At 62.7% G+C, this 55701-nt stretch carries 57 protein-coding genes and 1 tRNA gene (2 of these 58 running past the window's edge); 30 read left to right on the forward strand and 28 right to left on the reverse strand.

All coding sequences use genetic code 11. The features are described 5' to 3' along the window. On the forward strand, positions 1 to 859 hold the 3' portion of the coding sequence (gene iolG / locus FKV68_RS15430; protein WP_180938672.1) for an inositol 2-dehydrogenase. The gene continues 134 nt to the left of window position 1, outside the view; 859 of the gene's 993 nt are visible here — the last part of the coding sequence; the start codon falls outside the window, past its left edge; its stop codon occupies positions 857 to 859. A 65-nt stretch (positions 860 to 924) separates the two neighbouring features. Here iolG and FKV68_RS15435 read toward each other — a convergent pair whose 3' ends face one another. Both FKV68_RS15435 and FKV68_RS15440 read right to left on the reverse strand, forming a co-directional pair. After that, on the reverse strand, positions 925 to 3270 hold the full coding sequence (locus FKV68_RS15435) for a bifunctional diguanylate cyclase/phosphodiesterase (RefSeq protein ID WP_180938673.1): 2346 nt from the start codon (positions 3268 to 3270) through the stop codon (positions 925 to 927). 141 nt (positions 3271 to 3411) lie between these two features. After that, a complete protein-coding gene (locus tag FKV68_RS15440; RefSeq protein WP_180938674.1) occupies positions 3412 to 4620 on the reverse strand; it encodes an ROK family transcriptional regulator in 1209 nt (402 codons plus the stop codon). Positions 4621 to 4966: 346 nt separating this feature from the next. Here FKV68_RS15440 and xylF point away from each other — a divergent pair, with 346 nt between their 5' ends. The 12 genes from xylF (at position 4967) to FKV68_RS15500 (ending at position 18412) form a co-directional block, all read left to right on the forward strand. After that, positions 4967 to 6007, forward strand: a complete 1041-nt coding sequence (xylF, locus tag FKV68_RS15445) for a D-xylose ABC transporter substrate-binding protein (protein WP_180938675.1) — start codon at positions 4967 to 4969, stop codon at positions 6005 to 6007. A gap of 218 nt (positions 6008 to 6225) precedes the next feature. Next, positions 6226 to 7539, forward strand: a complete 1314-nt coding sequence (locus FKV68_RS15450; RefSeq protein WP_180938676.1) for a sugar ABC transporter permease — start codon at positions 6226 to 6228, stop codon at positions 7537 to 7539. 14 nt (positions 7540 to 7553) lie between these two features. Further along, complete coding sequence (locus FKV68_RS15455) at positions 7554 to 8339, forward strand: ATP-binding cassette domain-containing protein (RefSeq protein WP_136505789.1); 786 nt, start codon at positions 7554 to 7556, stop codon at positions 8337 to 8339. 210 nt (positions 8340 to 8549) lie between these two features. Continuing rightward, a tRNA-Arg gene (locus FKV68_RS15460) sits at positions 8550 to 8626 on the forward strand. 335 nt (positions 8627 to 8961) lie between these two features. Then, positions 8962 to 11400 carry a Lon protease family protein gene (locus FKV68_RS15465; protein ID WP_180938677.1) on the forward strand — a complete coding sequence of 813 codons (2439 nt, stop codon included), beginning with the start codon at positions 8962 to 8964 and terminating at the stop codon, positions 11398 to 11400. A gap of 27 nt (positions 11401 to 11427) precedes the next feature. Next, positions 11428 to 13269, forward strand: coding sequence for an SLC13 family permease (locus FKV68_RS15470; protein ID WP_245181314.1), 1842 nt, complete (start codon positions 11428 to 11430; stop codon positions 13267 to 13269). Between the two features lie 157 nt (positions 13270 to 13426). Further along, positions 13427 to 15073: an MFS transporter gene (locus FKV68_RS15475; protein WP_180938678.1), complete on the forward strand. Its 1647-nt coding sequence runs from the start codon at positions 13427 to 13429 to the stop codon at positions 15071 to 15073. 18 nt (positions 15074 to 15091) lie between these two features. Further along, on the forward strand, positions 15092 to 15643 hold the full coding sequence (locus FKV68_RS15480; RefSeq protein WP_180938679.1) for an alpha/beta fold hydrolase: 552 nt from the start codon (positions 15092 to 15094) through the stop codon (positions 15641 to 15643). Positions 15644 to 15733: 90 nt separating this feature from the next. Beyond that, complete coding sequence (locus FKV68_RS15485; protein WP_180938680.1) at positions 15734 to 16228, forward strand: MarR family winged helix-turn-helix transcriptional regulator; 495 nt, start codon at positions 15734 to 15736, stop codon at positions 16226 to 16228. Continuing rightward, positions 16218 to 16979, forward strand: coding sequence for a class I SAM-dependent methyltransferase (locus FKV68_RS15490; RefSeq protein ID WP_180938681.1), 762 nt, complete (start codon positions 16218 to 16220; stop codon positions 16977 to 16979). Before FKV68_RS15485 ends, FKV68_RS15490 begins: the two co-directional genes overlap by 11 nt. Beyond that, on the forward strand, positions 16976 to 17413 hold the full coding sequence (locus FKV68_RS15495) for a thioesterase family protein (protein WP_180938682.1): 438 nt from the start codon (positions 16976 to 16978) through the stop codon (positions 17411 to 17413). The genes FKV68_RS15490 and FKV68_RS15495 overlap by 4 nt, the downstream gene beginning before the upstream one ends. 69 nt (positions 17414 to 17482) lie before the next feature. Next, entirely contained in the window at positions 17483 to 18412 is a 930-nt protein-coding gene (locus FKV68_RS15500; RefSeq protein WP_180938683.1) for a bifunctional helix-turn-helix transcriptional regulator/GNAT family N-acetyltransferase, read from the forward strand. Positions 18413 to 18555: 143 nt separating this feature from the next. Here FKV68_RS15500 and FKV68_RS15505 read toward each other — a convergent pair whose 3' ends face one another. From FKV68_RS15505 to FKV68_RS15515, 3 genes are all read right to left on the reverse strand, one after another. Further along, positions 18556 to 19026: an aminoacyl-tRNA deacylase gene (locus tag FKV68_RS15505; RefSeq protein WP_180938684.1), complete on the reverse strand. Its 471-nt coding sequence runs from the start codon at positions 19024 to 19026 to the stop codon at positions 18556 to 18558. Positions 19027 to 19231: 205 nt separating this feature from the next. Further along, on the reverse strand, positions 19232 to 20074 hold the full coding sequence (locus FKV68_RS15510; RefSeq protein ID WP_180938685.1) for an oxidoreductase: 843 nt from the start codon (positions 20072 to 20074) through the stop codon (positions 19232 to 19234). Between the two features lie 65 nt (positions 20075 to 20139). After that, on the reverse strand, positions 20140 to 20985 hold the full coding sequence (locus FKV68_RS15515) for an oxidoreductase (protein WP_180938686.1): 846 nt from the start codon (positions 20983 to 20985) through the stop codon (positions 20140 to 20142). 144 nt (positions 20986 to 21129) lie between these two features. Here FKV68_RS15515 and FKV68_RS15520 point away from each other — a divergent pair, with 144 nt between their 5' ends. Beyond that, positions 21130 to 22014: a LysR family transcriptional regulator gene (locus FKV68_RS15520; RefSeq protein ID WP_180938687.1), complete on the forward strand. Its 885-nt coding sequence runs from the start codon at positions 21130 to 21132 to the stop codon at positions 22012 to 22014. A 54-nt stretch (positions 22015 to 22068) separates the two neighbouring features. Here FKV68_RS15520 and FKV68_RS15525 read toward each other — a convergent pair whose 3' ends face one another. The 3 genes from FKV68_RS15525 to FKV68_RS15535 all read right to left on the reverse strand — a co-directional run bounded on the left by FKV68_RS15525 (position 22069) and on the right by FKV68_RS15535 (position 25497). Beyond that, a complete protein-coding gene (locus tag FKV68_RS15525; protein ID WP_180938688.1) occupies positions 22069 to 22428 on the reverse strand; it encodes a DUF488 domain-containing protein in 360 nt (119 codons plus the stop codon). A gap of 71 nt (positions 22429 to 22499) precedes the next feature. Continuing rightward, positions 22500 to 23912 carry a pyridoxal phosphate-dependent decarboxylase family protein gene (locus FKV68_RS15530; protein ID WP_180938689.1) on the reverse strand — a complete coding sequence of 471 codons (1413 nt, stop codon included), beginning with the start codon at positions 23910 to 23912 and terminating at the stop codon, positions 22500 to 22502. Positions 23913 to 24057: 145 nt separating this feature from the next. Continuing rightward, positions 24058 to 25497: an FAD-binding oxidoreductase gene (locus FKV68_RS15535; RefSeq protein WP_180938690.1), complete on the reverse strand. Its 1440-nt coding sequence runs from the start codon at positions 25495 to 25497 to the stop codon at positions 24058 to 24060. 274 nt (positions 25498 to 25771) lie between these two features. Here FKV68_RS15535 and rfbF point away from each other — a divergent pair, with 274 nt between their 5' ends. From rfbF to FKV68_RS15550, 3 genes are read left to right on the forward strand one after another with little or no spacing between them, the layout of a single operon-like run. Continuing rightward, positions 25772 to 26539: a glucose-1-phosphate cytidylyltransferase gene (rfbF, locus tag FKV68_RS15540; protein ID WP_180938691.1), complete on the forward strand. Its 768-nt coding sequence runs from the start codon at positions 25772 to 25774 to the stop codon at positions 26537 to 26539. Further along, positions 26536 to 27609, forward strand: a complete 1074-nt coding sequence (gene rfbG / locus FKV68_RS15545) for a CDP-glucose 4,6-dehydratase (protein WP_180938692.1) — start codon at positions 26536 to 26538, stop codon at positions 27607 to 27609. The genes rfbF and rfbG overlap by 4 nt, the downstream gene beginning before the upstream one ends. 2 nt (positions 27610 to 27611) lie before the next feature. After that, complete coding sequence (locus tag FKV68_RS15550) at positions 27612 to 28844, forward strand: class I SAM-dependent methyltransferase (RefSeq protein ID WP_180941527.1); 1233 nt, start codon at positions 27612 to 27614, stop codon at positions 28842 to 28844. A gap of 123 nt (positions 28845 to 28967) precedes the next feature. Here FKV68_RS15550 and rfbC read toward each other — a convergent pair whose 3' ends face one another. Then, positions 28968 to 29501 carry a dTDP-4-dehydrorhamnose 3,5-epimerase gene (rfbC, locus tag FKV68_RS15555; protein ID WP_180938693.1) on the reverse strand — a complete coding sequence of 178 codons (534 nt, stop codon included), beginning with the start codon at positions 29499 to 29501 and terminating at the stop codon, positions 28968 to 28970. A gap of 220 nt (positions 29502 to 29721) precedes the next feature. On the opposite strand from rfbC, the gene FKV68_RS15560 reads away from it, so the two are divergent. From FKV68_RS15560 to FKV68_RS15570, 3 genes are read left to right on the forward strand one after another with little or no spacing between them, the layout of a single operon-like run. Beyond that, positions 29722 to 30549, forward strand: a complete 828-nt coding sequence (locus FKV68_RS15560; protein ID WP_245181315.1) for an NAD-dependent epimerase/dehydratase family protein — start codon at positions 29722 to 29724, stop codon at positions 30547 to 30549. Positions 30550 to 30572: 23 nt separating this feature from the next. Further along, on the forward strand, positions 30573 to 31640 hold the full coding sequence (locus FKV68_RS15565) for a class I SAM-dependent methyltransferase (RefSeq protein WP_245181316.1): 1068 nt from the start codon (positions 30573 to 30575) through the stop codon (positions 31638 to 31640). Continuing rightward, positions 31633 to 32400: a cephalosporin hydroxylase family protein gene (locus FKV68_RS15570; RefSeq protein WP_180938695.1), complete on the forward strand. Its 768-nt coding sequence runs from the start codon at positions 31633 to 31635 to the stop codon at positions 32398 to 32400. The genes FKV68_RS15565 and FKV68_RS15570 overlap by 8 nt, the downstream gene beginning before the upstream one ends. A gap of 102 nt (positions 32401 to 32502) precedes the next feature. Here FKV68_RS15570 and FKV68_RS15575 read toward each other — a convergent pair whose 3' ends face one another. From FKV68_RS15575 to FKV68_RS15610, 8 genes are all read right to left on the reverse strand, one after another. Next, positions 32503 to 33252: an ABC transporter ATP-binding protein gene (locus FKV68_RS15575; RefSeq protein ID WP_180938696.1), complete on the reverse strand. Its 750-nt coding sequence runs from the start codon at positions 33250 to 33252 to the stop codon at positions 32503 to 32505. Next, entirely contained in the window at positions 33249 to 34082 is an 834-nt protein-coding gene (locus FKV68_RS15580; RefSeq protein WP_180938697.1) for an ABC transporter ATP-binding protein, read from the reverse strand. Before FKV68_RS15580 ends, FKV68_RS15575 begins: the two co-directional genes overlap by 4 nt. Beyond that, entirely contained in the window at positions 34079 to 35011 is a 933-nt protein-coding gene (nikC, locus tag FKV68_RS15585) for a nickel transporter permease (protein ID WP_180938698.1), read from the reverse strand. The genes FKV68_RS15580 and nikC overlap by 4 nt, the downstream gene beginning before the upstream one ends. Further along, positions 35008 to 36069 (reverse strand): ABC transporter permease, encoded by a 1062-nt coding sequence (locus tag FKV68_RS15590; RefSeq protein WP_180938699.1) that lies wholly within the window; start codon positions 36067 to 36069, stop codon positions 35008 to 35010. The genes nikC and FKV68_RS15590 overlap by 4 nt, the downstream gene beginning before the upstream one ends. Positions 36070 to 36093: 24 nt before the next feature. Then, positions 36094 to 37734, reverse strand: a complete 1641-nt coding sequence (locus FKV68_RS15595; RefSeq protein ID WP_180938700.1) for an ABC transporter substrate-binding protein — start codon at positions 37732 to 37734, stop codon at positions 36094 to 36096. Positions 37735 to 37784: 50 nt separating this feature from the next. Beyond that, positions 37785 to 38840, reverse strand: coding sequence for a dipeptidase (locus tag FKV68_RS15600; protein ID WP_180938701.1), 1056 nt, complete (start codon positions 38838 to 38840; stop codon positions 37785 to 37787). Positions 38841 to 39041: 201 nt separating this feature from the next. Then, complete coding sequence (locus FKV68_RS15605; RefSeq protein ID WP_180938702.1) at positions 39042 to 39383, reverse strand: SMR family transporter; 342 nt, start codon at positions 39381 to 39383, stop codon at positions 39042 to 39044. Positions 39384 to 39427: 44 nt separating this feature from the next. Continuing rightward, positions 39428 to 39988 carry a TetR/AcrR family transcriptional regulator gene (locus tag FKV68_RS15610; RefSeq protein ID WP_180938703.1) on the reverse strand — a complete coding sequence of 187 codons (561 nt, stop codon included), beginning with the start codon at positions 39986 to 39988 and terminating at the stop codon, positions 39428 to 39430. A gap of 127 nt (positions 39989 to 40115) precedes the next feature. On the opposite strand from FKV68_RS15610, the gene FKV68_RS15615 reads away from it, so the two are divergent. Both FKV68_RS15615 and FKV68_RS15620 read left to right on the forward strand, forming a co-directional pair. Further along, on the forward strand, positions 40116 to 40508 hold the full coding sequence (locus FKV68_RS15615; RefSeq protein WP_180938704.1) for a globin domain-containing protein: 393 nt from the start codon (positions 40116 to 40118) through the stop codon (positions 40506 to 40508). A gap of 6 nt (positions 40509 to 40514) precedes the next feature. After that, positions 40515 to 40883 carry a DUF423 domain-containing protein gene (locus FKV68_RS15620; protein WP_180938705.1) on the forward strand — a complete coding sequence of 123 codons (369 nt, stop codon included), beginning with the start codon at positions 40515 to 40517 and terminating at the stop codon, positions 40881 to 40883. Positions 40884 to 40893: 10 nt separating this feature from the next. Here FKV68_RS15620 and hmuQ read toward each other — a convergent pair whose 3' ends face one another. From hmuQ to FKV68_RS15645, 5 genes are all read right to left on the reverse strand, one after another. Next, positions 40894 to 41208 (reverse strand): heme-degrading protein HmuQ, encoded by a 315-nt coding sequence (gene hmuQ, locus FKV68_RS15625; protein ID WP_180941529.1) that lies wholly within the window; start codon positions 41206 to 41208, stop codon positions 40894 to 40896. A 70-nt stretch (positions 41209 to 41278) separates the two neighbouring features. Next, positions 41279 to 41548: a hypothetical protein gene (locus FKV68_RS15630; protein ID WP_180938706.1), complete on the reverse strand. Its 270-nt coding sequence runs from the start codon at positions 41546 to 41548 to the stop codon at positions 41279 to 41281. A gap of 59 nt (positions 41549 to 41607) precedes the next feature. Further along, complete coding sequence (locus FKV68_RS15635) at positions 41608 to 42018, reverse strand: DUF2325 domain-containing protein (protein WP_180938707.1); 411 nt, start codon at positions 42016 to 42018, stop codon at positions 41608 to 41610. Positions 42019 to 42285: 267 nt separating this feature from the next. After that, positions 42286 to 43203: an energy transducer TonB family protein gene (locus tag FKV68_RS15640; RefSeq protein ID WP_180938708.1), complete on the reverse strand. Its 918-nt coding sequence runs from the start codon at positions 43201 to 43203 to the stop codon at positions 42286 to 42288. 36 nt (positions 43204 to 43239) lie between these two features. Further along, positions 43240 to 43677: a hypothetical protein gene (locus FKV68_RS15645; protein WP_180941530.1), complete on the reverse strand. Its 438-nt coding sequence runs from the start codon at positions 43675 to 43677 to the stop codon at positions 43240 to 43242. A 192-nt stretch (positions 43678 to 43869) separates the two neighbouring features. Here FKV68_RS15645 and hemP point away from each other — a divergent pair, with 192 nt between their 5' ends. The 7 genes from hemP (at position 43870) to FKV68_RS15680 (ending at position 49043) form a co-directional block, all read left to right on the forward strand. Beyond that, on the forward strand, positions 43870 to 44049 hold the full coding sequence (gene hemP, locus FKV68_RS33650) for a hemin uptake protein HemP (RefSeq protein WP_180938709.1): 180 nt from the start codon (positions 43870 to 43872) through the stop codon (positions 44047 to 44049). 10 nt (positions 44050 to 44059) lie between these two features. Further along, entirely contained in the window at positions 44060 to 45121 is a 1062-nt protein-coding gene (locus tag FKV68_RS15655; RefSeq protein ID WP_180938710.1) for a hemin-degrading factor, read from the forward strand. A gap of 9 nt (positions 45122 to 45130) precedes the next feature. Next, complete coding sequence (locus tag FKV68_RS15660) at positions 45131 to 46081, forward strand: heme/hemin ABC transporter substrate-binding protein (RefSeq protein WP_180938711.1); 951 nt, start codon at positions 45131 to 45133, stop codon at positions 46079 to 46081. After that, the gene (locus tag FKV68_RS15665) at positions 46068 to 47192 is read left to right on the forward strand and encodes a FecCD family ABC transporter permease (protein ID WP_180938712.1); all 1125 of its coding nucleotides are present in this window, start codon (positions 46068 to 46070) and stop codon (positions 47190 to 47192) included. The genes FKV68_RS15660 and FKV68_RS15665 overlap by 14 nt, the downstream gene beginning before the upstream one ends. Before the next feature lie 9 nt (positions 47193 to 47201). After that, the gene (locus FKV68_RS15670; protein WP_180938713.1) at positions 47202 to 47993 is read left to right on the forward strand and encodes a heme ABC transporter ATP-binding protein; all 792 of its coding nucleotides are present in this window, start codon (positions 47202 to 47204) and stop codon (positions 47991 to 47993) included. 178 nt (positions 47994 to 48171) lie between these two features. Further along, positions 48172 to 48534: an ElaB/YgaM/YqjD family protein gene (locus tag FKV68_RS15675; protein ID WP_180938714.1), complete on the forward strand. Its 363-nt coding sequence runs from the start codon at positions 48172 to 48174 to the stop codon at positions 48532 to 48534. A gap of 77 nt (positions 48535 to 48611) precedes the next feature. Continuing rightward, positions 48612 to 49043 carry a hypothetical protein gene (locus FKV68_RS15680; RefSeq protein ID WP_180938715.1) on the forward strand — a complete coding sequence of 144 codons (432 nt, stop codon included), beginning with the start codon at positions 48612 to 48614 and terminating at the stop codon, positions 49041 to 49043. Positions 49044 to 49214: 171 nt separating this feature from the next. Here FKV68_RS15680 and FKV68_RS15685 read toward each other — a convergent pair whose 3' ends face one another. From FKV68_RS15685 to FKV68_RS15695, 3 genes are all read right to left on the reverse strand, one after another. Further along, positions 49215 to 50699: a sensor histidine kinase gene (locus FKV68_RS15685; RefSeq protein ID WP_180938716.1), complete on the reverse strand. Its 1485-nt coding sequence runs from the start codon at positions 50697 to 50699 to the stop codon at positions 49215 to 49217. A 252-nt stretch (positions 50700 to 50951) separates the two neighbouring features. Further along, positions 50952 to 51506, reverse strand: a complete 555-nt coding sequence (locus tag FKV68_RS15690) for an RNA polymerase sigma factor (RefSeq protein ID WP_180938717.1) — start codon at positions 51504 to 51506, stop codon at positions 50952 to 50954. An 8-nt stretch (positions 51507 to 51514) separates the two neighbouring features. Next, positions 51515 to 51727 carry a NepR family anti-sigma factor gene (locus FKV68_RS15695; protein WP_180938718.1) on the reverse strand — a complete coding sequence of 71 codons (213 nt, stop codon included), beginning with the start codon at positions 51725 to 51727 and terminating at the stop codon, positions 51515 to 51517. 138 nt (positions 51728 to 51865) lie between these two features. Between FKV68_RS15695 and FKV68_RS15700 the strand changes: the two genes are divergently transcribed. Next, positions 51866 to 52660: a response regulator gene (locus tag FKV68_RS15700; RefSeq protein WP_180938719.1), complete on the forward strand. Its 795-nt coding sequence runs from the start codon at positions 51866 to 51868 to the stop codon at positions 52658 to 52660. Between the two features lie 248 nt (positions 52661 to 52908). Here the strand turns inward: FKV68_RS15700 and FKV68_RS15705 are convergent, their stop codons facing one another. From FKV68_RS15705 to FKV68_RS15715, 3 genes are all read right to left on the reverse strand, one after another. Next, a complete protein-coding gene (locus tag FKV68_RS15705) occupies positions 52909 to 54492 on the reverse strand; it encodes an FGGY-family carbohydrate kinase (RefSeq protein ID WP_180938720.1) in 1584 nt (527 codons plus the stop codon). Positions 54493 to 54580: 88 nt separating this feature from the next. Next, complete coding sequence (locus FKV68_RS15710) at positions 54581 to 55249, reverse strand: HAD family hydrolase (RefSeq protein ID WP_180938721.1); 669 nt, start codon at positions 55247 to 55249, stop codon at positions 54581 to 54583. Between the two features lie 2 nt (positions 55250 to 55251). Further along, positions 55252 to 55701: the final stretch of a mannitol dehydrogenase family protein gene (locus tag FKV68_RS15715; protein ID WP_180938722.1), read on the reverse strand. Its footprint extends 1035 nt past the window's final position; only the last 450 of its 1485 coding nucleotides appear in the window; the start codon falls outside the window, past its right edge; the stop codon is at positions 55252 to 55254.

Genomic DNA, 55701 nt, shown 5'->3' on the forward strand with positions numbered 1-55701 from the left:
GGCCTATGGCTGCGAAGTGCGCACGATCGAGGCAATCGAAAGCGCTGCCGATATCGATGCGGTCGTCATCTGCACGCCGACCGATACGCATGCCGACCTGATCGAGCGCTTTGCCCACGCCGGCAAGGCGATCTTCTGCGAAAAGCCGATCGATCTCGATGTCGAGCGCGTGAGGGCCTGCCTCAAGATCGTGTCGGATACAAAGGCCAAGCTGATGGTCGGCTTCAACCGCCGCTTCGACCCGCATTTCATGGCCGTACGCAAGGCAATCGACGACGGCCGCATCGGCAATGTCGAGATGGTGACGATCACCTCGCGCGATCCGGGTGCGCCGCCGGTCGACTATATCAAGCGCTCGGGCGGCATCTTCCGCGACATGACGATCCACGATTTCGACATGGCGCGCTTCCTGCTCGGGGAAGAACCCGTGACCGTGACCGCCACCGCTGCGGTGCTGGTGGACAAGGCGATCGGCGAGGCCGGCGACTATGACAGCGTCTCGGTCATCCTGCAGACGGCCTCCGGCAGGCAGGCGGTCATCTCGAATTCTCGCCGTGCCACCTATGGCTACGATCAACGCATCGAGGTTCACGGATCGAAGGGCGTCGTCTCGGCGGAAAACCAGCGCCCCGTATCGATCGAAATCGCCACCGGCGAAGGCTACACGCGTCCGCCGCTGCACGACTTCTTCATGACGCGCTATACCGAGGCTTATGCAAACGAGATCGAGAGCTTCATCGCCGCGATCGAAAAAGGTGCGGAGATCACGCCCTCCGGCAAGGACGGCCTCGCGGCGCTGGCACTGGCCGACGCGGCCTTGAAGTCGGTTGCCGAGAAACGCCAGGTCAGCATCGCCTGACGGCGGCGTTTTCGACGAAACATCCAGGCCGGGCTTTAAACCCGGCCTTTTTCATTCGGTGAAAATCACCCCTCAAGTCTTTTCAGCCGATCCTGCGCCGGCTGGCTGGAGCTCGGCGCGCGCCCCGGGCGACCGGAGAGAAAGCCCTGTATCTGCCGGCATCCCTCTTCGACGATGATCTGCTTCTGCCGCTCTGTTTCGACACCTTCGGTCACCACCGGCAGGTTGAGGCTTTGACCTAGGGCGATGATCGCGCGGATGATGGCGTGCGCCGCCGGATCCTTGTCGAGAGCCGCGGTGAAGCTGCAATCGATCTTCAGCTTGTCAAAGGGGAAGGTCTGGAGATTGCTGAGCGAAGAGTGCCCCGTCCCGAAATCATCCATGACGATGCGGACGCCGAGCAGTCGCAACCGGACGAGCGTCGCCAGCACGTCATCTCTGTTGTGCATGAGCACTGCTTCGGTGATCTCCAGTTCCAGCCGGCGCGGCTCGAGACCGGTGCGCCTCAGGATCCCCTCGATCTGGTCAAAGAGGTTGGGAAGCAGAAACTGGACCGGCGATATATTGACTGAAATCGCCAGCGGCTCGTTCCATCGGACCGCCTCAAGGCAAGCCTGCTCGAGCACCCACTCACCGATCTGGATGATCGAGCCGCTTTCCTCGGCAATCGGAATGAAAACACTGGGGCTGACGAGACCGCGGTCGGGATGCTGCCAGCGCAACAGCGCCTCGTAGCCGACGACCCTGTCGTCACGAACGTCGACGAGCGGCTGGTATTCAAGAAAAAGCTGACGTCTGACGACTGCGTGCCGAAGGTCGTTTTCCATCTGCCGGCGCGTGCGCACCGCTGCATCCATCTCGGCGTCGAAGAAGCAGGCAATGCCCTTCCCGGTCTGCTTGGCCCGGTAAAGCGCCGTATCGGCGTTGTTGCAAAGCCGGTCCGCCGTCATTCCGTCGGCCGGATAGATCGCCACACCGATGCTGACGCCGACGGCCATCGGGTCACGGCTGGTGTCCATTTCCTCGGCAAAAAACCTGAGAATGCGCTTCGACAATTGCCGCGCCGCCTCGGGTCCGGCGGAAGGCTGGATGATCGCGAATTCGTCGCCGCCGAGCCGCGCGATCGTATCGCCTTCCGCGCATGCTGTACGCAGGATGTCGGCCACCTTGCGCAGGATGCGATCGCCTTCTCCGTGACCGAAAATATCGTTGACGGCCTTGAAGCGATCGAGGTCGAGACAGAAGACGGCCAATGGCTCGTTCCTTGCGCTCGCTACGGCGATCGCCTGCGCCATGCGGCGATCGAAGGAACTGCGGTTCGAAAGATCCGTCAGGGCATCATGATGCGCAAGGTGCTCGATCGTGCGTTCCGCCTCCTTGCGCTGGCTAAGATCGCGCACGAAAATCACGTCGCACTCGCGACCCCGGTATTCGATCGTGCGGCACATGTACTCGACGGGAATTCGCCTCCCGTCCGCGTGAAGCAGTTCGAGTTCGCATGATCCGAACGCCCGACGATCCCCCGGCCGCTCCCGGTCCTGCGTGAACAGCTCCGCGAGGTTTCTCTTTGCCAGATCGTTTGCGGTCCGGCCACAAAGGCCGGCGAAACGCTCGTTCACATCGACGATCTCATCGCCGCGGACGACCATCATGCCCTCGAGCGACGCGTTGACGAGGCCGCGAAGATCGGTGAGGTGACGGTCGAGAAAAAGCGCGCCGAAAGCCACGAGGATGAGTGTCGTCGATGCGGCGATCACGCCGCCCGCTAGCCAGGCGGCATCGAATGCATCGGCGGCGGCAATACCCGGGTCCGGCACGAGGCTGACGCCGCTCATCGACTTGAAATGCATCGCGCAAATCGCAAGGACGAGCAGGACCGTGGACACGACCAGCCTGCGAACGCCCCGCAGCGTCTGAAACGCATGAAGCGCGACGCCGGCAATCAATGTGCCGAAGATGATGGCGATCATCGTCGATCCAAAATCGAAGGTAACCTGGCCTTGTGTTTCGACCGCACGCATGCCGGTGAAATGCATCGCTGCGATGCCTAGGCCGAGCAAGACGCCGCCGGCAGCGAAGGCATGACGGAAGGTCCCGGCCAGGGCCACCGCAAATGCAATCCAGGACGCCGCGATCGCCACCAGCACCGAGAGGGTCGTGCCTCGAACCTCGTAGGCGATCGGTATGCCGCCATCATAGGCGAGCATCGCGATGAAATGTGTCGACCAGATACCGACGCCGGACGCCAGGGCGCAGGCGACGGTCCAAAGGCGCCGCTCAGTGCCCTCGCTGCGCTGCGCGCGCAAGAGGAGCAGCATCGTGGCGACGCTGCCAGCAAGACAAACGACCGCCGCGACGGCGATCAGGCGCCAGTCATGATCATTGCGTATGCATGCAATCACTGAAAACATGGATGCCCCCTGCCTCAGTGACAGCTTTGCAAGGAGTCTCTAAATAACTGTAAATTGCAAAAGCACCAGAATTCGCCTGCAAGATTTCGGCAGCAGTTCAAGGTGCTACAGCGCCGCAGGACGCCGAGACGGTGTTCGAACCTAACCATGCCGGGCGGCAATGTCGGCGTCGATCGTGCTCAGTGCGCGATTGAGATGACCGTCGAAAGCGAGCCGTTGCTCGTCGGCCGCCACCGAGATCTCCGGCAGCCCTTGCAGGCGCACCTGCAGGGATTGGGAGAGCCCCTCCTCCAACCCCTTATGAAGGAGATCGAAGTAGCGTGTCCCCGGTCCGGTGACGAAGATCGGCATCGGTTCGTAGAGGCTGAGCATGCGGGAAATGCCATTACCGAGAGCGATGCCGGCCTGGCGGAAGGCATAGCCGGCCATGCGGTGCCCCTGGCGCGCGCTTGCCGCGATCTTGTCCATCTCCGACAGCGGCACGAACTTTGCGGGAATTGTGTCGGAAGGCACCTCGAATGCAGTGCGCAGGATTCCATAGAAACCGGCCGCCGCCTCGATGCAGCCATGGCCGCCGCACCGACAGAGGCCGGCGGAACTCGCGTGCAGCATGTGCCCGAAATTCGGCGCCGAAACATCGAGGTCGCCGAAACGCCCTTTGCGCGCAAGGCCGAGCCCAATGCTATGTCCGAGCGATATCGCCGCAAGCGCCTTGAAGTCGTCTCTCCCCTCCTCGGCCTGCACGGCAAGCGCCTGGGCAACCAGCAGCGTCTCGTTGCTGAGCATGATCTTGGCGCGCCAGTCCGGGCGCAGCAGCTCTTTGAAATCGAGCTCCTCGCGGCCGAAAACCGGCGACCAGATCAGTCGCGCTCCATCGGCGGCAACAAGACCCTTGCTGCTGATCGAGATGGCAAGCACGTCTTCCTTCGTGATGCGGGAGCGCTGGAGCAGCCGTTCAAGTGCGGCGGCAAACATCTGTCCGAAAGCGGCGGTGCCCCTCAGATCGTGATTTCTCGCCTCCTCGAACCGGTCGAGCAGAGTGCCGCCATAGTCGGCGAGCGAATACTGCACGATATCGGACGAGATGCGTACGACGATCACGTGGCCGCAGTCGCGCCTCGGCGTGAAAAGCACACGCGGCCGCCCGCGGCCGCCCTGAACATGCTGCTCGCTTTTGGCGATGATTCCGGCGCGTTCCAGTTCGGCGGTGATGGCGGAGACGGTGGCCGAGGCGAGAGCGGTTTCCGACGCGATTTCCGTGTGGGACAAGGAACCCTTCCGGCGGAGCGCCGCAAGGATAAGGGTGCTGTTCTGCTGACGTACAAGTTCAGTGCTGGACTTCGTCAGCATTCCACGTCCCTGTCGATGGCGGGTCCTTCAACCCCATGCCTCCTCCAAAGCATCTGTTGATCGGCAAGACAAGGCACCCTGCATGTTTCCTTGGATCGAAGCCGGCTCAAGAATAAAAACACACGGCATTTCAACGCTCTACAGCGGTTGTTGCACGTCCCGAAAAAGACGCAGCGCGCTGCACGGGAGCCTTGTTGACAGCCTGCTAAAACTCTGACATTTATTTTCTCGACTGTCGAGAAAAAAGTCCGCACTGGTTGCGGCGGGTTTGCGACAGCACTTCACGGTTGGCCGAGGAGGCGTGCGGGAGGTTCGCGCGCAAGGTGCAACCACTTGGGAGGATGAAATGAAATCCGTTTTGAAGCTGATGGCGGGGGCTGCCATCATCGCGTCCATGCATTCGGCGGCGATCGCCAAGGATCTTGTCGTCGGCGTTTCCTGGTCCAACTTCCAGGAAGAGCGTTGGAAAACCGACGAGGCCGCCATCAAGGCCGCGCTTGAAGCTTCCGGCGACAAGTATATCTCCGCCGACGCCCAGTCTTCCGCCGCCAAGCAGCTGACGGACATCGAGTCGCTGATCGCGCAGGGCGCAAACGCCTTGATCGTGCTCGCCCAGGATTCCGACGCGATCGCCCCGGCGATCGAAAAGGCCACGGCAGAGGGCATCCCGGTCGTCGGCTACGACCGCCTGATCGAGAATCCGGCCGCCTTCTACATCACCTTCGACAACAAGGAAGTGGGCCGTATGCAGGCCCGCGAAGTCTTCAAGGCGAAGCCGGAAGGCAACTTCGTCTTCATCAAGGGCTCCTCGTCCGACCCGAATGCCGACTTCCTCTTTGCCGGCCAGATGGAAGTGCTGAAGGAAGCGGTCGACGGCGGCAAGGTCAAAAATGTCGGCGAGGCCTACACCGATGGCTGGAAGCCGGAAAATGCCCAGAAGAACATGGAGCAGTTCCTGACCGCCAATGACAACAAGGTCGACGCGGTCGTCGCTTCGAACGACGGCACGGCCGGCGGCGCGATTGCGGCGCTTTCGGCACAGGGGCTCGCAGGCTCCGTTCCGGTGTCCGGACAGGACGGTGACTTTGCGGCGCTCAACCGCGTCGCGCTCGGCACCCAGACGGTTTCCGTCTGGAAGGACGCGCGCGAGCTCGGCAAGAAGGCCGCCGAAATCGCCTCGGCGCTCGCCGCCGGCAAGACGATGGACGAGATCGAGGGCGTTCAATCCTTCAACGGCGGACCGAAGGGCGTTGCCATGAAGTCGGTCTTCCTGGCGCCGCTCGCCATCACCAAGGACAATCTGAACGTCGTCATCGACGCCGGCTGGATTTCCAAGGACGCAGCCTGCCAGGGCGTTGCGGCCGGCACCATCGCCGCGTGCAACTGACGGCTCGGCATTTGAATTGACCTTAAGACGCCGCAACGCGACCCGTTGCGGCGTTTGCTTGAGGTCGGGACGATCTTCACATGCGGGTGTTAAGATCGCCGCAACCGCGGCGCTCGGCAGCAACTCAAAGTGCTACAGCGTCCTTCGCGCGTCTGATTAGACGCGCGACGCTGTAGAACGACCGCATGTGCAAATGGAAACAGTGGGGGACGGCGGCCATGGCCGACACGACGAATACCGCACATTTTAATCGCGCCCGCAGCGCGGCTGAAAATCCCGTGAAGCGCTTCTTCCGCGCCACCGAAATCGACACCCGCCTTCTGGGCATGGTCGGCGCGATGCTGATCATCTGGATCGGCTTCAATTTCCTGTCCGGCGGCCTGTTCCTTACACCGCGAAACCTCTGGAACCTTTCGGTGCAGACCGCCTCGGTGGCCGTCATGGCGACCGGCATGGTTCTCGTCATCGTCACCCGCAATATCGATCTGTCGGTCGGCTCCATCCTCGGCTTCGTCGGCATGATCATGGGCGTGCTGCAGGCCGAGCTGCTGCCGCAGGTGCTGGGCTTCAACCATCCCGCCACCTGGATCATCACGCTGCTTGCCGGCCTTTCCCTCGGCGCGGCGATCGGCGCCTTGCATGGCATGATCATCGCTTTCCTCAACGTGCCGTCCTTCATCGTCACGCTCGGCGGGTTGCTCATCTGGCGCGGCGCCACCTGGTTCGTGACCAGCGGCCGCACGGTCGCGCCGATGGACGCCACCTTCCGCCTGATGGGTGGTGGCACCGAAGGCTCGATCGGCGCGACGGCAAGCTGGATCGTCGGCCTCCTTGCCTGTCTTGCAATCGTCGCGAGCATCATTAACGCCCGCAAGCAGCGCAAGCGCTTCGGCTTTCCCCGCCGCCCGGTCTGGGCCGAGTACTTTCTCTCGGGAATTGGCTGCGCCCTCGTTCTGGGCGCCGTGGCGATCGCCAACAGCTATCCCTGGCCGGCTAACATCGCCCGCAAATACGCCGAAGCCAACGGCATCGCCTGGCCCGAAGGCGGCCTCTTCATCGCTCATGGCATCGCCATTCCGGTGCTGATCGCGATCGTCATCGGCATCGTCATGACCTTCATCGCCACGCGCCTGCGCTTTGGCCGCTACGTCTTCGCGATCGGCGGCAATCCGGAAGCGGCCGAACTCGCCGGCATCAAGACGCGCTGGGTGACGGTCAGGATCTTCGCACTGATGGGCATGCTCTGTGCGGTCGCCGCCGCGATTTCGACGGCACGCCTCAACGCGGCCACCAATGCCCAAGGCGAACTCGACGAACTCTACACCATCGCCGCGGCCGTCATCGGCGGCACATCGCTTGCCGGCGGCATGGGCACGATCGCTGGTGCCATGCTTGGCGCCCTCGTCATGCAGTCGCTGCAATCCGGCATGGTGCTGCTCGGCATCGACAGCCCGCTGCAGCGGATCGTCGTCGGCGTCGTGCTGGTCACCGCCGTCTGGCTCGATACCGTCTACCGCGCCCGCGCGAAATAATCAGGAGTTCGAACATGACAGATCAACGCACTCCGCTCGTGGAAATGAAGAACATTTCCATCTCCTTCGGCGGTATCCACGCGGTGGACAACGCTTCCGTCGATCTCTATCCGGGTGAAGTCGTGGCGCTCCTCGGCCACAACGGCGCCGGCAAGTCGACGCTGATCAAGATCCTTTCCGGCGCTTACCGCCGCGATGCCGGCGAGATCCTGATCAATGGCGAGCCGGCGGACATCCACAATCCGCGCGACGCGAAGAAATACGGCATCGAGACGATCTACCAGACGCTCGCCGTCGCCGACAATGTCGACGCCGCCGCCAATCTCTATCTCGGCCGGGAGCTGCGCACCCCCTGGGGAACGCTCGACGACGTGGCGATGGAGGCGAAGGCACGCGAGGTGATGGGCCGCCTCAATCCGAACTTCCAGCGCTTCAAGGAGCCGGTAAAAGCGCTCTCCGGCGGCCAGCGGCAATCGGTGGCGATCGCGCGCGCCATCCTGTTCAACGCCCGCATCCTGATCATGGACGAGCCGACGGCGGCCCTCGGCCCGCAGGAAACCGCGCAGGTCGGCGAGCTCATCAAGCAATTGAAGCGCGAAGGCATCGGCATCTTCCTGATCAGCCACGACATCCACGACGTCTTCGACCTCGCCGACCGCGTATCGGTGATGAAGAACGGCCAGGTCGTCGGCCACGCCCGCACCGAGGACGTGACCAAGGACGAAGTGCTCGGCATGATCATCATGGGCAAGGTGCCGCCAAAGGCGATCCCCGGCCCCGGCGCCATGCAGATGGCCTGAGTCCCGAAACACGGCAAACACCACGAATGCCGCGTTTCAGGCGCGGCATTTTCTTTCCGGAAGTCCCCTGCCCCGAGAGGCGCCACGGCCCCGACACGAACACCAAACGCAAATTTCCGCTGCAAACACCTTCAATCACCATTGAAGCGGCGCGCAAGCTAGGCTAAGAACCGCTCACAGCCTGCTTCGGCGGCCCTGCCGCCAACGGATGCACCCGTAGCTCAGCTGGATAGAGTGTTGGATTCCGATTCCAAAGGTCACAGGTTCGAATCCTGTCGGGTGCGCCAAACTACCCACCGTCTGGAACAAATCTGCCAACCACACTCGACAACCAACGCCTCCCTCCGTCCCAAGGCAGGCATTGCCACCGCGCGATTGCAATGTCATGATTGCACGTTGGAAGCGGACACTAACGGCCCGATGCCATCTCCCGGTTGTCGTTGCCGGAGCGCTCCGCTCAGGATGGGCAGTTTGAATCTGGCGCGATTCTCTCCTCGGCACGTTTGCCGTGGTTTCAGCCAAGACTGCTTGCCGCCGCGCGTACGAGCGTTCTTCGATATTCCTTCCGCGGCCGGGGAGAGCAGACTGCAAGAGCGTCGCGAGCCTTGTGCGGAGAAACGCCATGCGGGCCTTGCGCGAGCGGCTGGCGGTGCAGCCGCAGGATCTGAGGCGGCGGCTCGACCCGGCCACGCTACCATTTCAGACGACGGCCGAAGTGTCGCCGGTCAAAACGACGATCGGGCAGCCGCGCGCGGCCGAGGCGATCGCTTTTGCACTCGAGGTGGGCGCCCGTGGCTTCCACCTATACGCCGCCGGTTCGCCCGGCACCGGGCGCGAGAGCACGGTCCTCGCGGCGGTGCGCTCCTTCGCCGCGACGCGGCCGACACCGCCCGACTGGGTCTATGTCCACAACTTCGCCGAGCCGGACCGTCCACGCGCCTTCCCGGTACCGGCCGGCGGGGGTCGGAAACTGGCAAAGGCGATGACGTCGTTTGTGGAGGCGGCGCAGCTGGAGATTCCCGGCGCTTTCGAGGGCGAGGAGTACGCCCGGCGACGAGAGGAGGTCCTTGTCGAGGTGAGGAGGCGACGCGCCGAGCTGATCGCTGACCTGCGCGCCTTTGCGCAGGAACGCGAGTTCGGGTTGGAGATGGGGCCAACCGGCATTGCCAAAATCCCGCTGCTGAACGGCGAGCCGATGCCACAAGAGGCGTTCGAGCAGTTGCCACCCGAGGCAAAGGCGGAGCTCGAGCAGCGGGGTGCGCAAATCCAGGCCGAGCTCGGCGCTTACGTGCGCAAGATGCGGCAGGTCGACAAGGAAGCCCAGCAGCGCGTTACAGCGCTCGACAGGGAGGTGGCGCTCCTTACCGCAGGGCCACTTATTGCCGAATTGCGCGAGGATTACGACGACCAGCCAGACGTCCTCGCCTTCCTCGAGCAGATAGAGACGGACCTGCCGGACCATCTGCACGACTTCTTGCCGACGGCCGAAGCCGGGCAAGCGGACGGCGCGACTGCGCTACGGAGGCATCAGGGGTCCTTGGCGCGGTACGAGGTCAACGTGTTGATCGACAACAGTGGGATCGCCGGCGCGCCGGTCGTCCTCGAGCGCAACCCGACCTACTACAACCTGAGCGGCCGGCTCGACTACCGGGCCGTGATGGGGACGATGGTGACCGACTTCCTACAGATCAGGCCGGGCGCGCTGCACCGCGCCAACGGCGGTTTCCTCGTCCTGCACGCCCTCGACGTCATGCGCAACCCCTTCGCCTGGGAGGGGCTGAAGCGCGCCCTGGCGTCCGGCGAGGTGGTGATCGAGAACCCGGGCGAGCAAGGAGCGCCGGTGCCGACGAACCGGCCGCGGCCCGAGCCGATTCCGCTCGACCTGAAGGTGATCCTGATAGGACCAGCAGCGCTCTATCAGGCCCTTCATCAGGTCGATGTCGAGTTCCCGGAGCTGTTCGGGGTGAAGGCGGAATTCGCGCCAGACATGGATTGGAACGAGGAGAACCTAGCAAGCTACTCCGCCTTCCTGAGCCTCGTCGTGCACGATCGTCGACTGCTCCACTTCGACCGTTCGGCCGTCGCCCGGATCGTCGAGCACGGAGCGCGGCTGCGCGACCACCAGCGGAAGCTGACCACGCGGTTCCTCGACGTTGCCAGGCTGGCCGTCGAGGCCTGCCACTGGGCAGGCAAGGCGGGGCACAAGTTCGTGCAGGCGGTGGATGTCGACGCGGCTGTCGAACAGCAGGAGCGACGGCGCAACCTGGCCGAGGAGCGAATGCGAGAGGTGATCGCCGATGGCACGATCATGATCGACACCGAGGGCGCTCGGGTGGCGCAGGTCAACGGGGTGTCCGTGCTCAATGTCGGCGACTACAGTTTCGGGCAGCCGTCACGGGTGACCGCGCGCGTTTCAGTGGGGCGGGGGACGGTACAGAGCATTGAGCGGGAGATCGAGCTCTCCGGCCCGATCCATGCGAAGGGGTTCTTGATCCTGACCGGGTATCTGCAAGCGCAATACGCTCAAGATTGGCCGCTCTCGCTGGGGGCGACTATCACCTTCGAGCAGTCGTATGGAGGGATCGACGGCGACTCGGCGTCGACGACCGAACTCTACGCCTTGCTGTCGGCCCTCTCCGGTCTTCCGTTGAACCAGGGAATTGCCGTGACTGGCGCGGTGAACCAGCACGGCCAGGTGCAGGCGGTCGGGGGCGTGACACGCAAGATCGAAGGCTTCTACGATGTCTGCCGCGATCGGGGACTGACCGGCGGGCAAGGTGTGATCGTGCCGACGGCCAACGTCAAGAACCTGATGCTGAAGGAGGAGGTCGTGGAGGCGGTGCGGGCGGGACGTTTCCACGTCTGGGCGGTCAGCCACGTCGACGAGGGAATCGAGTTGCTGATGGAGCGCACGGCCGGCGAACCGGCAGCGGACGGGACGTTTCCTGAGGGGACGGTGCACCGGCTCGTCCGGGATCGGCTGCGGCAGTACTCGGAGCACATGCGCGCGTTTGGCAGCGCCTGGCCCGGCGGTTCGAATATCGGGAACGACGGACACTAGAGCCGGAGGGCGGCTCGATGCAGATGCTTGGCGCAGGAGGCGGTCATTACAGATCTTTTGATCGTTCTCACGCTTCTCAGCGCTGCGATCGTGATGTTCGCGATCAACAGGCCGCGCCTGGATGCGGTCGCCCTGATGACGCTGGTGGCGCTGCCGTTCACCGGTGTCCTTACGATGGGGGAGGCCCTGGCCGGCTTCAGCGATCCGAACATCGTGCTGATCGCAGCCCTGTTCGTGCTCGGCGAAGGGCTGGTGCGCACCGGTGTCGCCCAGCGGGTGGGCGACTGGTTGATCGCCAGGGCGGGCAAGAACGAACTGCGCCTGATCGTCCTGCTGATGATGGTCGTGGGCGCGCTGGGCGCGACCATGAGTTCGACTGCCGTCACGGCGATCTTCATACCGGTTGCGTTGCGCATCTCTCAGAGCACCGGCATCGGCCCGGGCCGGCTGATGATGCCGCTCAGCGTGGCCGCGTTGATCAGCGGAATGATGACCCTGGTTGCGACCGCGCCGAATCTGATCGTGAACGGCGAGCTCGAGCGCCACGGTGTGGAAGGATTCCGGTTCTTCAGCTTCACGCCGTTCGGGCTGCCGATTCTGCTGCTCGGCATCCTCTATATGAGCGTCACCCGGCGCTGGCTCCAGGATACCGCCACGCCGGCATCAAGTTCCAGTCGCCCTAACCTCGCGGCCTGGATCGATGAATACAAGCTGGCCGATCGTGAACACCGGCTGCGGATAACCGCGCAATCGCCGCTGGCCGGCAGGCCCCTGGAAGAGTTCGACCTGAAGGGATGGCCTGGTGCCAATATCGTTGCGCTCGAGCGCGGTCGCCGGTTAACCCGCGAGGTCATGCAGCCCTTGGCAAAGGCGGAGCTGAAAGTGGACGACGTCATGCTGATCGATTATGCCGGGTCCAATTCGGACATCCGATCCATTTGTGAGCGCTTCGCGCTTGAAGAAATATCGCTGCGCGGAGCCGATTTCGCCGACCGGTCGCAGGAAATCGGCTTGGCCCAGGTCGTCGTGGCGGCGACATCCGATCTCGCCGGCCAGACGATTGCCGATGCACAGCTCTCCACGCGGTTCAATTTGACGGTGATCGGCCTGCGCCGGGGCATGGTCGCCTACGGCCGCGAATTTCTGCATGAGCCGCTGGCGATCGGCGACACGTTGCTGTTGATCGGGCCATGGCGGGAGCTCGACAAGCTCCGATCGGATGGTAGCACCCTCGTTATTCTCAATATGACCGTCGAACGCGACGAGGTGCTGCCGGCGCATGACAAAGCCGTCCATGCTCTGGCTTGCCTCGCGCTTGTTGTCGGGTTGATGGTCAGCGGCGTCATTCCCAATGTCCAGGCAGCACTCATCGGCTGCCTGCTGATGGGGGTGCTACGCTGCATTGACTTCAACAGCGCCTATCGTTCCATCGATTGGAAGACGATCGTTCTGATCGTCGGCATGTTGCCGTTTTCGATCGCGCTCGAGCGCACCGGCGGGGTCGAGCTGGCTGCGGACGGCTTGCGGGCTCTTACAACCGGCACAGGCCCGCATGTCGTGCTGGGGACGCTTTTTGCCATCACCGCCCTGCTCGGAATGTTCATCTCCAACACCGCGACGGCTGTGCTGATGGCACCGGTGGCTCTCGCGCTCGCACAGGAATTGGGCGCCTCGCCCTACCCGTTTGCGATGATCGTGGCCCTGGCGGCCTCGACCGCGTTCATGACTCCGGTGTCTTCTCCGGTGAACGCGCTGGTGGTCGGGCCTGGACACTACACCTTCGGCGACTTCGTCCGGATCGGCGTGCCGTTCTCGCTGATTGTTCTGATCGTCAGCGTAGTCCTGGTGCCGTGGCTGCTGCCGCTGTGAGGCGGCCCGCTCCGGCGCGAAGCGAAACTTGCCGCCGCGCTTGCGGCCGCGGAACAGAGGAAGGATTGCTCCACCTGCCGGTTCAGATGGAGCTGGCCGCCATCCTGCGTTTTCCTATCTAGCGGATAGCAGGCTTTGAAACGTCAGAGTGGATCGCATGACAAGCGCACCGGACCCAACTGCCGACCCCGCCATTGAAGACCAGCACGCTGGGCGGGCGCCCTGGTTGCCATTGATCGTCATCGTCCTCGCGCAACTTCAGATGGCCATCAACATCAGCGCCCTGCCCGTTTCGCTCGGGCCGCTCTCCCAAGATCTGGGTTCGCCGGCGACCGCCGCAGCGACCGCGCTTCTCCTCTACTCGATGTTCGTCGCCGCGTTCGTCATGCTGGGCGCGAAGATCGGCAAGCTCGCGGGTGAGCGCCGCGTGCTCCAGGTCAGCATCGTCGTGCACGGCGCGGCGATGGGGTTGATGGCGACCAGCACCGATGCAAGCACCATGAATGCCGCTCAGTCGATCGCGGGAATCGCCGCCGCGGCGGCCGTGCCGACCTTGGTGGTGTTGATCGCCGCCAATTATCACGGCCGGCAGCAGGAAACGGCGCTGGGCGTGCTGGCCGGCATCCCCGCTGTCGCCAGCGCGGTAACCTTCGTCATCGCCGGATTTCTCGCCACATCCCTCAGCTGGCGCTACTCATATTGGCTGATCGTCTCTCTGGCGGTCCTCGTCCTGATTCTGAGCTTTCGCCTGGCGCCGATCCCGCGCCAGCCCGGCACGAGGATCGACATCTTCGGGGTCGTCCTCTCGGCGGCCGCTGTCGCGCTCATCCTGCTTGGCTTCAACAACCTTCAGGCGTGGGGGCTTCTGGTCGCGGAGAGCGCGGCGCCGTTTTCGCTGCTGGGATTGTCGCCGGCGCCGATCCTCATTCTTGTGGGGGTAATGTTTGGCCAGGCGTTCTTCGCGTGGTCCAACAGGCGCGTCGCAGCCAACAGGCAGCCCTTGCTTGCGATGGAGGTATTGGACAGCAGGGAAGAAAAGGGTGCCGTCATCGCCTTTCTCGCCGCGGGGAGCCTCGGTCTCGCGGTGGGGTTTCTTATCCCGCTCTATGTGCAGATCATCCAGGGCCGCACGCCCCTTTTCTCTGCGGTGGCCATTCTCCCTTACACGGCTGCAATCGCGGTAGCGGGTGTCCTATCCGTGCGACTATATGATCGCTTCGCGCCACGCAGTCTCGGCATCGCCTCGTTCGTCCTGATCGCGATCGGTCTGGTGGTGGTCGCCTTCACCGTTGGCAACGACTGGAGCACCGTGACGGTTATTCTGGGCCTGATCCTCGTCGGCATCGGCGAGGGTACGCTACTGACCTTGCTTTTCAACGTGCTGGTATCGGCCTCGCCCAAGCGCCTCGCCGGCGACGTGGCCGCGTTGCGCGGCGTGGCGAACAACGTCTCGAACGCGCTCGGCGCGGCCTTCGCCAGCGTTGTGGCGGTCGGACTGCTGGGCATGTTTCTCACCACGGCGTTCAGCCAGTCCGAGCTGCCGCCCGAGCTCAGCAATCACGTGCTTTTTGACGATGTCGACTTCGTCACTAATGATGAACTGAGGAGCGTGTTCGGCGCGACCGCGGCAACGCCGGACCAGGTGGAGACGGCGATCGCGATCAATGAAACGGCCCGACTCCGTGCGTTGAGGGGGGCGTTCTTGATCGTGGCGGGCATTTCATTGTTGTCGATCTTCCCAGCCGCGAGATTGCCGAAATACGTGCCGCGCGAGCTGTCGGCAAAGGACATCGTGAGCGAGTGAGCCTGGAGGGCCTCCACCATGAAGAAGCAAATCCTGTTCATTCAAGGCGGAGGCGCAGGGACCCATGACGAATGGGACAACAAGCTCGTCGACAGCTTGAGGCGAGAACTTGGGCCCGGCTACGACGTCCGCTACCCGCGCATGCCGAACGAGGCGGATCCCAGCTATACCGTATGGAAGGCCGCGCTCGCGCAAGAGATCGCCGGCCTCGATGATGGCGCGATACTGATTGGCCACTCAATTGGCGGAACGATTCTGATCAACGCCCTCGCAGAGGCACCACCGAATCAGAAGCTTGCTGGCGTATTTCTCATCGCGGCGCCCTTTGTTGGCGCTGGCGGGTGGCCGAGTGACGACATCGAGCCAACGGCCGAACTCGGTGCGCGATTGCCGTCAAAGACGCCGGTCTATCTCTATCATGGCAGCGAGGACGACACTGCGCCGTTCGCGCATGTCGATCTCTATGAGAGAGCGATACCCGGCGCGATCGTGCATCGGCTCCAAGGCCGCGACCACCAGCTCAACGACGACTTGGCCGAGGTTGCCGCCGGCGTCCGCGCTTTGACATGAGGGCGCTGTTCACCGGTCGATCTGGCGATCACAAAACGCAATCGAAAGCTCGCGCTTGAAATTAGATTAGCGCTAATGTAATTTGCGGCCATGAGCGAAAAACAGATGCCGGGTCTCGGTGAATTGCTCCGCTATGTCGGAGAACTGGTCGATCAGGGTGCGGAGGAAGAGTACCGCGCCATGAGGCTTTCTTATCGCGCCAGATACACCCCGGTCATGCGCGCGCTTAGCGCCGGAGCAGAAACTGTCACTGAAATCACTGCCCTGAGCAGCCTCACTCAGGGCGCGATCAGCCAGTCGGTGAGGCTGATGGAGGCCGATGGCCTGGTGGCACGACATCGCCTGGAGGATGGGCGCAAAAACGGTGTTCATCTGACGGCTCGCGGCCGGGAACTGCTGAAGAGGCTTGCACCACACTGGGCGACCACCTTCGCAGCCATAGGTGCGCTGGAGAAGGAGATCGGCCAGCCGCTTCTTGAGGTGCTGGCAAAGACGGCGCGCGCGCTGGAGCGCGAGGGATTTGCCGCTCGGCTGAGGGCCGCCGCGGCACACCACGCAAACGAGGATCACTCCGATGCGGAATGACGTCACACCGCGCAAGAACTGGTTCGATGCAGGAGGCAACGCCTATGCACAGTTCAGGCCAGAGTACCCCGCCGGGCTCTCGAGGTTTCTTGCCGGAATTGCCCCCACCCGTGAGATGGCCGTCGATGTCGGCTGCGGCAATGGGCAACTGACCCGGCAATTGGCGACCTATTTCGACAGCGTCATTGGACTCGACGCCAGCGAGGACCAGATCGCCAACGCTCGGACTCAGGACAAGGTGCGATACCTCTGCGCACCGGCCGAGAAACTGCCCCTTCCGGACAACGCAGCCAGCCTCATCACTGCGGCGCAGGCCGCCCACTGGTTCGATCTGCCGGCCTTTTATGCCGAGGCTCGCCGGATCGCCGTTAAGAACGCAGTTATCGCGCTCATCAGCTACGGGGTCCTCCGGCTGGAACCGGACGATCTTCAGGAGCGGTTCATCGAATTCTACCGCAACGAGATCGGCCCCTATTGGCCGCCCGAGCGCAAGCTGGTGGACACCGGCTACGCCGATATCAGCTTCCCGTTCGATGAGCGCGCTGCACCAGAGATGGAAATCTCCAGGGCCTGGGAACTCGGCGATTTCCTTGGCTACCTCTCAACATGGTCCGCCGTGCGCCGGGTCAACGACGCCGGGCGCGAGTATATTCTCGCTGCCTTCGTCCGGGATATTTCCGAACTCTGGGGCGATCCGGCGAAGAAGCGGCCAGTGTCCTGGCCCGTCAACATGAGATTGGGGACGATATGAGCGACACCACGGAGCTGCCGACACTCCGGGCTGGCCTGCGGCATTGCGAACGCCTGACCGTCACACCGTTTCATACCGTGCCCGAGGTCGATGACGCTTGGCCGGGCTTCAAAGATATGCCGCCGGTGTTTGCGACGGCGATGATGATCGGCTTCATCGAGCAGACCTGCATCGAAGCCTTGCGCCCCTACCTGCCGGACGAACAACGTACCGTCGGCACTCATGTCGACGTCAGCCATGCCGCGCCAACACCCGTGGGCATGTCGGTGACGGCGGACGTCGAACTGATCGCGGTGGACGAAAGGTCGCTCCTCTTCAGAGTCTCCTGCTACGACGAAGCTGGGCTGATCGGCGAAGGGACCCATCGCCGCGCCATCGTCGATCTGAACCGCTTCACCCGGCGGCTGGCCGACAAGGCCGTCCGAGCCAGATAGTTGACATTGTCAGATACTTCATGACAAAGTCAGCGATATATCTGACAACGTCAACTAAATAGGTATGCCATGCCGCAGATCGATCAGGAAGATGTGGCCGCGGTGCGCCGCTTCAGCCGTTTCTACACACGCCGCATCGGTCTGCTGCACGAGGGCCTGCTTGGCGGCCCCCTGTCTCTTGCCGAGGGCCGCCTCGTCTACGAGCTCGCGCAGCGGCAGACATCGACAGCAAAGGAGCTTGGAGCCGAGCTCGAGCTCGATTCCGGATATCTCAGCCGGCTGTTGCGTGGCCTTGAAGAGCGCGGCCTCGTCTCGAAAAGCCCGTCGCAGGAGGACGGACGACAGGTTCTGATCTCGCTCACGCCGGCGGGCCGCGAGAGCTTCGCGGCCATCGACGCGCGCTCGCGTGACGAGGTGATCGCCATGCTCGATCGCCTCTCACTGCCGGAGCGGCGGAATCTCGCTGCGGCACTTGCCGAGGCTGAGCGACTGCTTGGGGGTGCCCCGGAACCTGCTCGCGTCCCCTATATCCTGCGCACGCATCAGCCGGGAGACATGGGCTGGATCGTCCATCGCCACGGCGTCCTCTATGCACGGGAATACGGATGGGACGAGACTTTTGAGGCTCTCGTCGCCCAGATCACGGCCGATTTCATTCAGAACTTCAAGCCGAACCGCGAGCGCTGCTGGGTTGCGGAGCGCGAAGGCGAGATCGTCGGTTCGGTCTTCCTGGTCGAAGAGTCGGCGACCGTCGGCAAGCTCCGCCTTCTCTACACCGAGCCAAGCGCACGCGGTCTCGGCATCGGTCGTCGGCTCGTCGAGGAATGCATCCGCTTTGCGCGTCACGCAGGCTATTCGAAGGTCACCCTCTGGACCAATGACATCCTGACCGCAGCAAGGCACATCTACCAAACGACAGGTTTTCATCTCGTGCACGAGGAGAAGCACCACAGCTTCGGGCACGATCTGGTCGGGCAGAATTGGGAACTGGTGCTGTGAGGGCAACACGACGGAGTATACGCGCGAACCAACTCCGAAGCGGCCGGTGCGGCGCCCGGTTGCTACAGCGCCGCGCGTCTTAATCAGACGCGCAAAGGACGCTGTCGTACTTTGCGGCAGAGCTCGACCGGGGATCCTAACCCTTATGACGGGTGGCTGAAGCGGGCGACCTGCGCATCCTTCATCAGGCTGCGGAAGTTCGGTCCGCTGACATGCACCAGCGTTTTGTGGTCGCCGCCTTCAAAATAGACGTCACTGACGTTGCCGAGACTTTCGTCAAGCACCACCGGCACATTGTAGGCGGATCCGATGGGCGGCACCGCGCCCGTGTCGCAATCGGCGAAAAGCGTGCTGACCTCCTCCTCCGAGGCGAGACCAAGACGCCTGTTCATCACGTCCTGCAATGTGGAGAGCTCGATCCGATGCGTGCTCGGAACTACGGCGAGAAAGTAGCCCATTTCGTGATGCACGACGACGGATTTGGCCAGCCTACTGCCCGGAACATGCGCCGCCTGCGCCGACTGACTGGTGGTTGCCGTGCGGTGATGAGCGACGGTGTCGTAGCTCACACCCTCGCCTTCAATATAGTCCTGAAGTTTTCTTGCGATCGTCATCGTAGGCACCCTTGATGTTACGTAGTGACGTATCAGGGGAAGCATTTTCCTCTCATCACCTGCGAAGTCAACGAAGAATGGCAGTCGCAAAATGCAGGCGGGAGCAGCGGGATAGGGGATTGTACCGGATACAAGAGTAGACCGGCGGCCGCTTTACGCGGCCGCCGGCCTCCAGATCTTTGAAACTACGCCATTCATCCTGTCGTCAGGCGGACGCACGCTCCTTCGGGAAGTCCGTCGATACCGCGAGTTCCCGCCAGGCGGCGAGTTCGCCGGCGACATGGGCATTCTTGGCTTCGATCGCGGCGACGGTATCGCTGCCGAAGGGCATGCGCAGCGGCGGGTTGTCGGCGTGAGCCAGTTGGACCATGGCCTTTGCGAACCGTGCTGGATCGCCCGGCTGGGCGTGGTTTGCGGTCTTGGCGAAATCACGCATGGCGCCGACCGTCTCGCCATAGTCCGGGATCGACAACGGGCTCACCACCAGCGACTGCTCGTCCAGGAAATCCGTGCGGAAGAAGCCCGGCTCCACCACCGTCGCCTTGATGCCGAGCGGGGCCAATTCCTGCGCAAGCGCCTCGGTCAACCCTTCGATCGCGAATTTGGTCGAGCCGTATACGCCCCAGCCGGTATAGGCCACGTAGCCGCCGATTGACGAGATGTTGATGATGTGGCCCGAACGCTGGCGCCGCATTTGCGGAAGCACGGCGCGGGTGACGGCGAGGACGCCGAAAACGTTGGTGCGATAGATCTTTTCGATTTCTTGCGCCGTCGCTTCCTCGACAGCGCCGAGCAGGCCGTAACCGGCATTGTTGAGCAGGACGTCGATCCGGCCGAAGCGCTCCACCGCCGCCGCGGCTGCCGCCCGGGCCTGTTCCTCATCGGTGACGTCGAGGGCCAGCTTCAGCAGGCTTTCGTGCTGGCCGAGGGCATCGAGGGATTCGACGCGGCGCGCCGTGGCGACCACCGCATCTCCGGCACTGAGTGCCTCCTTCGTGATCAGCGCGCCAAAGCCGCGGGAGGCACCTGTGATGAACCAGATACGCATGAGAAAGTCCTTTCCTTGATTCAAGTTAAGTCGAGTTGGAGATGGAAGTTCTGTTGGAGTTTCGATCAGTTCGGTTCGGTGGCCGGGAAGTCGGCCCCTTCGGTCACTTCGGCCCAGGCATCGAAATCCTTGCGCAAGGCATCAAGCTTCGCCCGAGCACCGGCGAGAGCCTCACGGCCGAGCAGCAATCTCAACGGCGGTTCAGCGGCATTGACCGCCATGACGATCGCGCGCGCCGCCCGTTCCGGATCGCCGGGTTGCTTGCCGCTGTAACCCCTGATCCTGCGCCAGACGGCACCTGCCGTGTCCTCGTAATCGTTGATCGAAACCGTGGCCTCGCCGGCGGAACGTCCCGCCCAATCCGTGCGGAAAGGACCGGGCTCGACGATGAGCACCTTGATGCCGAGAGGCTCGGTCTCCTTCGACAGCCCCTCGGACAAAGCCTCGACGGCGAACTTGGAGGCGGCGTAGAAACTCAGCGACGGTACCGACCGCAGGCCGCCGACCGAAGAAACATTGATGATCGTTCCCGAGCGTCGCCGGCGCATGCCGGGCAGCACCGCGCGCGTCATGTTGGCGAGGCCCCAGACATTGACCTCGAACATGGCGCGGACCGCATCCATGTCGCTCTCCTCGAAGGCGCCGAAATAACCGACACCGGCATTGTTGACGAGAACGTCGATGCGACCGAAGCGTTGCTCGGCGCCGCGCGTGGCCCGGGCAATGTCATCTGCCTTCGTCACGTCAAGCGCGAAAGCGAGCGTGCGGTCCGGTGCGATGGCCGCAAGATCGGCAACCTGCGCCTCGCCACGAGCCGTAACCACGACATTGTGGCCGAGCGCGATGACGTGCTGTGCGAGCGCGCGGCCGAAGCCGGTCGAGCAGCCTGTGATGAACCATGTCTGTGCCATTGCGAACTCCTTCCCTGATCGGATGAGCATGAAATCCTTCGATGCCGGGGCCGACTTGCCCGTGGCGACAAGGGGAGAATGGCGCAATTCGATTTGCCTGATTAGAATGATAATTCTCTCAACAATGATGAGCGAGATTCATCTATGCGCGCCACCGACCTGTCAGAACTTGCGGCCTTCGACGCCGTCGCCCGGCACCGAAGCTTCCGGAAGGCCGCCGAGGAACGTGGCGTCACCGCCTCGGCGATCAGCCATGCCGTCAGCAACCTGGAGGAACGGGTCGGGCTTCGGCTGCTCAATCGTACGACCCGCAGCGTCTCGCTGACCGATGCCGGCACGATGCTTCAGGCGCATCTCACCCCCGCCTTCGGCGAAATCGGATCGGCGCTCGACGCCCTGAACCGGTTTCGCGACACGCCGTTCGGCAAGGTGCGCATCAATGTCCCGAATTCGGTCGCCCCCTTCATCCTGGGGCGGGTGATGGGCGCGCTCATCCGGGACAACCCCAATCTGGAGCTCGAGATTTCCGCGACCGACCGGCTCGTGGATATCGTCGAGGAAGGTTTCGACGCCGGCATCCGCCTCGGCGAGAGTCTTCGGGAGGGTATGGTGGCGGTGAAGATCAAGCCCCGGCTACGCTTCGCAGTCGTCGGCGCACCGAATTATTTCCGGGAGCGGGACATCCCGCAGATGCCGCACGAGCTGAAGGATCATGTCTGCGTCCAGAACATGTATCCGAGTGGTGTGCGCTACCCTTGGGAATTCGAACGCGGCGGCGAGGCCGTCGCCTTTCACCCGAGCGGACCGATCGCACTCGATGACCAGGAACTCATGGTACAGTTGGCGCTCTCCGGCGTGGCGCTCGCCTATGTCTGGGAAAACCGCGCGCAACGCGAGATCCTTGATGGCAGGCTGATCCGCTGCCTCGACGAATGGTGCCCGCCGGAGGACTGGTTCTACCTCTACTATCCGGGCCGCCGGAACATTTCCGCGGGACTGCGGGCGGTGATCGAGGCGCTGCGGGTGTGACGAGATCCGGTGAACCGCATAGCCATGACGGTCGCTCGCAACCTCAGCGACGCCTCACAGACGGCGCTCCAGCCATGCCTTCAGCGCCACGGCATTGTTCCTCTCCTCGTTGCGCGCCGCGTAAAGCAACGTCACGGGACCCTTTGCGAGATGCTTGCGGAGCTCCTGGACCGCCGCCTGCGCCGTCTCGTCCTCCAGTTCCGCCGCATAGGCCGTGCAGAACTCGTCCCATGCATCGGGCTTTCCATGGAAGCGTTTGCGCAAGGCATCGCTCGGCGCGATGTCCTTCAGCCAGAGATCGACCCCCGCCTTGTCCTTGGCAATGCCGCGCGGCCAAAGCCGATCGACGAGGATGCGCGTGCCGTCGCTTGCCTCCGGCGCCTCATAGATACGCTTCAATGCCAGCGAGTTCATGAGATCTCCATGTATCTACAGTTACTCGATAAACGCCCGCGATCTCGCCGTTAAGCCAAAGGATGCGATCCTCACTCGCCCCGGACCGCCCGCCACGCAGCTACGATCGCATCGGCCGCGACATTACCGGCAAGATCGTCGGTCAGCCATGAAATCACCGATACCCGCATGACCTTGCGGCCACGCCAGATCGCACCGCCGCAGAAGCAGACGCCGTCGGTCTGGATCCGCTCGATCGTCCGCTGCGTGAGCCGGTCGGCCTCGTCGTCCGGGCATGTCGTGCCGAACCGCACGAGAAACTGATTGAGCGCGACATCGTTCAGTACCGCGATTCCCTCTTCCGGCCTCAGCCTTTCGGCCATAGCGTGGGCGATCCGGCAGTGACGCTCGACCATGGCGGCGATCCCGTCGCGCCCAAGATGCTTGATCATCGCCCAGGTCGCGAAACCGCGGGCACGACGCGACAATTCCGGCACGAAATGGCTGGGATCGCGCTCGCCCTCAAAGCTCAGCGGCAGGTAGCTTGCGGCGATCGTCATCGCACGGCGATGCGCCTCTTCGTCCCGAACGATGGCGTAGCCGCAGTCATAGGGCGTCTGCAGCCATTTGTGACCGTCGGTCGCCCAGGAATCGGCGCCGTTGACGCCTTTGGCGAGCCCGCTCCTCTGGGGGCAGGCACGCGCCCAGAGACCAAACGCCCCATCGACATGAACCCAGGCGCCTATGCCCTTGGCGATTGGGATGATGTCTTCGAAATCATCGAACGCGCCGGTATTGATCTGCCCCGCCTGAAGGATGGCAATGCAGGGCCCGGAAGCCTTGCCAGCCGCCTCGGCGAAATCGGACACGAGAATGCGGCCGGCATCATCGGTCTTCACGTGGACGACCCGATCGTGCCCGAGTCCAAGAAACTGCAGAGCGGAGAAAACAGTCGCGTGAGCGTCATCGCCAATCAGAACCGTGATCGGCGGTGCACCGAACAGGCCCTGCCCTTCGACATCCCAGCCGACCTTCCGCAAGACATCGCCTCGCGCTGCGGCGAGGCATACAAAGTTGGCGACCGTCGCGCCGGTAACGAAACCGACGGAACTCTCCCGCGGCAGATCGAGAAGATCGAGCAGCCAGCTACCCGCGACCGCCTCGGCCGCCGCTGCCGCGGGCGTTGCATGATGGTTGCCGGTGTTTTGGCCCCAGGCGCTCGTCAGCCAGTCGGCCGCGACGCCCACCGGATGCGACCCGCCAATGACCCAGCCGAAGAAGCGCGAACCCGTCATCGCGTGAAGGCCGGGCTCCGCCTTCGCCACAAGCTCATCGATCACGCCAAGGCGAGCGCCCCCTTGCTCCGGCAGAGGTTGGCGAAATTCCTCAAGCGACGCGTGATAGGAGACCCGCGGCCTTTGCGGGCCCGCGGAGATGCTGTCCCGGAAGCGCACGGCATGCTCTGCCGCGCGCTGAAACAGGTCGTCTGCCGACTCCTGTCCCATCAAGCCTCTCCGGCCAGCGCGCCGGCCCTCGCCAGCGACAATGGCAACTCCCTACGCCTCTCTTCTGCCGTCACGGCATGCGCCCGGCCATGCGCGTTGCTTCGCGCATGGCCGGATCTTGGCGGTGGAGGCCGCTCCTGCGGGCTCACGCCGCTCCCCGCTCCTCGATCGGCTGCACGTTCTGGTTCATGCGGAACAGGTTCTGCGGATCGTATCTTCGCTTGATCTCGACGAGCCGCCCGTAATTGCTGCCATAGGCGGCCGCCACACGGTCGACCTCGTCGGCCGGCATGAAATTGATATAGGCCGTTCCGGCCGCGTAAGGCTTGGCGGCCTCGAACAGACGACGCGCCCAGTCGATGCAGGTCTGGTCCATTGCCGGTTCGCGCCACCGAGCATGAACATTCATGACAAAATGGGAGCTGCGCTGCGGAAAAGCCGTTTCCTCGGCCGCGATACGACCGGCGACGCCACCGACATGGCCGATGAAGATTTCGCATTCCGGCCCCGGCAATTGACGAATGGCGTCCAGAAGGATGCCGATCGTCGTGTCGGACAGCTCCGTGAAATCATGGCTCTTCCAATAGTTGCGAGCACCGGGCGTGAGCAAGGGATCAAACGCCTGCTGCCAGCCGACAAAAGGATTGGGACCGACGACATCCGCGATCGGCTTGCCGATGGAGCGCAAGGCCGCGGTTGCCTGGCCGCCGGCCGCGATATCGCCCGAGTAGCACATGGCCAGAACAAGGATTTCCTTGCCGTGCCATTCTTCCGGAAGGAACGGCAGCGGCGGCGCCTGCCGCATCACCGCCCAGCAGGTGAGTTCGTCCGGCGCTGTCTCGAGCGCCTCGCGGTATTGCTGGAGGACGGTTTGCGCATCCGCAAAAGGATGCACGACGAGACCCGCGAGAACCTGCGTGTCGAGTTCGTGAAGCTGGAATTCGAAGGCCGTAACGACACCAAAATTCCCGCCGCCGCCACGCAGCGCCCAGAAGAGGTCGCGATGCTCCGTGGGGCTGGCGCGCACTAACTCGCCATTCGCCGTCACCACATCGACCGAAAGCAAGCAGTCCAGGGTCAATCCGAACCTGCGCGTGAGCCACCCGAAACCGCCGCCAAGCGTCAGGCCGGCAATGCCGGTGGTCGAATTGATGCCCGTCGGAAGCGCCAGCCGGAATGCCTGGGTTTCCTTGTCGACGTCGGCGAGCGTCGCCCCCGGCTCGACCCATGCCCGCTTCGCCGTGACGTCGACGCGCACCGATTTCATCGGCGACAGATCGATCATCAGGCCGCCGTCGCAGACGGCGTTGCCGGCAATGTTGTGTCCACCGCCGCGCACAGCGACGAGCAGGCCGTTTTCGGACGCAAAACGGACCGCATTGATGACGTCGGCAGCTCCGACGCATTGCACGATTAATGCGGGCTTGCGGTCGATCATCGCGTTCCAGATCGTGCGCGCCTCGTCGTAGGCCGCATCGTTCTCCATGAGCACGCGGCCGCGCAATTGCCCCGCCAGCGCCTCGATGGCTTCCGCCTTAACCGTCGTCTTTCCTGCTTGCAGATTGGTGAGGCTCATGTCGTTCATGATTCGCTCCTCCCGCGGTGAACCATGCCCCAGCGGCCGGCATTCTGCGCCTTTCCCCAACCCCGCGCAAGCAGCCGGCCCGACTGTATTGACCGGCCGCAGCGCGCCTCATGGTTGCAATTCTCGCCAAAATATTCCAATGGTCGCCGGCGGCGCGTCCGCGCCTGAACCGCTTGTTCCGAATCCCCAGAAAGGCCGTCGTCAATCAAGCCCCGGGCAAGGCTGAAATACGAAAAAGCGGAGCGCAGGCGCGCACGTTGGAGGCAGATCGGGCATGAAAGTCGTTATTCTCGCCGGTGGATACGGCACGCGCATCTCCGAGGAGAGCCACCTGCGACCCAAGCCGATGATCGAGATCGGCGGCCGTCCGATCCTCTGGCATATCATGAAGATCTATAGCCATTTCGGCTTCTCCGATTTCGTGATCTGCCTTGGCTACCGCGGCTACATGATCAAGGAGTATTTCTCCAATTACATCCTGCACTCCTCTGACGTCAGCTTCAACATGGCGACCGGAGAGACCGTTTATCACAGCAGCAAGGCGGAGCCCTGGCGAGTGACCCTTGTGGAAACCGGCGCGGAATCGATGACCGGCGGGCGGTTGAAGCGGGTCGCCGATTATCTCGGCGATACTTTCTGCCTCACCTATGGCGATGGCGTCGCGGATATCGACATCCGCGCATTGACCGATTTCCATCTCCGGCACGGGCGGGATGCGACCGTGACGAGCGTCGTGCCGCCGGGGCGATACGGCGCGCTCGCGATCGACTCCGGCCAAGTCTACAGCTTTACGGAAAAGCCCGCAGGAGACAACGGCCGCATCAATGGCGGCTTCTTCGTGCTCAACCGCGCCGTGCTCGACCGCATCGAAGGCGATCACACCCCCTTTGAAGACGGGCCGCTCGAAGGTCTGGCGCGGGACGGCCAGTTGATGGCTTTCCCGCATGACGGCTTCTGGCGCCCGATGGACACGCTGCGGGACAAGAACCAGCTTGAAGAGCTCTGGCAGCAGAACCGCGCGCCTTGGAGGCTCTGGTCGTGACCCGTCTGCCTGATCCGGAGTTCTGGGCGGGAAAACGCGTCCTCCTCACCGGTCACACCGGCTTCAAGGGCAGTTGGGCTGCACTGTGGCTGAGCGAGATGGGCGCACGTGTCGCCCGCTATGCCCTGCCGCCGGCCTCTGAGCCGTCTCTGCACGCGTTGCTGCATCCGGTCGAATTATCGGATCGGCAGTTCGGAGACATTCGCGATCGCGAAGCACTTGCCGAAACCGTGCGGAAGAGCGAGCCGGAAATCATCCTGCACATGGCAGCCCAGCCGCTGGTGCGGGAAAGCTACGCAGCCCCCGCCGAAACCTTCGACGTGAACGTCATGGGCACGGTACGGCTCCTCGAAGCCGCCCGCGCCGCTCCTGCATTGAAGGCCATTCTCGTGGTGACGACGGACAAGGTCTACCGCAACAACGAGTGCGGACGCCACTTTCGGGAAGCCGACACACTCGGCGGCCACGATCCCTATTCGGGCTCGAAAGCCGCTTGCGAGATCGCAGTCGCGACCTGGCGCAGCTCCTATTTCAACGAGCGCGGCATCCGCATCGCCACCGCCCGCGGCGGCAATGTCATCGGCGGCGGCGACTTTTCGACCGACCGGCTGGTGCCCGATATCGTGCGGGCAGCGCTTTCAGGTGAAAGACTCCATATCCGCAGTCCGCTGGCGACACGCCCATGGCAACATGTGCTCGACTGTCTCAACGGCTATTTCCTGCTCGCCGAATCGCTTTATAAGGACGAAACCAGCGTGGACGCGCTGAACTTCGGCCCCTCACCTGCTGAGCAGCCGATTGCCGTGCGCGATGTGGCAAACGCCATCCAGGCCGCAATGGGCCTGTCCCCGCAATGGGATGATGTTTCCTCGCTCGCGCAACCGCGCGAAATGCAGACCCTCGGTCTCGACCCTGCACTTGCAGGTGAGACCATCGCTTGGCGCGCGCGGCTGACGCAGCGACAGGCGATCGAGTGGACCGCACACTGGTACAACGGCTGGCGTCGGGGCGAGACCGCCCGCCAGCTCACGCTCGGCCAGATCGCCGCATTTACGAAAGGTCGCCCATGATAATGCCCCATCACTGCCGTTTCTGCTCGACCCCGCTTGCAACGCTCGTTGCCGACCTGGGTGCGACGCCCTGGTCCAACTCGTTTCTCGAGCCGACCGAAGAAGCGATCGCGCGCGAGCAGGCCTTTCCCTTGCAGGTGATGGTCTGTTCCGAGTGCCTGCTCGTCCAGACGACCGAAACCGTACCGGCCGATGAGATCTTCAACGCGGAATATCACTACCTGTCGTCGTTCTCGACGAGCTGGCTGGACCATTCCCGGCGCTATGCCGAAAAGATGATCGACCGTTTCAATCTCGACGGCACGTCACAGGTGGTGGAGGTTGCCTCCAACGACGGCTATCTGCTGCAATATTTCGCCGGGAAGAATATTCCCGTGCTTGGCGTCGAACCCGCGGCCAATGCCGCCAAGATAGCCGAGGGTCGCAACGTCCCGACTCATGTCGCCTTCTTCGGGCAGATAACCGCAAGTGAACTGGCCGCACGCGGCATCCGCGCCGACCTGACGGCCGCGAACAATGTTCTGGCACACGTGCCGGACATCGCCGATTTCGTCAGCGGCTTCCCGATCCTGCTGAAGCCGGACGGTGTGGCGACCTTCGAGTTCCCGCATCTGCTGCACACGATCGAAGGCATCCAGTTCGATACGATTTACCACGAGCACTATTCTTATCTCTCGCTGGTCGCCGTCGAGCGCATTTTCAAAGCCTGCGGCCTGCACGTCTTCGACGTCGAGGAGCTGCCGACCCACGGCGGCTCGCTGCGCATCTATGCCCAGCTGGCAGGCGGCAAGAGGCCGGAGACCGCGGGCCTCGCGAAGGTGCGCGCCGACGAAGCTGCAGCCGGTCTGATGCGTATGGAGACCTACCTGGCGTTCGGAAAGCGGATCGCGGCCGTCTGCGAAGAATTTCGGGCCTTCCTCGCGGACGCAAAGGCCGAGGGCAAAACCGTGGCGGCCTACGGCGCCGCGGCCAAGGGCAACACTTTCCTGAACGTTTGCGGCCTTACCTCCGACGACATCGCCTTCATCGTCGACCGCAATGACCTGAAACAGGGCAAGCTGTCGCCCGGCAGCCATATCCCGATCCACGCGCCGGACGAACTGGCGGCCGCCAAGCCCGACTATGTCGCGATCCTTCCCTGGAACCTCACGGAAGAGATCGTTGCCGCGAATGATCACGTCCGCTCCTGGGGCGGCCGCTTCGTGGTCGCTATCCCGGAAGTGCGCGTGATTTGAGGGCGGGACCACTGCATGTGTCCTCAAACCGATTGAGGAAACAAACATGCAGCAATTCAAATTGCTACAGCGTCCTTTGCACGTCTGAAAGGACGCACGGCGCTGTAGGCGCCCCACCAGCGATCAGACGAAAGCGAGGTTTCGGTCGCGCTCGGACATCTGGGTAATTTCGATCGGCCATGCGATTTTCACGCGCGGGTCGAGCGCATTCAGTCCACCTTCCGCCTCCGGCGCAAAAGGCTTGTCGTGAAGATAGATCAGCTCGCAATTCTCAGTGAGGGTCTGGAAGCCGTGGGCAAAGCCGCCCGGGATCATCATGGACCGCGCATTCTCCGCGCTCAAAACCTCGCCGTGCCAGCGCAAGTAGGTCGGCGAATCCGGCCGCATGTCGACAGCGACATCGAAGACCGCGCCGGCCAGACACGAGACGAACTTCGCCTCCTCATGGGGAGACCGCTGGAAATGCAGTCCGCGGACGGCGCCCTTGGTGCGCGTCATCGAATGGTTGATTTGAGCAATCGACCCGGAAGAACCGAGCTCGAAAAGCTCCTCCTGGCAAAAGAAACGCGAGAAGAAACCGCGCTCGTCACCGAATTGCTTGCGCTCGACCACCTTCAGGCCGGGAAGTTCCGTATGGATGCGCTTGAAGCGCGACATTGCTTGTCCTCTCAATTAGCCCAAGCGATTGATGAGCGCGGCGAGTTTGCAGGCGCTACCATCATTCCCGCACGATCGAAAGACGTTAGAGCGATTCCGGGGAAAGTGTGTAGCCGTTTTCCGTCCGCAATTGCATCGCTTCGATGGGTTGCGCCTAACCTGGCAGCGGTCTCATGAACACTACCCCTTGCAAAGATCCTTGCCCGCGAATGGAGAGCGCTTGACCAAACAAGTCCTTCTCACCGGCGCCACCGGCTTTGTCGGCCGCCATGTCCTGCGCGAATTGGCTGAGCGTGGCATCGCCGCGTGCCCTGTCGTACGCACCGGAACCGAAAACCGCCTCGCCGACGCGGTCGGAATCGAGCGCATTCTTTCAACCGATGCACTTTTTTCCGAGTCCGCGGAATGGTGGACGCAGGCACTCGCCGGGATCGACACTATCATCCATGTGGCGTGGTATGCCGAGCCCGGCAAATACCTCACGTCGCCTCTCAATCTCGATTGTCTCACCGGCACCTTGGCCATGGCCAAGGGCGCTGCCGCCGCCGGCGTCAGGCGCTTTGTCGGGATCGGCACGTGCTTTGAATACGAGCTGACCGGCCGGCCGCTTACCATCGATACGCCGCTCGAGCCCCTGACGCCCTATGCTGGCGCCAAGGCCGCCACGTTCATGGCGCTTTCACAATGGCTGCCGCACAATGGTGTCGAATTTGCCTGGTGCCGGCTGTTCTATCTCTACGGCGAAGGAGAAGACGAACGGCGCTTCGTTCCCTATCTCAGAAGATGCCTCGCCGCAGGACAGAGAGCTGATTTGACCCAAGGCCATCAGGTCCGTGATTTTCTCGACGTCAGCGAAGCCGCCAGGATGATCGTGGACGCTTCGGTCAGCACCGCGCAAGGAGCGGTCAATATTTGTTCGGGCATACCGGTAACGATCCGAGAATTTGCCGAGAGAATCGCCGACGAAAATGGTAGGCGGGACCTGCTCAATTTCGGAGGTCGAGCCGAAAACCTCGTCGACCCACCTTATGTCGTGGGCGTCAGGTGAACCGACAGGCTGAGGGACCACTTATGGCATCAGGAAACGCCACGCGAGTGCTTTATGAGCAGCGCGAGTTGCCGATTTTTCAAAACAAGATGTACGACAGCGCCGATGAGGCGATATCCTCGCCACGTGGGGAAATGCGCCTCGTGGAGGATCTTGGCACGGGCCTGGTGCGCAATGCCGCCTTCAGGCCCGAACTGATGGTTTACGATACGAGCTATCAGAACGAGCAGGCCGTCAGCCCTTCATTCCAGCGGCATCTCCAGGATGTCGCCAGGATCATTGTCGATACGATGGGACGCCATGAGCTCGTCGAAGTCGGATGCGGGAAGGCCTTCTTCCTCGAGAAACTGCTTGGCGAAGGCGTCGACATCACCGGTTTCGATCCGGCCTACGAGGGTGACAACCCTCGCGTCCGCCGGGAATATTTCCAACCGGGCTCCGGCATCGAGGCCAAGGGCCTCATCCTACGCCATGTGCTCGAGCACATTCCGGATCCCGTAGCCTTCCTCGAGCAATTGAAACAGGCGAACGGCGGCCAGGGGAAGATCTATATCGAAGTCCCCTGTTTCGACTGGATCTGTGAGCGCCGCGCCTGGTTCGACATCTTCTACGAGCACGTCAATTATTTCAGGCTGTCCGACTTTCACCGGATCTTCGGCAAGGTCATTTCGAGCGGCCGGGTCTTTGGCGGCCAATATCTGTTCGTGGTCGCGGAATTGAATTCGTTGCGCAAACCCGTCATCGACGAGAAGGACCGGGCACGCATTCCGCAGGACTTCACCCGCAAGCTCGACGCGCTGGATACTGCTGACCGGGAACCGGCGGTGATCTGGGGCGGGGCGTCGAAGGGCGTCATCTTCTCGCTGCTCCGCACGCGCGCCGGGCTGCCGGTAAAGGCGGTCATCGACATCAACCCGGCCAAGCAAGGCAAGTACCTGCCGATTACCGGACTACCGGTCTGCGCGCCCGAGGACGTGCTGGCAGACTTGTCCCCCGGCTCGAACATCTACGTGATGAACCGCAATTATCTCGAAGAGATCAAGCGAATGTCCAACAACGCCTATACCTACATCGAGGTCGATCATGACTGATTTCCGAAAGGAGGTCGCCGCGCGCATCTCCGAAATCGAAGCGAACCGCGAGTTCCGCAAGAGTGCCGCCGATTTCCTGCGCCAGTCGATCGGTCCGAAATATTCCTACAACTACTTCTGGATGGATCGGCCCATCATCCAGTATCCGCAGGATATCGTCGCGATGCAGGAGATCATCTGGGCGACGCGTCCCGATCTCATCATCGAAACCGGCATCGCTCACGGCGGTTCGCTCATCATGAGCGCATCGATCCTGGCGCTCCTCGACATGAGTGACGCAATCGAGGCTGGCACGACACTCGACCCGCGCGCCCCGCGCAGGAAGGTGCTGGGCGTCGACATCGATATCCGCGCCCACAACCGGGATGCCATCAAGGCCCACCCGATGTCGTCCCGGATCCACATGATCCAGGGGTCGAGCATCGAGCGCAGCGTGGTCGAACGGGTCTGCGACTTTGCAAAACCCTTCGAGCGCGTCCTCGTCTGCCTCGACAGCAACCACACCCACGATCACGTGTTGGCAGAACTGGAGGCCTACGCGCCGCTGACGACCAAGGACAGCTACTGCGTCGTGTTCGACACTGTCATCGAAGACCTTCCGGAAGAGGCCTATCCCGATCGCCCGTGGGGCAAGGGAAACAACCCCAAGACGGCAGTGTGGAAATATCTGGAATCGCACCCCGAGTTCGAGATCGACCGCTCCATCGACCAGAAGCTAATGATCACGGTTGCTCCGGACGGCTTCCTGCGCCGCCGTTGATCCAGAAAGGGACACAGTCCAACCCCCCGAAGCTATCGTTTCGGGGCGTTTTTTGTTCCGAAAGCAACCCTACGCCGGGCTATCAGAGAGGGCTCGGGAGCTTCACCCCCGCCGGAATCCCTTGCTCGCCACCATCAGGTTGCGGGTGTAGTCCTCGCCGATGCGTCCGGCGACGAGATCGGCCGACGACAACCGTTCGACGACACGTCCGCCGCGCATGACCGCAAGCCGATCGCACATATGGGTGACGACCCCGAGATCGTGGCTGACCATAATGAAGGTGAGCTTGCGGTCGCGACGCACCTGTTCGAGGAGGTTGAGCACTTCCGCCTGGACGGACGCATCGAGCGCCGATGTCGGCTCGTCGAGTAGCAGGATAGAGGGTTCGAGAATGAGCGCCCGCGCGATGGCGATTCGTTGACGCTGGCCGCCGGATAGCTGGTGCGGGTAGCGGAAGCGAAAGCCCGAGCCGAGCCCGACCTCGTCCAGCGCCTTCAGGATGCGGCGTTCACCATCGCCGACACCGTGGATCGCCAACGGCTCCAGCAATTGCCGGTCAACCGTCTGGCGCGGATGCAGGGAGCCGTAGGGATCCTGGAACACCATCTGCACCGAGCGATAAAAAGCCTTGTCGCGGCGCGCGCCTTGAAGCTGCCGGTTCTCGACGCGGATTGTACCCTCGGTTACCGGCGCGAGCCCCGCAACCGCCCTGAGCAAGGTGGATTTTCCCGAGCCGGACTCGCCAACGAGGCCAAAGGACTCGCCGGCAGCGACATCGACGCCGACAGCGTCCAGCGCCTTGAAATCGTCATAGGTGACCGTGAGGCCTTGAACCGAAACGGCAGTCGTCATAGCGCCCACTCCGGCTTGCGGTCGAGGACAGGCAAGGGATGGCGATCCGCCCCGATAACGGGCATGCAGTTCAGGAGGCCCTGCGTGTAGGGATGCTTGGCGCCGGCGAGATCCGAGGCGGCGATCTCCTCGACGATCTTCCCCGCATACATCACCAGCACCCGGTCGCAGAAGGACGAGACAAGCCTGAGGTCGTGCGAGACGAAGATCAATCCCATGCCGCGATCGGCGACCAGCTTGTCGAGGATCGACAACACTTCGAGTTGCACCGTCACGTCGAGGGCCGACGTCGGTTCGTCGGCAATCAGAAGCTCCGGGCCGGCGACCAGCATCATGGCGATCATCGCTCGCTGGCCCATGCCGCCCGAAACCTCGTGCGGGTAAAGGTCGAAGACGCGGGCTGGGTCGCGAATCTGCACCGCCGCGAGCATATCCAACGCCCGCTCCCGCGCTTCGGAACGGCTGACGTTCTCGTGCCGGCGAAGCGTCTCGACGATCTGCCGGCCGATGCTCATCACCGGATTCAGCGAATATTTCGGATCTTGCAGGATCATCGCGATGCGCTTGCCGCGAAGATCCCGGCGGACTTTTGGCGGAGCGGAAATGAGATCGACACCGCCGAACGAAAGCGTCTTTGCCGTAACCTCGGCATGCGACGGCGTAAGCCCCATGATCGCCCTGCCCGTCTGCGATTTGCCGGAACCGCTCTCGCCGACGATGCCAAGACGTTCGCGCCCAAGCGTAAAGGAGACGCCGCGCACAGCCTCGATCACACCGGTTCGCGTCGGAAACCGGACCTTCAGGTCGTTGACCGTCAGAAGCGCGCTCATTGGCCGCTCTCCCGCGGGTCGAGTGCGTCGCGCAGGCCGTCGCCAAGCAGGTTGAAGCCGAGGCTGACGATCAGGATCGCGACACCGGGCATGGTGGCGACCCACCACTGATCGAGAATGAAGCGGCGGCCGGAGGCGATCATCGCCCCCCATTCCGGCAGCGGCGGCTGCGCGCCAAGGCCAAGGAAGCCGAGGCCCGCAGCCGTCAGGATGATGCCGGCCATGTCGAGGGTGACGCGCACGATCAGCGACGACAGGCACATCGGCATGACATGGCGGAAGATGATACGCGCCGGCGACGCCCCCATCAGTTGAACGGCGGCGATATAGTCGGAATTGCGGACCGTCAGCGTCTCGGCGCGGGCGATGCGCGCATAGGGGGGCCAGGAGGTGATCGCAATCGCGATGACGGCGTTTTCGATGCCGGGCCCAAGCGCCGCGACGAAGGCCAACGCCAGGACGAGCTTCGGAAAGGCGAGAAAGATATCGGTGATGCGCATCAGCACGGCATCGATCCAGCCGCCGGAGTATCCGGCGACAGCGCCGACAATAAGGCCAACCGGTGCAGCGATGATCGCGACGAGAACGACCACCGCAAGCGTCAGCCGCGACCCGTGGATCAGTCGCGAGAGGATATCGCGGCCCTGATCATCCGTGCCGAGCAGATACCCCTCGCTTCCGGGCGGCAGCAGCCGCGCGCCGGCGAGGTTGCCGACCACTGGCGAATGCGGCGCCAGCACATTGGCAAAGGCCGCCACGAACACCAGCCCGAGCAGGATGATGAGGCCGAGAACCGCGAGGCGGTTCGCCGAAAAGCGCCGCCAGGTCATATAGGCACGGCCGAGACGCGCTTGGGTGCGCGATTGCGGCCGGTCGGACAGCAGCCATTCGCGGCGTGTCATCGGTCGTGTTTCGGTGGCAAGGCTCATCGCGCGCGCGTCCTTGGATCGAGCGTCCGGTAGAGGAGATCGGACAGGAGATTGATGCCGATGAAGACCGATCCGATGACAATCGTTCCGCCGAGCACGGCGTTCATATCGGCGTTCTGCAGCGAATTGGTGATGTAGAGGCCGAGCCCCGGCCAGGCGAAGACGGTTTCGGTGAGCACCGACCCCTCAAGCAGGCCCGCATAGGAAAGCGCAATCACCGTCACGAGCGGCACGGCTGCGTTGCGCAAGGCGTGGCCCCAGATGATCCGCGCTTCCGAAAGACCCTTGGCGCGCGCGGCGACGATATATTCCTGCTGCAGTTCATTCAGCATGAAGCTGCGGGTCATGCGGCTGATATAGGCGAGCGAGAAATAGCCAAGCAGCGATGCCGGCAGGATGATGTGGCGAAAGACGTCGCGGAAGACATCCCACTGCCCCTGCCAGAGTGCGTCGACGAGATAAAAGCCGGTGATCGGCGAAAACGTATACTCGTAGACGATATCGATGCGGCCGGGATAGGCGACCCATTGCAGCCGGGCGTAGAAGACGAGCAGCGCCAGCAGCGCCAGCCAGAAGATCGGCACCGAGTAGCCGACGAGACCGATGACGCGGACGATCTGATCCGCAATGCTGCCGCGCTTGACCGCCGCGAGCACCCCGAGCGGCACGCCGATGAAGGCGCCAATCAGCGTTCCAAGCGTCGCGAGCTCGATCGTCGCCGGAAAGACGCGGCGGATATCCGTCATCACGGGATTGGTCGTCAGCACCGAAATGCCGAAATCGCCGGTAAGCGCCTGTCGGACATAGATGAAGAACTGGTGGTAGAGAGGCTGGTTGAGCCCCATCGCCTCACGCGTTCTCTCGACGACATGCGAGGGCGCCCGGTCGCCGAGAACGGCGAGCACCGGATCGATCGGAATCACACGCCCGATGAAGAAGGTGACGGCGAGAAGGCCGAGGTAGGTGGTCGCCACGACAACAAGGAATTGCAGTGCCGAGGTCACAACCTTTCGGGAACGGGCGCGCCTGCGCCCGTTCGATCGTTCTGTTCCGCTCATGCTCAAGGGAACGGTCCTTTCGGGTTATTCCTTGGAGACGTTCCAGACGTAGTTGGTGTCGAAGCTCGGACCGAGCTTGAGGCCTTTCAGGTTGCCGCGAAGGCCGGCAACTTCCGTCTGCTGGAAGATGACGACGAACGGGCTTTCCGCGAGAACCGTCTTCTGGAGTTCCTTGTAGGTCTCCGCGCGCTTGGCGCCATCGCGCTCAAGCAGCGCTTCCTTGGTCTTCTTCGTCAGCTCCGGAACGTCCCAGGCGTTGCGCCAGGCAAGTGTCTTGTTCTTGCCTTCGTCGGAATTGTCCGGATTGCTGGTGAAGGTTTCTGCGTTCGAGTTCGGATCGAAATAGTCCATGCCCCACACGCCGATATACATGTCATGGTTGCGGGCGCGGTACTTCGTCAGGGTCTGCTTGCCGTCGCCGGGGATGATCTCGAGCTTCACGCCCGCCTGTCCCAGCGTCTGCTGGAAGGATTCGGCGACGCCCGTGACCGGCTGGGTGTTGCGTACGTCCATGGTAACGGAGAAGCCATCCGGATAGCCGGCCTTTGCCAGCAACTCCTTGGCCTTCGCCACGTCGAACTTGTAGGGATTCTCGTCAAGCGCGCCCAGAACCCCCTTCGGCAGGAAGCTCTGGTGGATTTCGCCGATGCCCTTGATCAGGGTCGAGCCGATTGCGTCGTAATCGACGAGGTACTTGAAAGCTTCGCGGACTTCGGGCTTCGCCAGCGCCTCGTTCTTCTGGTTGAGGCTGATGTAGTAGATCGAGCCCTTCGCCGCGCTGGTCGTTGCCAGATCGCCGTTCTTCGCCACGGCCTCGTAGTCGCCAGGCTCCAGGTTGCGTGCGACGTCGACGTCGCCGGCCTCGAGCGCCAGGCGCTGGCCGGAGCTTTCCTTCATGTGCCGGTAGATGACGCGGGCGAGCTTCGCCGGGTCACCGTAAAAGTTGTCGTTGCGTTCCAGCACGACGACTTCGTTCGCCCGCCATTCGCGCAGCTTGAACGCGCCGGAACCGGCATAACCCGTCTTCAGCCATTCGTTGCCGAAGTCGTTGTCATACTTGTAGTCCGCAGTCGGGGTCACGGCCTTGACGTGCTCAAGCACCAGCTTCTTGTCGACAACCGAAGCAACCGTTGCGGTCAGGCAGTTAAGGACGAAGCTCGGTGCGTAGGCCTGGTCGACGGTGAAGACAAAGGTCGTTTCGTCGGCGGCCTTCGCCTTTTCGGTGACGTTGTCGCCGTTAAGGCCGAACTGGGTAAGGATGAAGGCCGGGCTCTTGTCGAGCTTCACGGCACGCTCGAACGAATAGGCGACGTCCTCTGCCGTGATCGGATTGCCGGAGGCGAATTTCAGGCCGGGTTTCAGCTTGAACGTATAGGTCAGGCCGTCATCGGAAACCGTCCAGCTGTCCGCGAGATCGCCGACGACCTTGGTCGTGTCGTTGAGATCGAGGCGGACGAGCAGGCTGTAGGTGTTGCTCGTCATTTCCGCGGTCGAGAGCTCGAAGGCCTCGCCCGGATCCATGGAAATGATGTCGTCGATCGCGAAGGCTTCGACCAGCGTGTCCTTCGGCGTCTCCGCGAAGGCAGGCTGGGAAGCGCCCATTACCATGGCAAGTGCTGCCGAAGCGGCAAGCAGTCGAAAACGTCCATTAAGCTTGTGCATCATTTTTTGCAGTTCCCTCGTTTTATGCCCTTTCCGGGCCTTTCTTCACAGGATCAGGCGGCCTCGTGCCATGCCTGCCCCAGAACTCTCAGCCAGTTCTCCCGGCATATCTTTGCCAGTTCGGCCTCACCATATCCGGCGTCCTTCAGCGCGGCAACGAGCTTCTGGTTACCCGCCGCGTCGGCTATGTCCTCCGGTATGGTGGCGCCGTCGAAATCCGATCCGAGTGCCACGCAATCGATTCCCATGCGCTCGATCATGTAATCGACATGGCGCACCATGTCGGACAGAGGCGTCGCCGCATTCTCCTGCCCGTCCGGGCGAAGCATCGTCGTGGCGTAGTTGAGACCGACGAGCCCATGGCTCTCGCGCACGGCGTCGAGCTGCCGGTCGGTGAGATTGCGGGCGACCGGTGTCAGCGCGTGGGCGTTGGAATGGCTGGCGACAAGCGGCTGGTCGGTGGTCTTCGCCACATCCCAGAAGCCCTGTTCGGTGCTGTGGGCCAGATCGATGAGGATACCGAGCCGGTTGCAGGCGCGCACCAGGTCGAAGCCTGCCTCGGTCAGGCCGAGGCCTGTGTCGGGAGACATGGGATAGGCGAACGGCACGCCGTGGCCGAAAACATTGTGACGGCTCCAGACCGGACCCAGCGACCGAAGTCCGGCCGCATAAAAGGTTTCAAGCGCTGCGAGATCGGGCCCGATCGCCTCGCAGCCCTCCATATGCAGGACCGAGGCGAAGATACCGTCCGCGATCGCCGACCGGATTTCAGCGGTCGAGCGGCAAAGCCTCCAGGCCCCGGCGCGATCGAGCCTGATGGCGATATCAGCAAGCTCCATCGCCGTAGCAAGCGACGGCAGCCGGTCGAGCGGTTCGGACAGAGGGGTGGCGTAGTGGCCGTTTTCGTCCGGCGTCTTCAGCACCAGATCGCCCGATGGAATGTAAATCGCCGAAAGACCGCCGGCGAGACCGCCCCGCTTGGCGCGCGGCGCATCGATGTGGCCCTTGTCGGTCCCCTCGACGAATTCGGTTACCGGATCGCCTCCGCTGCGCCCGTGCTGCCAAAGGCGCAGAAGCACGTCGTTATGGCCGTCGAAAACCGCCTGCATTCCCAAAATTCCTTCGCATTATCAGGGAGATCGGATGGAATGCTTCCATGCCGCATCCAAAGAAGGGACGCGGGCGATGCTATTGAAACAGATCGGCCATTTCAATGAATTTCAGGGGTTTTCCCAGTGTAATCTGTAGCGAAATGTTGCAGGGACGCAGGGCGGAACCCAAAACGCCGCTTGAAAGGCATGGTCGACGGATCAGTGAAATGTCGACTTGGAAAAGAGATTGAGAACCAATACGCCCGCGATGATGAGCGCCAGCCCGAAAACGGCCGGCAGGTCGAGCTTCTGACCGAAGACGAGATAGCCGGCGGCAGAGATCAGCACGATGCCGAGGCCGCTCCAGAGTGCATAGGCGATGCCGACCGGAATATAGCGCAGCGTATAGGAGAGGAAAAAGAAAGCGACGCCATAGCACAGCACCATGATCACCGTGGGCGCCAGCCGTGAGAAATGCTGCGCCGCCTGCATCGCGGAAGTGCCTAGCACCTCGAAGACGATGGCGATCACCAGGACCGTATAAAGCATGGCGGGGTTCATGGGAGGTCTCCGGTGGTTGAGAGCGGCCTGCGCCGACTTCTTGCCTACTGCAGTGAAAGCGCCTTGAGGTTCTGGAGCAGAAGCGCTCGGATCGGCGCATCGAGCTCATGACTCCCAAGCAGGTCCGCCAGCCAGACACCGTCAGCGGCAAAACGGGCAAGCAGACAGTTGGGCGAGGAGTCGGTCGCTGCGAATTCCTCCACGCGTCGTGCCACCCAGCCGCGCCAGCGCGCCTTGAGATGCGGCTCGGCGAGCAATGCGATCGTCAGCACCTGCCATCCCTTCCCTTCCGCTTCCGCATCGAGCGCAAAGCAGACGGTCAGATAGGCGCGTGTAAAGCGCCCTTGCTCGACATCGTCGTTCGCCATTGCCTCTTCGATTGCCCGATCGAAACGTGCGACGAGTTCGTCGAAGAGGCCATCGAGCAGGGCGAGCTTGTTCGGAAAATGATGCAGGAGCCCGCCCTTGCTGACGCCGGCCGCCTGCGACACCGCGTCCAGCGTCACGGCGCCGATGCCCTGCTCCAGCGACAGGCGTGCGGCGACCTCCAGCAATTGCTGGCGAACGTGCTCCGGCTGCTTTTTCCTACGATGGGCGTTTGTCATGGCCCATAAAGATACCGTCCAGACGGTTTGTCAAGTATAGGCTCGACGCGATGAAACGCCGCAAAGGCGGCGAAAGACATTGTCGAATGGCGGGTCGCGTTATACCAATCCGGCAAAGGACGACGGTATGGCGGGAAGCGAAACGACAACCCTTTACGAAGCGATCGGCGGCGACGCCACGGTTCGCGCGCTCACGCGGTGCTTCTACGCGCTCATGGACAGCCTCCCGGAGGCCGCCCGCTGCCGCGCCGTGCATCCGCCGGATCTCTCGGGCAGCGAGGAGAAACTTTACGAATATTTGACCGGCTGGCTCGGCGGGCCGCCGATCTATGTGGAAAAACGCGGCCATCCGATGCTGCGCCGTCGCCATTTCATCGCGGAGATCGGCCCGGCCGAGCGCGACGAATGGCTTCTTTGCTTCACGCGCGCGCTCGAAGAGACCGTTGCCCATCCGAAATTGCGGGCGATCATTCTCGAACCGATCACGCGACTCGCCCACCACATGCAGAATAAGGAATAGTCTTCGATGCCGAACAACGCACCACGTCAGACCGTGCTTTTCGTCGCGGGATTGATGGGGATCGCCGGTGTCGGCGCTGCGGCAGCGGCCTCGCACGGCGCCGACCCACGGCTTCTCGGCGGTGCCTCCGCCATGTGCCTTGCCCATGCGCCGGCACTCGTGGCGCTCCACGCCGGATGGGCCCATTTCCGTACCGCCGCAATCGCCGCTTTGCTGTTGGCCGCAGGGACCGCGCTTTTCGCTGGCGATCTCGCCGCACGCCATGCTCTCGGCCAAGGCCTTTTCCCGATGTCGGCACCGCTCGGCGGGCTGACGATGATGGCGGGCTGGCTCGCCGTGGCGCTCGGGGCATTTCTGCCGTCGAGCGCAAGCTAAAAAGCGTCGCTCACGCGCCCTCGACCACGGAGTAACCTTCGAATTTCGGTGGACCGAGATACATGGCCTTGTTGTCGCCGGCGCTCCGGTGCGCCGCGCGGAAATTTTCCGACTTCGTCCAGGCAATGAAAGCGTCCTTGCTTTCCCAGGTCGATTTCGAAATGAAGGGCGTATAGCCCTCTTCCGGCACGCTCTCTCCGCGAAGCAGGTGGAAGGCGATGAAGCCGGGCATTTCGGCCAGGCTTGTGTCCCGGCCTTTCCAGATGGCCTCGAACGCCTCTTCCTGGCCGATCGCAATGCGGAAACGGTTCATGGCGAAGTACATGTCGTCGCTCCCGAGCATTTCACCGTTTCATCGAAACGGTAAACCGTTACACACTTTTCCTGGAATTGCTCTATGCACGATCCTTCTTCAAGGGAGCGTCGGTTCCGACACTCGGGAACGGCAGGATAGCGCCCTCAGGCGGTGACGCAAGGCCAAGAGGGTCCCTGCCCGGCTGCCGCGCCTGCCAAGTCGGGAACTCGGCAACGTTCGGATTTTCCTCCAGCATGCGGGCCCGGCGCGTCAGCAACTCGTAAAGTTCGGGCACCAGTCCATCGCCGAATTGCGAGGCCAGCTTGTGAAGACCGATCATCATCATTTGATCGGGACGCTCATTGTTCATTGACGATTCTCCAGGCACGACGTGCCCGTGTGCACGCGTGACATCGTTTCTTGGAAAGGTTAGCTGTCGCGGCTGTTGGTGGTCAGATCCTGCAACGCCCGCTCGAGGCTCGATTTCGAGCCATTGCGGAGCGGCACGAAAGCCTTGCCCCACTTCTTGCAGCCGGTCTTCACGCGAAGACACGCGTCATGACTGATGCAGTCGATGGGGCAGAAGACACAGTCGACCGACGGAAGGACGCGGTCGATACGCGAAACGGCCTCGCGCAAGCCCCCGTCATGATGGATCAACTCCGCGCCGAAGGAACTGGCAATCTCGCGCAGATGGGCAACCTGGCAGTCTCTGCCGCCGACATAGAGGAAGCTGCGCCCCTCGAGCGTTACCTTACCGGCATCGGGGCCTGGTTCGGATGCCACATTCGCCGCTTTGCCCTTGCCACCTTTGCCTGCGTTCTGCCGCTTGTCGCGCATGCATTCCTCTCCATCTTTTCGGCGCCCCCGGCGCTTTGCCGTTGGATCGCCCTCGCGATTTGATTCAGAGCACACACCGAGTGGTTGCGTGACGGCGGCAACTTATTAAACTTGACAATCAGAGTAAAGTATAAACATGAGTGTTTAATTCATATTTTTGCAGACGGTTATCAGGCCCACACTGCCCGCGCCTCAGCCGCTCGGTCGGCACGCACGACCAAGCCAAGTGCCCGCGAGTTTCGCTTTCAAACTTGAGCGAATACTAACTCAGCGGTTGAAGGCGAGCGGTATGGTAAAAACCCAGCGGTCGCGACCGGCCCCGTCAGGAATCGCCGGAAACGGGACCGCGCGGCGCACCGCATCAAGCGCGGCCTGATCGAGGATCGGCGAACCGGCGCTCTTCGCCAGACTGACGCCCGCCACGCCCCCGCCGGAGGTTACGGTGAAGCGAACCTGGGCGACACCACGCAGACGCTGGCGCTTTGCCTCGGAGGGATAGCGGAAGGCGCGGTTGAGCTTGCTACGCACCTTACCGGGATAGTTCGACACTGCCGCGTTCCCGGATTGCTGCGCGACGCGGCCCTTGTCGCCCGTGGCTGCGCTTGCCGCGGCATTTTCTACGCCGTCGGCCGTGCCTTTGACCTGCGATTTCGCTTGCTCGCCGCCGTCACCGGTCTTTTTCCGCGTGACCTTCTTCTTCACCGGCTGCTTCTTCGGCTCCGGCTTTTCTGCCTTCGGCTTCTCGACCCTTTCCGGCTCCGGTTTTTCCTCCGGCACGACGGTCTCGACCGGCGCCACGCTGGCTGTCACGACGGCCTCGGGCGATTGGAGTGTAGGCATTTCTTCGGTGGGCAGAATGACGTCCGCCTCCGCCGGCGTGATGTCCGACGGCTGTTGTACGGCGATCTCCGGCGTGCTCGGCGGCACTTCCTCTCTGACTTCCTCGGTCGGCTGGACCTCCTCAGGCTTCAGTTCTTCCGGCACCTCTTCGGTCGGCTCGACGATTTCGGAAGGATCGCCCGCCTGGAGCGTTTGCTCAAAAGCATCGCCTAGCAGCGTCACTTCGGTGGCGGCGCCGCCGGCAATCTGAACCGCTTCCTCGTCTGGGCTGAACAGCATCGCGCCGCTCGCATGCGCAAGGAGCGATAGCGCAATCGCCGCCGTCCACTTCACCGTCTGTTTCATCGATGCCTTACCTTCACCGCCGATCGGTCGACACGCTCAGCCCTTGAGTTCAACCGCCGACCTGGAACCGGTCTTGAGACCCGTCATGCAGGCGTTCTTGTCGACGCCCTCGCCGACACATGCCGGCGCATCGTTGATCAGCAGGCTCTTCACCGACTCGCATTTCGTGCCCGGCAGATCGAACTGGCGGACCTTCGTCTTGCCGGCGGGCAGATCGCGGAAGTCGAGCACGGCCATGCGTTCCACCAGGCCCTGCTGATCGAAGAGAACGAATTCGAACGAAACTTTCGCAAGCGACTGCGGCAGCGCATTGCCGGCGACGAACGTCAGCTTGCATCCCTTCTCCGATGGGGCGACCTCATTCAGCTCGATGGCGAGCCCGCCTGAAGCCGCAACCTCCTGCGCGATGGCCGGCGCGGTCACGGAAACAAGCGCGAATACGGCCGAAAAAGCCAAACGGAAAGGATGCGTCATCACAACACCACTCGACATCTGCACGCGTGCTCCCGGCAATCCTCAAACAGCTCGCGCTCATAAACTTGACTATAAAAATCCGGTATTGCGTCCTTAAAGAAATATGAGTAATGAAGTCAAGATAATAAAAGGGAATACGTGGGAGGAGTTCGGGAAAACAGCCGGTTCGTCCCTCGCGAACTGGCCGAAACCGTGACACCTAACGATACCGATACCGCGCGCCCCTCGCAGCCGAGCCTGGCGGACCGATCCCAGCGAATCGTGGAGAGCCGCGATCTCTTCCGCGGCGATAGCGAGATCCTCATTTCCCATGACGGTGCGATCTACCGGATGAGGATCACCCGTCAGGGCAAACTGATTCTGAACAAATAGGCAGAAAACAATGATCGAGAGCATTCGCCCAACCCCTTACGAAATTCGTGCCTACCGCGCTGCGAACCCGAAGCTGCGCGAGCGCGATATCGCCGCGCAGCTCGGCGTTTCGGAAGCTGCGCTCGTTGCCGCCGAATGCCGCCTGACGACGGTTCGCATCGACAGCGACGCCAACCGTTTCCTGGAGCGGGTCGAGGATTTGGGTGAAGTGCTCGCGCTCACGCGCAACGAAAGTGCGGTCCACGAGAAGATCGGCGTCTACGAAAACATCAAGGCGGGAAAGGCGGCGGCCCTGGTGCTGGGAACCGAAATCGACCTGCGCATTTTCCCAAGTGCCTGGGCCCACGGTTTTGCCGTCACCAAGACCGACGCCAACGGCGATGTCCGCCACAGCCTGCAATTCTTCGACAGGTGGGGCAACGCCGTCCACAAGGTCCATCTGCGCCCGGCCTCGAACGGAGCGGCCTACGACAGGATCGTCGAGGACTTCCGCCTGGACGACCAGTCGCAGGACTTCGTTGCCGAAACGAACGCACCGACGAGCGACGACAAATCCAACGTTGCGGTCGATGCCGAGGAGCTCCGCGACCGCTGGTCGAAGCTGACCGACACCCACCAGTTCCACGGCATGTTGCGCAACCTGAATATCGGCCGGCGCCAAGCCCTCCATGCCGTCGGCGAAGATCTGGCCTGGCGCCTTGATCCTACGGGCGTCGAGGCGATGATGCGCGGCAGCGCCGAAATCGAACTGCCGATCATGTGCTTCGTCGGCAATCGCGGCGTCATCCAGATCCATTCCGGTCCGGTTGCCCGCATCGGGGTGATGGGCCCGTGGCTCAACGTCATGGATCCGACGTTCCATCTGCATCTGCGCACGGACCATATCGCCGAACTGTGGGCCGTCCGCAAACCGACGACCGACGGCCATGTGACCTCGCTCGAAGCACTCGACGCCAAGGGTGAGATGGTCATCCAGTTCTTCGGCAAGCGCAAGGAAGGCCTCGCCGAGCGGACGGAGTGGCGCTCCCTTGTCGAAAGCCTGCCCCGGCTCAACACGATCGTCGCGGCCTGAGGGACGATCATGATCACCGGTCTCGATTTCCGCCGCCTTCGCCGCTGGGAACTGGCGCTTGCCGCCTTCGCGTTCTCAGCGCCCCTGTTGCTGCCGGCACTGGCCCCCGACGGCCCCTCGTTCCTGCGCCCGGCAATGGCCGAGGACATGCAGCAACCGGATGTTTCCCGCGTCGTGTCGGTAGGCGGCGCGATCACCGAGATCATCTACGCGCTCGGCGAGGAAAGCCGCCTCGTCGGTCGGGACTCCACCAGCACCTATCCGGCAGCCGCAACGAAGCTGCCGGACGTCGGCTATATGCGACAACTGGCGCCGGAAGGCATCATCGCCGTCAATCCGACAGCAATCGTCGCGATCGAAGGCAGCGGACCGCCCGAGGCGCTCGCCGTGCTTAAGGAAGCAAAGATCCCATTCACCAGCGTTCCCGATACCTTCGACAAAAACGGCATCGTCGCGAAGATCCGGGCCGTCGGGGCTTTTCTTGGCGTGAAGGACAAGGCGGAGGCGCTCGCTCAATCCGTGGAGAAGGACCTCGATGGTGCGCTGGCGGACGCAGCCAAGCGTCCCGAAAGCGAACGCAAGCGTGTCCTCTTCATTCTCAGTACGCAGGGCGGCAAGATCCTGGCATCGGGTACCGGCACGGCCGCTGACGGCATCATCAAGCTTTCCGGCGCGGTCAATGCCGCCGCAACGTTTCCAGGTTATAAGGCGCTGACGGACGAGGCGATCATCGAAGCCAAGCCGGACGTCGTGCTGATGATGACTCGGGGCGGCGATCATTCTGCAGGTGTCGACGACCTGTTCGCCATGCCGGCACTGAGCTTGACACCAGCGGCAAAGAGCAAGGCGCTGGTCCGCGTGGACGGGCTGCATCTGCTCGGCTTCGGTCCCCGCACTGCCGGCGCCATCCGCGAACTGAACAACGCAATCTATGGAAAGAAGACCAATGCCTCGCAGTGAGGCGATGGATGGCAGCATGCGCGCGCCCGCCTTCGCCGCCAATATCGTCAGCGAATGGCGCGCCGGGAACCGCTCGGGCCTCGCGCGCCTGCTGATTGCCATACTCGCAGTCCTGGCGACCGCGACGTTCGTCACGTCGATCATGACCGGCGCCGCCGACGCCTCGCTCTCCAATGTCGTCCATTGGCTGGCCGGCACAGGAGGTGCCGATCAGTCGCTGGGCGTCCGCGACCGCATCATCATCCTCGACATCCGCCTGCCGCGTGCGGTGCTCGGTTTGCTCGTCGGTGCGGCGCTGGCCGTCTCCGGTGTGGTGATGCAGGGCCTCTTCCGCAATCCGCTCGCGGATCCTGGCCTTGTCGGCGTCTCGTCGGGCGCAAGCCTTGGCGCCGTTCTGCTGATCGTCCTCGGTTCGGGCGTGTTCGGCCCGCTCTTTGCGCTGGTCGGTTTTTACGCGCTTCCGGTCGCCGCTTTCCTCGGCGGCCTTGCCACGACTCTCCTCCTTTATCGCATCGCGACGCGCGGCGGCCAGACTTCGGTGGCGACAATGCTGCTTGCGGGCATTGCGCTTGGCGCGCTCACCGGTGCGGACACCGGCGTGCTCGTCTTCATTGCCGACGACAAGCAACTGCGCGACCTGACCTTCTGGGGCCTCGGCTCGCTTGCCGGCGCCAACTGGACGAAGATCCTCGCCGCCGGACCGATCATTTTGATGTCGCTTGCCGTGGTTCCCTTCCTGGCACGTGGCCTGAACGCAATCACGCTCGGCGAAGCGGCAGCGTTCCACATGGGTATTCCCGTCCAGCGCCTCAAGAACATCGCAATCCTCAGTGTTGCGGCCGCGACGGGCGCATCCGTTGCCGTCAGTGGCGGCATCGGTTTCGTCGGTATCGTCGTGCCCCATCTGCTGCGCCTCGTCATTGGGCCCGACCACCGCTACCTGCTGCCTGCCTCTGCGCTCCTCGGCGGCACGATGCTGATCTTCGCCGATATGGTGGCCCGGACAATCGTTTCGCCCGCCGAACTGCCGATCGGCATCATCACGGCCTTCGTCGGCGCGCCCTTCTTTCTCTGGATCCTCCTGCGCGGCCGATCGAACATGGGACTTTGAGAACGCGTCATGATCACGGTTTTTGATATTTCCATCCGCCTTGCCGGCAGGCAGGTGATCCATGGCGTCTCGTTCGATGCTGCTCCGGGCACGATGACGGCGATCGTCGGCCCGAACGGATCAGGCAAGACAACCACCTTGAAGGCGATTTCCGGCGAACTCCCGCTTGTATCGGGCAAGGTCACCATCAACGGCCATGATCTCGCCGCCCTCAGGCCATGGGAGCTTGCGCTAAAACGTGGCGTCCTGCCGCAAGCGACTGTTATTTCCTTCCCCTTCACGGTGCGAGAAATCGTGCGTCTCGGCCTTTCGGCCGGCGGCACGGGCAGTGACTCCGCCAACGACCGCATTGCCGACGATGCGCTCGAGGCGGTCGATCTGGCGGGCTTTGCCGGACGCTTCTATCAGGAGCTCTCGGGCGGCGAACAACAGCGCGTCCAGCTTGCACGTGTCCTTTGCCAGATCTCGGCGCCGGTCAGCGGTGGCGAGCCCCGCTATCTCCTGCTCGACGAGCCCGTATCGAGCCTCGACATTCGCCACCAGCTGACGATCATGCAGCTTGCGCGCCAATTCTCCCAGCGCGGAGGCGGCGTCATCGCCGTCATGCACGACCTCAATCTGACCGCGATGTTCGCAGACCAGATGGTCATGATGAGGGCCGGCCGCGTCCGCGCGAGCGGACCGCCGCGGGAGGTCCTGAACGACGAAACCGTGGAGGCCGTGTTCGGATGCCGGATGCAGGTCAACGTCACTCCGATGCGCGATATCCCCTTCGTGCTGCCACAATCGGTGACGATCTGATCGCGCCCGGACGCTTTTTCGCTATTTCCGGGAGCTATTTGCGGTAACGGCAGGATTTATCGAAACGAATCTCGCCTTCATGCGTTGTTCCGCTGAATGTCGGGCGAGGCGCTTCTTGCCCGAGGGGAACACGCGCCGGCTGTCTTGGCCGGCGTTGCAGCGAAAGGGAGCTCACATCATGGCAACAGGCCTCTTCTCGGGTTCGAGCACCAGGAAACGCAACGGCGGGCACGGCGAAACCCCGATCGAAGACCAACTCCAGGAAATTCGGGCGGACATTGCGGCACTCGTCGGACTGCTCAGCGAGCGCGGGGCGGCCGTTTCCCAAGACGCGAAAACCAAGGCAAAAGGCGCGCGTGATCGGGCCGAAGCCGATCTCGAAAATCTGCTGGCAAGCGGCGAGCAACTGCTCTCCGATTTGCGCGACCGTTATTCCGGCACGGAAAGGGAGCTCCGCAGAGCGGTGCGCGAGCATCCGATCGCAACGCTCGGCGCAGCAGCGGTGATAGGTCTCATCGCGGCAGCGCTTCTGCGCCGATAGGCATATCCACGGCGTGAACGATCTGCTGCAGGAAGGCCGCTCTTCCTGCCCCGCATGACGCAATCGGAGTAGCTCGCATGGGAACGCTCGGGGCCGCCTTGTCCGCCTTGCTCGCAGTCGACGTTGCTGCAGCCACCTCGCGCTACAGGCGCAACGTGATTTTATGGGCGACCATCGCGACCTTGCTCGGCACGGCTTATGTCTTCGCGCTGGCGGCAGTCACGCTCTTTCTCGCCGCGCGCTATTCGCCGGTGGCGGCGGTTTCGGCGATGGCCGTCGTTCTGTTCGTGACAGCATTGATCCTGATCGCGGTGATGGTGGGGCTCCGCGCCCGCGACCGGCGGCTCGCCGAAGAGCGCCGGCGCCTCGCGGCGATGCAGACGAATCTGGCGCTCGTGGCCGCGGCAGGCATCTTGCGACGGCAGCCGCTGCTCGCCGTGGCGACCGCCGTTGCGGTCGGAGCCCTGCTCGGCCTCGGCAAGGGCCGTCATCGCGATGAAAAGCGCTGATTGAGCGCGCCCGTAACGGCCTATCCCGCCGCCGCGACCACGCCTTCGCGACGACTGCATGTTTCCGTAAATCGTACCCGGTTTAAGGGAACATGCAGCACTTCAAAGCGTTAAAGCGTCCTTTGTGCGTGTGATAAGAGGCACAGCACTGTAGGCCGAACAGAATCACGGTCACAAAGGCAACCGGATGAGCGCGGTCACGCCGGCCGGCAGGTATTCGACCTTGACCGAGCTGCCGATGACCTTGTCGAGACTGCGCTCGATCAGGATCGAGCCGAAACCACGTCTTCTCGGCTCGCGGACCGGCGGGCCGCCCACCTCGGTCCAGGTCAAATGCAACACGGAGCCGCCGTCCTCTAGGACACCACGCGCGGTCAGCACGACCTTGCCCTTTGGCACCGACAGCGACCCGTATTTCAGGGCATTCGTCGCCAGCTCGTGCAGCACCAATCCTAGTCCAACCGCCTGATCGGGCCCCAGCAGAATCTCGTCCTTATGGATCTCGACCTGTTCGGCATAGTCGCTGACATAGGGACGCAACTGCTTTGATATCAGTTCCGAGAGATGGATCGTGCCCCATTCGTAGTCGGACAGCAGCCCGTGTGCGTCCGAGATGGACTGGAGCCGGCCCGCGAAAGCGGCCATGAATTCGACGGGATCGCTCGTCTGTCGAAGCGTCTGACGGGCGAGCGACTGCAGCATCGCCAAGGTATTCTTGACCCGGTGGTTCAGTTCCTTGAGCAGAAGCCGCGTCCGCTGTACCGCGGCCTGCTGATCGGTGACATCGATGGTCATGCCGAGGAAGGTCAGCGGAGCGCCCTTGCCATCGCGGTCATGAACCCTGCCGCGCCCGAGCAGCCAGCGCCCGCTGTCGCCGATGCGAAACATGCCGTCATATTCCTCGTTGGCGGTCATCGCCTGCCTGAGCTTGGAAAACGTCGCAATGCGGTCGTCGGGATGGATGGCGGCGAAGACCGTCCTGGCGCGGACCAAACGCTCGGGTGGGAGCCCGAACATACGCATCATCGCGCCGTTGCCCGCAACCGTGCCGGCGCGGATATCCCAAAGCCAACTGCCGACATTCGCTGCGTCAAGCGCCATGGCGAGGCGCTGTTCCTCGCGCGAAAGCGCCGCCTCCTTCAGGGCACGCCGGCGCGACTCGTCCTTGAGCTTGAGCAGCGATGCGGCAATACCGGCAATCCGGCGAAGCTCATCGATCAGCTTCGGCGCGACCTCCTTACGCGGCGCCACATCGAAAACACATACAGTACCGACCGCCTGCCCGTCCAGGAGAATGGAAGCGCCCGCGTAGAAACGCAGGAATGGTGCATCGGTGACCCTTGGCCGATGGCGAAACAACGGATACCTGGACGCATCAAGCACGACGAAGACGCCGTCGGGATCTGCGACCGTGTGGAGACAGAAAGATTCGTCGCAGCGCCGCCGCGTTTCGGTCGTTCCGACGGCGGCCTTGAACCATTGCCATTCACTGTCAACCAGGCTGACGAGGGCGATTGGGGCGCCGAACAGGCTTGCCGCGAGTTTCGCAAGGCCATCGAAATCGCCGTCCGGCACCGCCATGTCAGGCACGGCGGCATGGAGGACGCCAAGCCGTTCGCGGGCATCGAGCACTTGCGCCTCGGTCTTCTCGCGCATCCGGTCCAACTCCAAACTCGCGCACCCGTCGCAGCAGAACCGATCAGGGTCCACTGCATGTTTCCTTAAATCGTACCCGACTTAAGGTTAAAGACATGCAGCGGTTCAAAGTGCTACAGCGTCCATTGCGTGTCTGAAAAGACGCGCGGCGCTGTAGAAGGTTCCCGCCCTCACCGCCGTAACTGGTGCTCGGAGCAAAAAAGCAGGACCGCCGCCGACTTGCAACGGTCTGGCCTCAAGAGCGCACGAAGATCACGAAACGAATGCGCGCGAGGTAATGGGCGCCGAGGTCTCGTCAGGGCCGTAGTCGTTCTCGCCTTGCACCTGGAGAATTTCCTGGAGGCGCTGACGCGCGCGATTGACGCGGCTCTTGATGGTACCGAGCGCGCAACCGCAGATCTTCGCAGCTTCTTCGTAGGAGAAGCCTGATGCACCGACTAGGATGATCGCTTCGCGCTGGTCCGGTGGCAACTGATCCAGGGCCCGCCGGAAATCCTGGAGATCGAGCGAACCGTATTGCTCGGGATGGTGGGCGAGCGTTTCGGTGAAATGGCCGTCGCTGTCCTGGATCTCCCGACCACGCTTGCGCATCTGGCTGTAGAGCTCGTTGCGCAGGATCGTGAAGAGCCACGCCTTCATGTTCGTGCCGATCTCGAAATGGTCCTGTTTTGCCCAGGCCTTCATGATCGTGTCCTGCACGAGATCGTCTGCTCGGTCGTGGCGGCCGATCAGCGACATTGCAAAGGCGCGCAGGCTAGGAAGTGCGGCGAGCATCTCGCGCTTGAATTCTTGGTTTTCGGACGACATCCCTGCGCCTACTCCCTCCCTTGCAGAACCGATTGGCCTTGCGGAGTCGAGTGCTGTTCCGCCGCGTCCAGCTTTTCCAGCAAATCAAGAAACCGTGCCGGAATCGCCTCTTCCTGCACCGACTGATAGAGCGCCTTCAGCTTCGCTGCGATCTGTGCATTCGGATCACCGGCAGACGAGCTTGTGCCAATCGGCCGCCCTGCCCCTAAACTATATCTCATCTCGCAATCATCACCTTAGAGAGTTCGCCTCCACCATAACGCAGGAAAAAAATGAAATGTTCCAGCGCGGAACCTTTTTTTCGTCTGGGCGTTTCCGCGTCGAGACAAGAACCGAACTAATGACTGAGGGAGTCTTGCATGACACTGTCTAACCGGATCGCGCCGCTGCTGCCCTATTTGCGCCGTTATTCCCGCGCGCTGACAGGCTCGCAAACGTCGGGCGATGCTTATGTGGCCGCGGTTCTTGAGGCTCTTATCGCGGACACGACAATCTTTCCCGAAGCAAGCAACGATAGGGTCGCCCTGTTTCGCCTCTATACGTCCTTGTTCGGCTCATCCTCGGTCCTGATACCCGAGCCCGTTTCGCCTTTTGCGTGGGAACAGCGGGCATCGGTCAACCTCGCGGCGGTGTCACCGCTGGCGCGCCAAGCCTTTCTGCTCGTGTCGGTCGAAGGCTTCAGCCCCAACGAGGCTGCAGAGGTGCTTGACGTCGATGGGGACAAACTGAGCGCGCTTCTGGAGCGGGCGTCGCAGGAAATCTCCCGTCAGGTTGCGACCGATATCATGATCATTGAGGACGAACCGCTGATTGCGATCGACATCGAGCAGATGGTCAAAAGTCTCGGCCATCGCGTCACCGGCATCGCGCGGACCCGGGACGAGGCAATCGCCCTTTACAAGGAAACGAAGCCGAGCATGGTGCTCGCCGATATTCAGTTGGCCGACGGGAGTTCCGGCATTGATGCCGTGAACGAGATCCTGAAAACAGCTGCCATTCCGGTCATTTTCATCACCGCCTTCCCCGAAAGGCTGTTGACCGGCGAACGGCCCGAACCAACCTTCCTGGTCACGAAGCCCTTCAACCCGGAAATGGTCAAAGCGCTTATCAGCCAGGCACTCTTCTTCAACGAGTCGACGAAGGCGGCCGCCTGAACCGCAATCCGAAGCGACGGGCGATCGCCCGTCCTCGAACGACCATGGTCTCTTAACGCAAAACAGCCAGTGCCGAGGGAAAGGCACTGGCTGAGCTTTATCAACTCACAGAGGGGATGTGAGTTGGGCAACCGGCGGTATGCCTCCGGCGTCACATTGGGGGCGATGTGCGCCACCGTCCGGTTGTCCGCACCAACGCGCGAGGAAGAGAAAGGTTCCAAAAAAAGTAAAATCGATGAGGACGCCGGCTAGTCCATGGCCTCCAGTTCGGCCCGATGCCGGTAAAGCGTAAGAAACCGCCGATAGTCGCGATCGTAGACGCTCCGCGATGCCGCATCGGGAAGTCGTTCGTGACCGCTGGACGCCATTGCTGTCCCTGCCTCTGCGAGATCGGAATAAAGCCCGCCAGCAACAGCAGCCGTCATCGCAGTGCCGAGCAGCACGGCATCGGGCGTTTCAGGCGCGACGACGCGGCAGCCGGTCACATCACAATAAAGCTCCATCAGCAGCGGATTGCGCACATGCCCGCCGGTCACGTGCAGTGTATCGAGATTGTATCCCGCCTCTTTCATCATTTCGAGGATGTGCCGGATTCCAAGCGCGATCGCGACACAGGTACGCCAATAGAGACGGCAAAGCGCATCGAACGATGAATCGAGCGCCAGACCGCTGACGACGCCGAGCGCGTGCGGATCGGCGAGCGGCGACCGGTTGCCGTGAAAATCGGGAAGGACATGCAGCCGATCGGCGAAAGCCGGGCCATGCAGGGCGCGCAGTTGCTGCACGCGCTCGATGATCTTCATATGCGTCTCCGCGGTCGGTTCCCGCCCGCCGCCATGCACGCGCACGATATGATCGAGCAGCGCACCCGTCGCCGACTGCCCGCCTTCGACCAACCAGCACCCCGGAAGCACCGCCTCGAAATACGGTCCCCACATGCCGAAGCCGGGCTTCATCTCGCGTGAGAAGGCGACAATGCAGCTTGAGGTGCCGGCGATGAGGGCGAGTTGCCGTTCGAGATTTGCGGGCTCGGCCGCAAATCTGCCGAGCACGCCGAGCGCACCGGCATAGGCATCGATCAGCCCCGGCGCAACCCGGCATTCCGTGTCGAGGCCGAGCTCTTCCGCCGCTGCCGCGGTCAGACGCCCAACCGCACTGCCGACGGGCAGGGTTTCCTCAGGCAGCCCCCCTCGGTCGAGAAGGTCCGCGAGGCCGATCTGTTCGAGATAATCCGGCTGCCAGCCCCTCTCCTTATGCGCGAGATAATTCCATTTTGCTGTTAGCGTGCAACGCGAACGAGCCTTGCTGCCGGTCGCGCGCCAGGACATGTAGTCTGCGAGATCGAAGAAATAACCGGCCCTTTCCCATTGCCCGGGAAGGTGGCGCTTCAGCCACATCAACTTCGGCATTTCCATCTCCGGCGACATCACGCGACCGGAATGGTGAAGGACGGGATGCGCCGTCGAGGTGCAGAAATCCGCCTCCTTCAGCGCTCGGTGATCAAGCCAGACGATCGTGTCCCAGCGCGCGTCACCGGCACGATTGATTGAAAGCGGTGCGCCATCGCGGTCGCGCACGACCAGCGAGCAGGTCGCGTCGAAGCCGATCGCCGCGACATTCTTCGCGCCGACCCCGGCCTTGTCGCGCGCCGACCTGACTGCCCCGCAGACCGCCGCCCAAATGTCCTCCGAATCATGCTCGGCGTGGTTTTCTTCCGGGCGGTTCATGGCGATCGGCCTGTCCGCCCGCGCGAGAAGCTTGCCTTTCCGGTCAAAAATGCCGGCACGGGCGCTACCGGTGCCGATATCGACCGCAACGACATATTCGCGCATTAATGGATGTCTCCGTCCCGAGATCACGATGATTTAAGAGGTCAGAGCGGGATGTGGGCACGCTCTATTGCCGCGATCGTGCTCTGACTTATTGTCGGACAAACTGTATCAATTCGCCCATATCGTCAAACAGCACATCGGGATGGAGTTGAGCCAGTGCTCGGCGATGCCGGTCGTTTCGCGCGTGGCTGGCGCCCGCGAAGGCAAAAACGCGCATGCCGGCCGCTTTCGCCGCCTCGATGCCGGCCGGGCTGTCTTCCACGACGACGCAATCGGCGGACGCGTAGCCCATTTGCTCGCTCGCGTAGAGGAAGAGGTCGGGCGCCGGCTTGCCGTGCGCGACCATGCTGGCGCTGAAGATGTGCGGCTCGAAGAGATCGATCAGTCCTGTCACCGTCAGCGAAAGGCGAATGCGCTCGGGCTGGCTCGACGACGCCACACAGCAGGCCCCGTCGAGTTGTTCGACCGCCCGGCGAATGCCGTCAACGGGCTTCAGTTCCTCGCGAAAGCGTGCATAAAGGCGCGTCCGCATGCCTTCGAGAAAAGCGTCGTCGGTCGCAAGGCCATGTTCGTCATGAAGGATGGCGGACATGCTCTTAAGGCTGCGGCCGAGGAAGCGTTCGCTCGCCTCGGCCGTTGTCATCGATACTCCGGCCGCATCCAGGGCCTCGACAAGAACGGCAAGTGAGATCGGTTCGCTGTCGACCAGGACGCCGTCGCAGTCGAAGATCACCAGCCTGGAGGCGCCGCCCGCCATCGCTATCCCTCGAGTTTGTCGTCCAGATAGAGCTGGAGCGTTGCGCGCGTACCCTTTTCCCAGAGTGTTTTCAGTGCATGTCCGAAGCGCCGCCGGAAGAGATCGGACCCGGCGACGTCACCGAAAATGTCGGAAAGGGCGAGGAAGGCCATCGGATCTTCCTTCGCTGCAAGGGCGGCGCTGTGCAGGCGGTCGGCGCTGGCATCGTTGAAGACGATATCCTTGCCGCTGTCCGATTTACCGGCGAAATAGCGGCACCAGAGGGCAGAGACCAGCGACAGCCCGACCACATCTTCGCCGCGGCGCAGGCGATCGGCGGTTGACGGCAGGATGAATTTCGGCTGGCGGTTCGAACCGTCCTGAGCCAGCCGCGGAATGGTGTCGCCGATCTTCGGATTGGCGAAGCGCGTCTCGATGAGCCTGTAGTAGTCCTTGAGGTCCGTATCCGGGAC

Source organism: Sinorhizobium mexicanum (assembly GCF_013488225.1).
GTDB lineage: Bacteria > Pseudomonadota > Alphaproteobacteria > Rhizobiales > Rhizobiaceae > Sinorhizobium > Sinorhizobium mexicanum.

Coding starts and splice junctions, on each gene's coding strand:
- nikC (WP_180938698.1), bottom strand. CDS start 35,011: ATGAGCCTTGCCACCGAAACACGACCGATGACACGCCGCGAATGGCTG.
- FKV68_RS15465 (WP_180938677.1), top strand. CDS start 8,962: ATGCGGGCCTTGCGCGAGCGGCTGGCGGTGCAGCCGCAGGATCTGAGG.
- FKV68_RS15435 (WP_180938673.1), bottom strand. CDS start 3,270: ATGTTTTCAGTGATTGCATGCATACGCAATGATCATGACTGGCGCCTG.
- FKV68_RS15480 (WP_180938679.1), top strand. CDS start 15,092: ATGAAGAAGCAAATCCTGTTCATTCAAGGCGGAGGCGCAGGGACCCAT.
- FKV68_RS15450 (WP_180938676.1), top strand. CDS start 6,226: ATGGCCGACACGACGAATACCGCACATTTTAATCGCGCCCGCAGCGCG.
- FKV68_RS15635 (WP_180938707.1), bottom strand. CDS start 42,018: ATGCGCGACAAGCGGCAGAACGCAGGCAAAGGTGGCAAGGGCAAAGCG.
- FKV68_RS15600 (WP_180938701.1), bottom strand. CDS start 38,840: ATGCAGGCGGTTTTCGACGGCCATAACGACGTGCTTCTGCGCCTTTGG.
- FKV68_RS15640 (WP_180938708.1), bottom strand. CDS start 43,203: ATGAAACAGACGGTGAAGTGGACGGCGGCGATTGCGCTATCGCTCCTT.
- FKV68_RS15490 (WP_180938681.1), top strand. CDS start 16,218: ATGCGGAATGACGTCACACCGCGCAAGAACTGGTTCGATGCAGGAGGC.
- FKV68_RS15595 (WP_180938700.1), bottom strand. CDS start 37,734: ATGATGCACAAGCTTAATGGACGTTTTCGACTGCTTGCCGCTTCGGCA.
- hmuQ (WP_180941529.1), bottom strand. CDS start 41,208: ATGTACTTCGCCATGAACCGTTTCCGCATTGCGATCGGCCAGGAAGAG.
- FKV68_RS15440 (WP_180938674.1), bottom strand. CDS start 4,620: ATGCTGACGAAGTCCAGCACTGAACTTGTACGTCAGCAGAACAGCACC.
- FKV68_RS15630 (WP_180938706.1), bottom strand. CDS start 41,548: ATGAACAATGAGCGTCCCGATCAAATGATGATGATCGGTCTTCACAAG.
- FKV68_RS15620 (WP_180938705.1), top strand. CDS start 40,515: ATGCCGAACAACGCACCACGTCAGACCGTGCTTTTCGTCGCGGGATTG.
- FKV68_RS15525 (WP_180938688.1), bottom strand. CDS start 22,428: ATGAACTCGCTGGCATTGAAGCGTATCTATGAGGCGCCGGAGGCAAGC.
- FKV68_RS15680 (WP_180938715.1), top strand. CDS start 48,612: ATGGGAACGCTCGGGGCCGCCTTGTCCGCCTTGCTCGCAGTCGACGTT.
- FKV68_RS15690 (WP_180938717.1), bottom strand. CDS start 51,506: ATGTCGTCCGAAAACCAAGAATTCAAGCGCGAGATGCTCGCCGCACTT.
- FKV68_RS15645 (WP_180941530.1), bottom strand. CDS start 43,677: ATGACGCATCCTTTCCGTTTGGCTTTTTCGGCCGTATTCGCGCTTGTT.
- FKV68_RS15515 (WP_180938686.1), bottom strand. CDS start 20,985: ATGGCACAGACATGGTTCATCACAGGCTGCTCGACCGGCTTCGGCCGC.
- FKV68_RS15510 (WP_180938685.1), bottom strand. CDS start 20,074: ATGCGTATCTGGTTCATCACAGGTGCCTCCCGCGGCTTTGGCGCGCTG.
- FKV68_RS15535 (WP_180938690.1), bottom strand. CDS start 25,497: ATGAACGACATGAGCCTCACCAATCTGCAAGCAGGAAAGACGACGGTT.
- FKV68_RS15660 (WP_180938711.1), top strand. CDS start 45,131: ATGATCACCGGTCTCGATTTCCGCCGCCTTCGCCGCTGGGAACTGGCG.
- FKV68_RS15580 (WP_180938697.1), bottom strand. CDS start 34,082: ATGAGCGCGCTTCTGACGGTCAACGACCTGAAGGTCCGGTTTCCGACG.
- FKV68_RS15685 (WP_180938716.1), bottom strand. CDS start 50,699: ATGCGCGAGAAGACCGAGGCGCAAGTGCTCGATGCCCGCGAACGGCTT.
- FKV68_RS15575 (WP_180938696.1), bottom strand. CDS start 33,252: ATGACGACTGCCGTTTCGGTTCAAGGCCTCACGGTCACCTATGACGAT.
- FKV68_RS15675 (WP_180938714.1), top strand. CDS start 48,172: ATGGCAACAGGCCTCTTCTCGGGTTCGAGCACCAGGAAACGCAACGGC.
- FKV68_RS15710 (WP_180938721.1), bottom strand. CDS start 55,249: ATGGCGGGCGGCGCCTCCAGGCTGGTGATCTTCGACTGCGACGGCGTC.
- FKV68_RS15550 (WP_180941527.1), top strand. CDS start 27,612: ATGCCCCATCACTGCCGTTTCTGCTCGACCCCGCTTGCAACGCTCGTT.
- FKV68_RS15505 (WP_180938684.1), bottom strand. CDS start 19,026: ATGACGATCGCAAGAAAACTTCAGGACTATATTGAAGGCGAGGGTGTG.
- FKV68_RS15670 (WP_180938713.1), top strand. CDS start 47,202: ATGATCACGGTTTTTGATATTTCCATCCGCCTTGCCGGCAGGCAGGTG.
- FKV68_RS15695 (WP_180938718.1), bottom strand. CDS start 51,727: ATGAGATATAGTTTAGGGGCAGGGCGGCCGATTGGCACAAGCTCGTCT.
- FKV68_RS15590 (WP_180938699.1), bottom strand. CDS start 36,069: ATGAGCGGAACAGAACGATCGAACGGGCGCAGGCGCGCCCGTTCCCGA.
- FKV68_RS15530 (WP_180938689.1), bottom strand. CDS start 23,912: ATGGGACAGGAGTCGGCAGACGACCTGTTTCAGCGCGCGGCAGAGCAT.
- FKV68_RS15570 (WP_180938695.1), top strand. CDS start 31,633: ATGACTGATTTCCGAAAGGAGGTCGCCGCGCGCATCTCCGAAATCGAA.
- FKV68_RS15610 (WP_180938703.1), bottom strand. CDS start 39,988: ATGACAAACGCCCATCGTAGGAAAAAGCAGCCGGAGCACGTTCGCCAG.
- FKV68_RS15500 (WP_180938683.1), top strand. CDS start 17,483: ATGCCGCAGATCGATCAGGAAGATGTGGCCGCGGTGCGCCGCTTCAGC.
- FKV68_RS15520 (WP_180938687.1), top strand. CDS start 21,130: ATGCGCGCCACCGACCTGTCAGAACTTGCGGCCTTCGACGCCGTCGCC.
- FKV68_RS15605 (WP_180938702.1), bottom strand. CDS start 39,383: ATGAACCCCGCCATGCTTTATACGGTCCTGGTGATCGCCATCGTCTTC.
- FKV68_RS15615 (WP_180938704.1), top strand. CDS start 40,116: ATGGCGGGAAGCGAAACGACAACCCTTTACGAAGCGATCGGCGGCGAC.
- FKV68_RS15655 (WP_180938710.1), top strand. CDS start 44,060: ATGATCGAGAGCATTCGCCCAACCCCTTACGAAATTCGTGCCTACCGC.
- FKV68_RS15565 (WP_245181316.1), top strand. CDS start 30,573: ATGGCATCAGGAAACGCCACGCGAGTGCTTTATGAGCAGCGCGAGTTG.
- xylF (WP_180938675.1), top strand. CDS start 4,967: ATGAAATCCGTTTTGAAGCTGATGGCGGGGGCTGCCATCATCGCGTCC.
- FKV68_RS15485 (WP_180938680.1), top strand. CDS start 15,734: ATGAGCGAAAAACAGATGCCGGGTCTCGGTGAATTGCTCCGCTATGTC.
- rfbF (WP_180938691.1), top strand. CDS start 25,772: ATGAAAGTCGTTATTCTCGCCGGTGGATACGGCACGCGCATCTCCGAG.
- FKV68_RS15475 (WP_180938678.1), top strand. CDS start 13,427: ATGACAAGCGCACCGGACCCAACTGCCGACCCCGCCATTGAAGACCAG.
- rfbC (WP_180938693.1), bottom strand. CDS start 29,501: ATGTCGCGCTTCAAGCGCATCCATACGGAACTTCCCGGCCTGAAGGTG.
- FKV68_RS15705 (WP_180938720.1), bottom strand. CDS start 54,492: ATGCGCGAATATGTCGTTGCGGTCGATATCGGCACCGGTAGCGCCCGT.
- FKV68_RS15495 (WP_180938682.1), top strand. CDS start 16,976: ATGAGCGACACCACGGAGCTGCCGACACTCCGGGCTGGCCTGCGGCAT.
- FKV68_RS15700 (WP_180938719.1), top strand. CDS start 51,866: ATGACACTGTCTAACCGGATCGCGCCGCTGCTGCCCTATTTGCGCCGT.
- FKV68_RS15665 (WP_180938712.1), top strand. CDS start 46,068: ATGCCTCGCAGTGAGGCGATGGATGGCAGCATGCGCGCGCCCGCCTTC.
- FKV68_RS15455 (WP_136505789.1), top strand. CDS start 7,554: ATGACAGATCAACGCACTCCGCTCGTGGAAATGAAGAACATTTCCATC.